This window comes from Rhizobium sp. BK060, assembly GCF_014193145.1.
Taxonomy (GTDB): Bacteria; Pseudomonadota; Alphaproteobacteria; order Rhizobiales; family Rhizobiaceae; genus Rhizobium.
In genome coordinates this window covers 167,773-223,978 of record NZ_JACHYW010000008.1, presented here as the reverse complement: position 1 = coordinate 223,978, position 56,206 = coordinate 167,773, and the positions used below count along the sequence as shown (strand labels likewise).

At 60.6% G+C, this 56,206-nt stretch carries 55 protein-coding genes, 1 tRNA gene and 1 riboswitch (2 of these 57 running past the window's edge); of the genes, 26 read left to right on the top strand and 30 right to left on the bottom strand.

The window, feature by feature from the left end; genetic code table 11:
- Positions 1 to 450 carry the 5' portion of a LysR family transcriptional regulator gene (locus tag FHT71_RS11670; protein ID WP_132588638.1) on the bottom strand. 441 nt of this gene lie to the left of the window's left edge, so 450 of the gene's 891 nt are visible here — the first part of the coding sequence; it begins with the start codon at positions 448 to 450; its stop codon lies off the left edge, out of view.
- 220 nt (positions 451 to 670) lie between these two features.
- Here FHT71_RS11670 and FHT71_RS11665 point away from each other — a divergent pair, with 220 nt between their 5' ends.
- The 6 genes from FHT71_RS11665 to FHT71_RS11640 all read left to right on the top strand — a co-directional run bounded on the left by FHT71_RS11665 (position 671) and on the right by FHT71_RS11640 (position 8,510).
- Positions 671 to 1,954: an FAD-binding oxidoreductase gene (locus tag FHT71_RS11665; RefSeq protein WP_132588637.1), complete on the top strand. Its 1,284-nt coding sequence runs from the start codon at positions 671 to 673 to the stop codon at positions 1,952 to 1,954.
- Positions 1,955 to 1,971: 17 nt separating this feature from the next.
- Positions 1,972 to 3,510: an aldehyde dehydrogenase family protein gene (locus FHT71_RS11660; protein ID WP_132588636.1), complete on the top strand. Its 1,539-nt coding sequence runs from the start codon at positions 1,972 to 1,974 to the stop codon at positions 3,508 to 3,510.
- A 72-nt stretch (positions 3,511 to 3,582) separates the two neighbouring features.
- Complete coding sequence (locus tag FHT71_RS11655; protein ID WP_132588635.1) at positions 3,583 to 4,572, top strand: Ldh family oxidoreductase; 990 nt, start codon at positions 3,583 to 3,585, stop codon at positions 4,570 to 4,572.
- 142 nt (positions 4,573 to 4,714) lie between these two features.
- The gene (locus tag FHT71_RS11650; protein WP_007794571.1) at positions 4,715 to 5,743 is read left to right on the top strand and encodes an iron ABC transporter substrate-binding protein; all 1,029 of its coding nucleotides are present in this window, start codon (positions 4,715 to 4,717) and stop codon (positions 5,741 to 5,743) included.
- 113 nt (positions 5,744 to 5,856) lie between these two features.
- Positions 5,857 to 7,473 carry an iron ABC transporter permease gene (locus FHT71_RS11645; RefSeq protein WP_132588634.1) on the top strand — a complete coding sequence of 539 codons (1,617 nt, stop codon included), beginning with the start codon at positions 5,857 to 5,859 and terminating at the stop codon, positions 7,471 to 7,473.
- Entirely contained in the window at positions 7,470 to 8,510 is a 1,041-nt protein-coding gene (locus FHT71_RS11640) for an ABC transporter ATP-binding protein (RefSeq protein WP_132588633.1), read from the top strand. Before FHT71_RS11645 ends, FHT71_RS11640 begins: the two co-directional genes overlap by 4 nt.
- On the opposite strand, the gene FHT71_RS11635 is transcribed toward FHT71_RS11640, so the two are convergent.
- The 13 genes from FHT71_RS11635 to FHT71_RS11575 all read right to left on the bottom strand — a co-directional run bounded on the left by FHT71_RS11635 (position 8,511) and on the right by FHT71_RS11575 (position 22,153).
- Positions 8,511 to 9,836, bottom strand: coding sequence for a glucoamylase family protein (locus FHT71_RS11635; protein ID WP_183719715.1), 1,326 nt, complete (start codon positions 9,834 to 9,836; stop codon positions 8,511 to 8,513).
- 121 nt (positions 9,837 to 9,957) lie between these two features.
- On the bottom strand, positions 9,958 to 10,581 hold the full coding sequence (locus FHT71_RS11630) for a thiamine phosphate synthase (RefSeq protein WP_132588632.1): 624 nt from the start codon (positions 10,579 to 10,581) through the stop codon (positions 9,958 to 9,960).
- Positions 10,578 to 11,351, bottom strand: a complete 774-nt coding sequence (locus FHT71_RS11625; RefSeq protein ID WP_132588631.1) for a thiazole synthase — start codon at positions 11,349 to 11,351, stop codon at positions 10,578 to 10,580. Before FHT71_RS11625 ends, FHT71_RS11630 begins: the two co-directional genes overlap by 4 nt.
- A gap of 2 nt (positions 11,352 to 11,353) precedes the next feature.
- Entirely contained in the window at positions 11,354 to 11,551 is a 198-nt protein-coding gene (gene thiS, locus FHT71_RS11620; protein WP_183719713.1) for a sulfur carrier protein ThiS, read from the bottom strand.
- A complete protein-coding gene (gene thiO, locus FHT71_RS11615) occupies positions 11,548 to 12,516 on the bottom strand; it encodes a glycine oxidase ThiO (RefSeq protein WP_037083010.1) in 969 nt (322 codons plus the stop codon). The genes thiS and thiO overlap by 4 nt, the downstream gene beginning before the upstream one ends.
- A 1-nt stretch (position 12,517) precedes the next feature.
- On the bottom strand, positions 12,518 to 14,344 hold the full coding sequence (thiC, locus tag FHT71_RS11610; protein ID WP_183719711.1) for a phosphomethylpyrimidine synthase ThiC: 1,827 nt from the start codon (positions 14,342 to 14,344) through the stop codon (positions 12,518 to 12,520).
- A gap of 92 nt (positions 14,345 to 14,436) precedes the next feature.
- Positions 14,437 to 14,548: riboswitch (TPP riboswitch) on the bottom strand.
- Between the two features lie 48 nt (positions 14,549 to 14,596).
- Positions 14,597 to 15,361, bottom strand: a complete 765-nt coding sequence (locus FHT71_RS11605; RefSeq protein ID WP_183719709.1) for a FadR/GntR family transcriptional regulator — start codon at positions 15,359 to 15,361, stop codon at positions 14,597 to 14,599.
- Between the two features lie 25 nt (positions 15,362 to 15,386).
- On the bottom strand, positions 15,387 to 16,448 hold the full coding sequence (locus tag FHT71_RS11600) for a four-carbon acid sugar kinase family protein (protein WP_007794539.1): 1,062 nt from the start codon (positions 16,446 to 16,448) through the stop codon (positions 15,387 to 15,389).
- A complete protein-coding gene (locus tag FHT71_RS11595) occupies positions 16,445 to 17,437 on the bottom strand; it encodes an oligopeptide/dipeptide ABC transporter ATP-binding protein (RefSeq protein ID WP_007794536.1) in 993 nt (330 codons plus the stop codon). The genes FHT71_RS11600 and FHT71_RS11595 overlap by 4 nt, the downstream gene beginning before the upstream one ends.
- A complete protein-coding gene (locus FHT71_RS11590) occupies positions 17,437 to 18,444 on the bottom strand; it encodes an ABC transporter ATP-binding protein (RefSeq protein ID WP_132588628.1) in 1,008 nt (335 codons plus the stop codon). Before FHT71_RS11590 ends, FHT71_RS11595 begins: the two co-directional genes overlap by 1 nt.
- On the bottom strand, positions 18,444 to 19,403 hold the full coding sequence (locus FHT71_RS11585; protein WP_132588627.1) for an ABC transporter permease: 960 nt from the start codon (positions 19,401 to 19,403) through the stop codon (positions 18,444 to 18,446). The genes FHT71_RS11590 and FHT71_RS11585 overlap by 1 nt, the downstream gene beginning before the upstream one ends.
- Positions 19,404 to 19,405: 2 nt before the next feature.
- Complete coding sequence (locus tag FHT71_RS11580) at positions 19,406 to 20,362, bottom strand: ABC transporter permease (protein ID WP_132588709.1); 957 nt, start codon at positions 20,360 to 20,362, stop codon at positions 19,406 to 19,408.
- Positions 20,363 to 20,503: 141 nt separating this feature from the next.
- A complete protein-coding gene (locus FHT71_RS11575; RefSeq protein ID WP_183719706.1) occupies positions 20,504 to 22,153 on the bottom strand; it encodes an ABC transporter substrate-binding protein in 1,650 nt (549 codons plus the stop codon).
- A 305-nt stretch (positions 22,154 to 22,458) separates the two neighbouring features.
- Here FHT71_RS11575 and FHT71_RS11570 point away from each other — a divergent pair, with 305 nt between their 5' ends.
- The 7 genes from FHT71_RS11570 to FHT71_RS11540 all read left to right on the top strand — a co-directional run bounded on the left by FHT71_RS11570 (position 22,459) and on the right by FHT71_RS11540 (position 29,493).
- Positions 22,459 to 23,364: a dihydrodipicolinate synthase family protein gene (locus FHT71_RS11570; protein ID WP_183719705.1), complete on the top strand. Its 906-nt coding sequence runs from the start codon at positions 22,459 to 22,461 to the stop codon at positions 23,362 to 23,364.
- 11 nt (positions 23,365 to 23,375) lie between these two features.
- The gene (locus tag FHT71_RS11565; RefSeq protein ID WP_183719703.1) at positions 23,376 to 24,563 is read left to right on the top strand and encodes an exo-alpha-sialidase; all 1,188 of its coding nucleotides are present in this window, start codon (positions 23,376 to 23,378) and stop codon (positions 24,561 to 24,563) included.
- Between the two features lie 348 nt (positions 24,564 to 24,911).
- Entirely contained in the window at positions 24,912 to 26,045 is a 1,134-nt protein-coding gene (locus tag FHT71_RS11560; protein WP_132588623.1) for an iron-containing alcohol dehydrogenase, read from the top strand.
- Between the two features lie 32 nt (positions 26,046 to 26,077).
- A complete protein-coding gene (gene pdxA / locus FHT71_RS11555; protein WP_183719701.1) occupies positions 26,078 to 27,067 on the top strand; it encodes a 4-hydroxythreonine-4-phosphate dehydrogenase PdxA in 990 nt (329 codons plus the stop codon).
- 77 nt (positions 27,068 to 27,144) lie between these two features.
- Positions 27,145 to 28,110: a hydroxyacid dehydrogenase gene (locus FHT71_RS11550; protein WP_183719699.1), complete on the top strand. Its 966-nt coding sequence runs from the start codon at positions 27,145 to 27,147 to the stop codon at positions 28,108 to 28,110.
- Positions 28,111 to 28,143: 33 nt separating this feature from the next.
- On the top strand, positions 28,144 to 29,193 hold the full coding sequence (locus FHT71_RS11545; protein ID WP_183719698.1) for an Ldh family oxidoreductase: 1,050 nt from the start codon (positions 28,144 to 28,146) through the stop codon (positions 29,191 to 29,193).
- A 117-nt stretch (positions 29,194 to 29,310) separates the two neighbouring features.
- On the top strand, positions 29,311 to 29,493 hold the full coding sequence (locus tag FHT71_RS11540; protein WP_183719696.1) for a hypothetical protein: 183 nt from the start codon (positions 29,311 to 29,313) through the stop codon (positions 29,491 to 29,493).
- Between the two features lie 227 nt (positions 29,494 to 29,720).
- Here the strand turns inward: FHT71_RS11540 and FHT71_RS11535 are convergent.
- Positions 29,721 to 29,795, bottom strand: a tRNA-Gly gene (locus FHT71_RS11535).
- A gap of 254 nt (positions 29,796 to 30,049) precedes the next feature.
- On the opposite strand from FHT71_RS11535, the gene FHT71_RS11530 reads away from it, so the two are divergent.
- The 4 genes from FHT71_RS11530 (at position 30,050) to FHT71_RS11515 (ending at position 32,557) form a co-directional block, all read left to right on the top strand.
- A complete protein-coding gene (locus FHT71_RS11530; RefSeq protein ID WP_132588619.1) occupies positions 30,050 to 30,559 on the top strand; it encodes a prolyl-tRNA synthetase associated domain-containing protein in 510 nt (169 codons plus the stop codon).
- Between the two features lie 53 nt (positions 30,560 to 30,612).
- Positions 30,613 to 31,578 carry a thioredoxin gene (trxA, locus tag FHT71_RS11525; RefSeq protein WP_007794434.1) on the top strand — a complete coding sequence of 322 codons (966 nt, stop codon included), beginning with the start codon at positions 30,613 to 30,615 and terminating at the stop codon, positions 31,576 to 31,578.
- 112 nt (positions 31,579 to 31,690) lie between these two features.
- Positions 31,691 to 32,359: an LON peptidase substrate-binding domain-containing protein gene (locus tag FHT71_RS11520; protein ID WP_007794432.1), complete on the top strand. Its 669-nt coding sequence runs from the start codon at positions 31,691 to 31,693 to the stop codon at positions 32,357 to 32,359.
- Between the two features lie 9 nt (positions 32,360 to 32,368).
- Positions 32,369 to 32,557 (top strand): Trm112 family protein, encoded by a 189-nt coding sequence (locus FHT71_RS11515; RefSeq protein WP_007794429.1) that lies wholly within the window; start codon positions 32,369 to 32,371, stop codon positions 32,555 to 32,557.
- Here FHT71_RS11515 and FHT71_RS11510 read toward each other — a convergent pair whose 3' ends face one another.
- Positions 32,558 to 33,805 (bottom strand): ubiquinone biosynthesis hydroxylase, encoded by a 1,248-nt coding sequence (locus FHT71_RS11510; RefSeq protein WP_348649164.1) that lies wholly within the window; start codon positions 33,803 to 33,805, stop codon positions 32,558 to 32,560.
- 53 nt (positions 33,806 to 33,858) lie between these two features.
- Between FHT71_RS11510 and tesB the strand changes: the two genes are divergently transcribed.
- From tesB to FHT71_RS11480, 6 genes are all read left to right on the top strand, one after another.
- Positions 33,859 to 34,743: an acyl-CoA thioesterase II gene (tesB, locus tag FHT71_RS11505; RefSeq protein WP_007794423.1), complete on the top strand. Its 885-nt coding sequence runs from the start codon at positions 33,859 to 33,861 to the stop codon at positions 34,741 to 34,743.
- Between the two features lie 211 nt (positions 34,744 to 34,954).
- A complete protein-coding gene (locus tag FHT71_RS11500; protein WP_007794422.1) occupies positions 34,955 to 35,305 on the top strand; it encodes a P-II family nitrogen regulator in 351 nt (116 codons plus the stop codon).
- Positions 35,306 to 35,333: 28 nt separating this feature from the next.
- Positions 35,334 to 36,767, top strand: a complete 1,434-nt coding sequence (locus FHT71_RS11495) for an ammonium transporter (protein WP_007794419.1) — start codon at positions 35,334 to 35,336, stop codon at positions 36,765 to 36,767.
- Positions 36,768 to 37,008: 241 nt separating this feature from the next.
- A complete protein-coding gene (locus tag FHT71_RS11490) occupies positions 37,009 to 39,672 on the top strand; it encodes a DNA translocase FtsK (protein WP_183719694.1) in 2,664 nt (887 codons plus the stop codon).
- Between the two features lie 135 nt (positions 39,673 to 39,807).
- Positions 39,808 to 40,479, top strand: coding sequence for an outer membrane lipoprotein carrier protein LolA (locus FHT71_RS11485; protein ID WP_183719692.1), 672 nt, complete (start codon positions 39,808 to 39,810; stop codon positions 40,477 to 40,479).
- Between the two features lie 119 nt (positions 40,480 to 40,598).
- The gene (locus tag FHT71_RS11480; protein WP_132588708.1) at positions 40,599 to 41,402 is read left to right on the top strand and encodes an exodeoxyribonuclease III; all 804 of its coding nucleotides are present in this window, start codon (positions 40,599 to 40,601) and stop codon (positions 41,400 to 41,402) included.
- Positions 41,403 to 41,406: 4 nt separating this feature from the next.
- Here FHT71_RS11480 and FHT71_RS11475 read toward each other — a convergent pair whose 3' ends face one another.
- On the bottom strand, positions 41,407 to 41,862 hold the full coding sequence (locus FHT71_RS11475; protein WP_132588614.1) for a cyclic nucleotide-binding domain-containing protein: 456 nt from the start codon (positions 41,860 to 41,862) through the stop codon (positions 41,407 to 41,409).
- 1 nt (position 41,863) lies between these two features.
- The gene (locus FHT71_RS11470; RefSeq protein ID WP_007794400.1) at positions 41,864 to 42,547 is read right to left on the bottom strand and encodes a response regulator transcription factor; all 684 of its coding nucleotides are present in this window, start codon (positions 42,545 to 42,547) and stop codon (positions 41,864 to 41,866) included.
- Positions 42,548 to 42,718: 171 nt separating this feature from the next.
- Between FHT71_RS11470 and FHT71_RS11465 the strand changes: the two genes are divergently transcribed.
- Both FHT71_RS11465 and FHT71_RS11460 read left to right on the top strand, forming a co-directional pair.
- Complete coding sequence (locus FHT71_RS11465) at positions 42,719 to 43,240, top strand: L,D-transpeptidase (RefSeq protein ID WP_132588707.1); 522 nt, start codon at positions 42,719 to 42,721, stop codon at positions 43,238 to 43,240.
- A gap of 141 nt (positions 43,241 to 43,381) precedes the next feature.
- On the top strand, positions 43,382 to 44,212 hold the full coding sequence (locus tag FHT71_RS11460; protein ID WP_007794394.1) for an aldo/keto reductase: 831 nt from the start codon (positions 43,382 to 43,384) through the stop codon (positions 44,210 to 44,212).
- 55 nt (positions 44,213 to 44,267) lie between these two features.
- On the opposite strand, the gene FHT71_RS11455 is transcribed toward FHT71_RS11460, so the two are convergent.
- The 11 genes from FHT71_RS11455 to ffh form a co-directional block, all read right to left on the bottom strand.
- Entirely contained in the window at positions 44,268 to 44,804 is a 537-nt protein-coding gene (locus FHT71_RS11455) for a histidine phosphatase family protein (protein WP_132588613.1), read from the bottom strand.
- A gap of 110 nt (positions 44,805 to 44,914) precedes the next feature.
- Positions 44,915 to 46,324: a 3-isopropylmalate dehydratase large subunit gene (gene leuC / locus FHT71_RS11450; RefSeq protein ID WP_132588612.1), complete on the bottom strand. Its 1,410-nt coding sequence runs from the start codon at positions 46,322 to 46,324 to the stop codon at positions 44,915 to 44,917.
- Between the two features lie 245 nt (positions 46,325 to 46,569).
- Positions 46,570 to 47,391 (bottom strand): amino acid ABC transporter permease, encoded by an 822-nt coding sequence (locus FHT71_RS11445; protein WP_183719691.1) that lies wholly within the window; start codon positions 47,389 to 47,391, stop codon positions 46,570 to 46,572.
- 22 nt (positions 47,392 to 47,413) lie between these two features.
- Positions 47,414 to 48,211: a transporter substrate-binding domain-containing protein gene (locus FHT71_RS11440; protein WP_007794384.1), complete on the bottom strand. Its 798-nt coding sequence runs from the start codon at positions 48,209 to 48,211 to the stop codon at positions 47,414 to 47,416.
- 197 nt (positions 48,212 to 48,408) lie between these two features.
- Positions 48,409 to 49,281, bottom strand: coding sequence for an aldo/keto reductase family oxidoreductase (locus FHT71_RS11435; RefSeq protein ID WP_132588610.1), 873 nt, complete (start codon positions 49,279 to 49,281; stop codon positions 48,409 to 48,411).
- 217 nt (positions 49,282 to 49,498) lie between these two features.
- Positions 49,499 to 50,035 carry a 50S ribosomal protein L19 gene (gene rplS, locus FHT71_RS11430; protein ID WP_007794379.1) on the bottom strand — a complete coding sequence of 179 codons (537 nt, stop codon included), beginning with the start codon at positions 50,033 to 50,035 and terminating at the stop codon, positions 49,499 to 49,501.
- Between the two features lie 240 nt (positions 50,036 to 50,275).
- Complete coding sequence (gene trmD / locus FHT71_RS11425) at positions 50,276 to 50,956, bottom strand: tRNA (guanosine(37)-N1)-methyltransferase TrmD (protein ID WP_007794377.1); 681 nt, start codon at positions 50,954 to 50,956, stop codon at positions 50,276 to 50,278.
- 8 nt (positions 50,957 to 50,964) lie between these two features.
- Positions 50,965 to 51,534, bottom strand: a complete 570-nt coding sequence (rimM, locus tag FHT71_RS11420) for a ribosome maturation factor RimM (protein ID WP_132588609.1) — start codon at positions 51,532 to 51,534, stop codon at positions 50,965 to 50,967.
- 117 nt (positions 51,535 to 51,651) lie between these two features.
- The gene (gene rpsP / locus FHT71_RS11415) at positions 51,652 to 52,020 is read right to left on the bottom strand and encodes a 30S ribosomal protein S16 (protein ID WP_007794371.1); all 369 of its coding nucleotides are present in this window, start codon (positions 52,018 to 52,020) and stop codon (positions 51,652 to 51,654) included.
- A 49-nt stretch (positions 52,021 to 52,069) separates the two neighbouring features.
- Positions 52,070 to 52,390: a chorismate mutase gene (locus tag FHT71_RS11410; RefSeq protein ID WP_007794368.1), complete on the bottom strand. Its 321-nt coding sequence runs from the start codon at positions 52,388 to 52,390 to the stop codon at positions 52,070 to 52,072.
- A 15-nt stretch (positions 52,391 to 52,405) separates the two neighbouring features.
- On the bottom strand, positions 52,406 to 53,980 hold the full coding sequence (gene ffh / locus FHT71_RS11405; RefSeq protein WP_132588608.1) for a signal recognition particle protein: 1,575 nt from the start codon (positions 53,978 to 53,980) through the stop codon (positions 52,406 to 52,408).
- 305 nt (positions 53,981 to 54,285) lie between these two features.
- On the opposite strand from ffh, the gene FHT71_RS11400 reads away from it, so the two are divergent.
- Positions 54,286 to 55,290, top strand: coding sequence for an MBL fold metallo-hydrolase (locus FHT71_RS11400; protein ID WP_007794362.1), 1,005 nt, complete (start codon positions 54,286 to 54,288; stop codon positions 55,288 to 55,290).
- Here the strand turns inward: FHT71_RS11400 and FHT71_RS11395 are convergent, their stop codons facing one another.
- Positions 55,291 to 56,206, bottom strand: the 3' end of a protein-coding gene (locus FHT71_RS11395; RefSeq protein WP_132588607.1) for an elongation factor G. It continues 1,043 nt past the right edge of the window; 916 of the gene's 1,959 nt are visible here — the last part of the coding sequence; its start codon lies off the right edge, out of view — the gene reads right to left on this strand; the stop codon is at positions 55,291 to 55,293. It abuts the gene before it with no gap.

The window sequence follows — 56,206 nt, the reverse complement described above, 5'->3', positions numbered from 1 at the left end:
GAAGTGAATGGCCGCGTCTATGGAATCGAGCCGGAAGTCAAAGGGCGACAGTCGGGTGACGAGGTTGATCGTCACCCCTGGATTGGCAGTAAGGAAGCGTCCGAGCCGCGGGGCCAGCCAGCGCGTCCCGAATGTCGGGAGAATGGCCAGATTGAGCGTACCGCCATGCGGATTGGCACGGAGGTTCAGCGATGCACTCGAAATGCGTCGCAGTGCCTCGCGAATCTCGCGCGCATAGGCGTCGCCGGCGAGGGTCAACCGCACGGTCTGACGTTCGCGCAGAAACAGCTCGACGCCGAGCTGCTCTTCCAGTGCCTTGATCTGGCGGCTGACGGCACTTTGTGTGAGGTCGAGTTCACGCGCCGCAGCCGTCACGCTGCCAGTGCGTGAGACAGATTCAAATGCGACCAGCAAGGATGTCGAGGGAAGAAATCTTCGTGACGGCAGCATCCATCATTCCATTTGAGAATAAGCTGTTTCCTAAATGTCGATATTTACGGCATCTGGGGCTTTGTAAAGTAATTCATGTGACGGAATCGGAATGAACTGGAAATGCGATCGATCTGCCGCGCCCACCGTTCCCGAGGTTGTGGCCGGCAGCCTGATCAGTGGTTTCATGAGCAAAGGCACGGCGCTAGAATGTCGCCAGTTTAATGGATGGATTTGATCGATGCTGAACGATCCCCGCTCCCACGGCCTCTGGGAAAAAACCGCTCCGCAGCCGCCTGTGACTTCCGCGCTTACCGGCGCCGTGAGCGCCGACGTCGTTGTCGTGGGCGGAGGCTATACGGGGCTTTCCTCAAGTCTCCATCTGGCCGAGGCGGGCTCAAAGGTCGTGCTTGTGGAAGCTGCGGAGATCGGCTTCGGCGGCGCGGGCCGCAACGTCGGCTTGATCAACGCCGGCATGTGGGTGATGCCTGACGACCTTCCCGGTGTTCTCGGCCCTGTTTACGGCGAGCGTTTGCTCGACCTGTTGGGCAACGCTCCAAGGCTGGTGATGGAGTTGATCGACAAGCACGGCATTGCCTGTGAGCTCGAACGGAACGGCACGCTTCACGTCGCCGTTGGCGCGAGTGGCTTGAAGGAGATTGAGGATCGCGCCCGGCAATGGGCGGCACGCGGGGCGCCGGTGGTGCTGCTTGACGCCGCCGAAACGGTCAAGCGTGTCGGCAGCAGTGCCTATACGGGATCGTTGCTCGACATGCGCGCAGGCACGCTGCAGCCGCTCGCCTACGCCCGCGGCCTTGCACATGCGGCGGTCAAGGCTGGCGTTTCAATCCACACGTCGAGCCCCGTCATCGGGACCGAGCGGAAAGGCAATCGCTGGACCATCAAGACCGCAAAGGGGGAGGTCACGGCCGACTGGATTATCGTGGCGACCGACGCATATAGCACCGGTCCCTGGGAAGCGGTGCGCAACGAGCAGGTGCACCTACCCTATTTCAATCTGGCCACCCGGCCGCTCAGCGACAATCTGCGCGGTTCGATTCTTGCAGGGCGCGAAGGCGTTTGGGATACGAAGGAAATACTGTCGTCCTACCGCATGGATCAGGCCGGACGTCTTGTCTTCGGCAGCGTTGGTGCTCTGCGCAATACCGGGCTTGGGATCCACACGGCCTGGGCCAAACGGTCTTTGAAGAAGCTCTTTCCGCAGCTTGGGGACGTCGAGTTCGAGTGTGAGTGGTACGGCAAGATCGGGATGACCGCCAATGCGTTGCCGCGGTTCCACAGGTTCGCGCCGAATGTCGTGGGCTTCTCCGGCTATAATGGTCGCGGGATCGCGCCCGGCACGGTGTTCGGCCGCACGCTTGCCCAGCTTATCCTGGGGCAGACGACGGAAGCGGACCTGCCGCTGCCGCTTACCGCGCCGTCCGAACCGAGCTTCCGCGCCGTGAAGGAGATGTGGTACGAAGCCGGCGCCCAACTGGCCCATATCGCCGACGCCCGCTTTTGAGAAACGAGGTTGAACCCATGACCATTTCTGCACTTGATCTCGCCACCGAGACGAAAAGACTGCTCACAGAATTGGGCGTCGGTGCCCACCGCTATACGGGCGGCACGCTCCGTGTCACCTCTCCGGTCACTGGCAAGGAGATCGGGGCGCTGAAGGAGCACTCGGCTTCCGAGGCAAAGGCTGCGATTGAGGCCGCCCACAAGGCGTTCCTCGATTGGCGGGCCGTCCCTGCTCCGAAGCGCGGCGAACTCGTGCGCCTGCTCGGCGAAGAGCTTCGTGCTGCGAAGAACGCTCTCGGGCGGCTTGTCTCGATCGAGGTTGGCAAGATCACGTCCGAAGGGCTCGGCGAAGTCCAGGAAATGATCGACATCTGCGACTTTGCCGTCGGCCTGTCACGCCAGCTTTATGGTCTAACCATTGCCACCGAGCGCTCGGAACACCGAATGATGGAAAGCTGGCATCCGCTTGGTGTCGTCGGCATCATCTCGGCCTTCAATTTCCCGGTCGCCGTCTGGTCCTGGAACGCGGCGTTGGCGCTTGTCTGCGGCAACTCGACGGTCTGGAAGCCATCGGAGAAGACACCGCTGACGGCGCTTGCCGTTCAAGCGCTTTTTGAAAGGGCGCTGAAGCGGTTCATTGCCGAAGGCGGCGTCGCGCCTGCCAACCTCTCGACCTTGCTCATCGGCGGTCGCGATGTCGGGGAAGTCCTCGTCGACCATCCCAAGGTGCCACTCGTCTCCGCGACCGGCTCGACGGCCATGGGCCGCGCTGTCGGTCCTCGCCTGTCGCAGCGTTTCGCGCGGTCGATCCTAGAGCTCGGCGGCAACAATGCCGCGATCATCTGCCCAACCGCCGACCTTGATCTGACGCTGCGTGGCATTGCCTTTTCAGCCATGGGTACGGCCGGCCAGCGCTGCACGACATTGCGCCGCCTGTTCGTTCACGAGAGCGTCTATGACAAGCTCGTTCCGCGCCTGCAGAAGGCCTATGGCTCGGTGTCGATCGGTAATCCGCTGGAGGCCGGTACGCTCGTCGGGCCGCTGATCGACAAGCAGGCGTTCGGCAATATGCAGTCCGCATTGGAACAGGCGAAGGCGGCTGGCGGCAAGGTCACCGGGGGTGAGCGCGTCGAAAACGGTGCGGGAGACGCCTTCTATGTCCGTCCGGCGCTCGTTGAAATGCCCTCACAGACTGGCCCTGTCGAGCATGAGACGTTTGCGCCAATCCTCTACGTCATGAAGTACACGGATTTCGATCAGGTATTGGAACTGCACAACGCCGTGCCGCAGGGGCTTTCTTCTTCGATCTTCACGAATGACATGCGCGAAGCCGAGACCTTCGTTTCGGCTCGTGGTTCGGATTGCGGAATTGCCAATATCAACCTCGGTCCGTCCGGAGCCGAAATCGGTGGTGCGTTCGGCGGCGAGAAGGAAACCGGCGGTGGCCGCGAATCCGGCTCCGACGCCTGGAAAGCCTACATGCGCAGGGCGACGAACACGGTCAACTACGGCAAGACATTGCCGCTCGCACAGGGCGTGAAGTTTGACGTTGAATGACTGCTGCTGCATTGCAGCTGGAAGGGCGATGACATAACACGTCATCACCCTTTTTCCTTTTTGCAGGTCGCCATGCATTTGACTTTGGCTGCGGCGGAAACGCTGGTTATCGATGCCCTGACGCGCAATCGCGTGGACGAGGCAAATGCGCGCTCGGTCGCTAGGGCGCTTGTTGCTGCCGAAGCGGCTGGACAGGGAGGTCATGGCCTGCGCCGCGTCGAGGCTTACGCAAAGCAGGCGAGGGCAGGCAAGGTCGATGGATTTGCCAAGCCGCAGCTCGAACGACTGTTTCCTGCGGTTGTGCGGATCGATGCCTGCCACGGCTATGCCTATCCTGCGTTTGATCTCGCCGCCTCGGTTCTTCCGGAGATTGTCAGGGAGCAGGGCATTGCCTTGGCGGCAGTTCACCGTTCGCACCACGCCGGCGTTCTTGCGCTGACCGTCGAGCGGTTTGCGGAAATGGGGTTTGTCGCTCTGATGGTTGCCAACGCCACCGCCTCCATGGCCGCCTGGGGCGGGCGGAAACCCGTCTTTGGAACGAATCCCATCGCGTTTGCCGCGCCGATCCCGAAGACTGACCCTCTCGTCATTGATCTCGCGCTCTCGCGCGTCGCCCGTGGCAAAGTGATGGCCGCACGCCAGAAAGGCGTTGATATCCCTGCTGATTGGGCCTTTGACCGGGACGGTCAGCCGACGACGGATGCCCTTGCCGCACTCGAGGGGACGATGGCCCCATCTGGAGAGGCCAAAGGTGCGGCCTTAGCAATGATGGTCGAATTCCTTGCCGGCGCCCTGACCGGGGCCAATTTCTCCTTCGAGTCCTCCTCGCTTTTTGACGACAAGGGTTCAGCGCCCGGTCTTGGGCAGATGCTTGTTGTCATCAACCCGGCCGCTAGCGGTGGAAATGGCGTGGCGGAAAGGTTGGTCAGGTTGGCGGACCAGATTTCGTCCGACCCCGGCGTGCGGCTCCCCGGGCGTCGCGGCCAAACGGCTCGTAGACAGGCGCTGGAAAGCGGCCTCGAGGTCGAGGATGAAGTTGTTGCCACCATCTATTCGCTCTAGCTAGAACGATTCTAAAGTTGACGAACGATTTCAAGTATTTGTGATCCCCGAAGCATCTCTAAAACTTGAAATGCCAGATCAACAAAAATATACGGGCTCCCATCACCTCGGGGATCTCGGGTGCAACACCATGGAGGGCTTCATGAAAACTTCCCTTAATCGCGTTTCCGGCGCGCTGGCGCTTGCTGCGTCGCTTGTTGCCGCAACTTCGCTCGCCACCGGCGCCGCTGTGGCGCAGGAATCCGAAGGCATTGTCGTCTACAACGCTCAACATGAGAGCCTCGGGCGCGAGTGGATCGATGCATTCACCAAGGCAACCGGCATCAAGGTAACGATGCGCCAGGGCGGGGACATGCAGCTCGCCAACCAGATCGTTCAGGAAGGCGATGCGTCGCCGGCCGACGTTTTCCTGACCGAGAACTCTCCGGCCATGACGCTGGTCGATGCCGCCGGCCTCTTTGCGCCGGTCGATAAGGAAACGCTAGACCAAGTTCCCGAGCAATATCGTCCGTCTGACGGCATGTGGACCGGCATTGCCGCCCGTTCGACCGTTTTTGTCTATGACAAGACGAAGTTGACTGAAGACAAGCTGCCGAAGTCGCTGCTCGACCTTGCGGATCCGGCCTGGAAGGGTCGTTGGGGCGCTTCGCCGGCCGGCGCTGACTTCCAGGCGATCGTCAGCGCTTTGCTCGAACTCAAGGGCGAGGAAGCAACGGCGGCGTGGCTCAAGGCGCTCAAGGAAAATTCCACTCCGTATAAGGGCAACAGCGTCGCCATGAAGGCGGTCAATGCCGGCGAAGTCGAGGGTGCGGTGATCTATCACTATTACTGGTTCGGCGATCAGGCGAAGACCGGTGAAAACAGCAAGAACGTTGCGCTGCACTACTTCAAGAACCAGGATCCGGGTGCATTCGTCAGCGTTTCCGGCGGTGGCGCTCTGAAGTCGAGCCAGCATGCCAAGGAAGCTCAGGCCTTCCTGAAGTTCGTGACCGGCAAGCCCGGCCAAGACATCTTGAAGAGCGGTACGTCCTACGAATATGCCATCGGTAAGGATGCCGCTTCGAACGACAAGCTCGTTCCGCTGGCTGATCTCGATGCACCGAAGGTTGATGCGGCCAAGCTGAACAGCAAGAAGGTGACGGAACTGATGACGGCCGCGGGCATCATCTAGTCCTTTCGCAGGCCCCTGCGGGTCAAAACTGTTGCTTTTGGCTCAAGAAAAACGTAGGGCATGACGAAATCGGCAACCGCCTTTCATAGGCGGTTGCCTTCCTTTTTCAGCGTATGAAGGCGGCGGCCTTGCTGCAGGACAACAGATTGCTTGTTCCCGGCCATGAAAGGCCGATGGCGCGGCCGGTGGCGGGAATAGATCGGCTGCGGGCGCATCTGCCCCACGCTGCCGTCATCCTCTTTGCCTCCGTCGTGGCGCTGTTCAGCCTGGTGCCGCTTGGCTTCATCGGCTGGATAACCTTTGATGTCGGCTGGCAGACCGTCAAGGAATTGGTGTTCCGCGCGCGCGTCGGCGAATTGCTCGTCAACACGGTGCTGTTGGAAGCCTTTACCATTCCGCTGTCGATCGCTCTTGCCGTGACGCTTGCCTGGCTGGTCGAACGGACGGACATACCCTTCGCCCGGCTGTGGTCGTGGCTGGCGGTTGCGCCGCTCGCGGTGCCGGCCTTCGTCCATAGTTACGCCTGGATCAGCCTCGTTCCGGGCATGCGCGGCCTGCAGAGCGGCGTCTTTGTTTCCGTGCTCGCCTATTTTCCGTTTCTCTACCTCCCGGTCGCTGCCGCCTTGCGTCGGCTTGATCCCGCCATCGAGGATGCTGCCGCCTCCCTCGGCCTTGGGCCTTGGCGTCTGTTCTTCCGTACGATCCTGCCGCAGCTGCGCTTCGCCATCTGCGGCGGCTCGCTGCTGATCGCGTTGCACCTGCTGTCGGAATACGGTCTCTACGTGATGATCCGTTTCGACACCTTCGCTACCGCCATCGTCGACCAGTTCCAATCCGCCTATAACAGCCCCGCGGCCAACATGCTGGGCGGTGTCCTTGTCTGCTGCTGCCTGTTTCTGCTGGGTCTCGAAATCCTGTTGCGCGGCAATGAGCGATATGCCCGGGTCGGATCCGGCTCGGCGCGGCCTGCGGATCGCCGGCGGCTCGGCTGGTTCGTGGTGCCGGCGATCGTGCTTCAGGTGGGGCTGGCGGCTCTGGCGCTCGGCGTTCCTCTCGTAACGCTGGTGCGGTGGCTCTATTTCGGCGGGCTCGAGGTCTGGCGTGTCGACACGGTCGGCAATGCTTTCGCGCAAACCATCGTTCTTGCTATCGCCGGCGGCGCGCTTGCGACGATTGCTGCCGCACCGATGGCCTGGCTCTCCGTGCGCGCACCGGGGCGTCTCCAGCGCCTGCTCGAGGCCTGCCACTACTATGTCGGCTCGTTGCCGGGTGTGGTCGTGGCGCTCGCGCTGGTGACGATTACGGTCCGTCTCGTTCTGCCTCTCTATCAGACCTTCGCGACCCTTATTGTTGCTTACATACTGCTGTTTCTGCCGCGTGCCATGGTGGGCCTCCGGGCCAGTATCGCCCAGGCACCCGTGGAGCTGGAGCGTGCCGCGATGGGCCTTGGCCGCACGCCCGCCCAAGCAGTGAGGCAGATCACCATGCGGTTGGCTGCGCCGGGTGCGGCGGCCAGCGTTGCGCTTGTTGGTCTCGGGATTACCAACGAGCTCACCGCGACATTGATGCTGGCGCCGAATGGGGTGGAGACGCTTGCCACGAGGTTCTGGTCGCTGACCAGCGAGATCGATTACGTGGCGGCGGCGCCATACGCATTCATGATGGTCGTGTTATCGCTGCCGCTCACGCTTCTTCTTTATGCCCAATCGAAACGGACTGCCGGACAATGACGCTGCTTACGATCGATCGCATCAGCAAGCGTTACGGGCATGTCCAGGCATTGCAGAATATTTCACTCGATGTTGCCGCCGGAAGCCGCACTGCCGTCGTCGGGCCTTCAGGGTCGGGCAAGACGACGCTGCTGCGCATCATCGCCGGTTTCGAGCAACCCGACGGCGGTCGCGTGACGCTCGACCGTGAGCTTCTGGCTGACGGTCCTGTAGCGGTGCCCGCACACAAACGAGGCATCGGTATCGTGTCACAGGACGGCGCGCTGTTTCCCCATCTGAGTGTCGCCGACAATATCGGCTTCGGCTTCGAGCGCGGTGCGCCCGATCGCGAACGACGCATTATCGAGCTGCTTGATATGGTCGAGCTTGACCGCAACATGCTCACCCGTCGGCCGCACCAGCTTTCCGGTGGCCAACAGCAGCGTGTGGCCCTTGCCCGCGCACTTGGCCGCAAGCCGCGCTTGATGTTGCTCGACGAACCGTTTTCGGCACTCGATACAGGACTGCGCGAGAATATGCGGAAGGCCGTGGCGCGCGTTCTTCAGTCCGCAGGTATCACGACGATCCTCGTTACTCATGATCAGGCGGAAGCACTCTCCTTTGCCGATCAGGTTGCCGTCCTGCGGGAAGGCAGATTGATCCAGGCCGGGTCGCCGCAATCGGTTTACCTGCAGCCCCTCGATCGGGAGACAGCCCTGTTCCTCGGCGACGCCGTGATGCTTCCGGCGATCGTTCGCAACGGCTTTGCTGACTGCGCGCTCGGCCGCGTGGCGGTCGACGGGGACCGCCAGGGCAAGGTCGAGATCATGCTACGGCCCGAACAGATCAGGGTCGTTGCTGATGAAAGCGAGCAGACTTATCGCGGACGTGTCGTCGAAGTGGAATTCGGTGGAGCGACCTGCACTGTCGCCGTGTCGCTTGAGGGAGTGGCCCTGCCGCCGATCATGATCAAGACATCGAGCGTGGCGCTTCCGGAGCGCGGAGATCGTGTTCGTCTCGATATCGCCGGCAAGGCGCACGTTCTCGGAAGCCGCTGATCAGGCGATCTTCAGTTCAGAGCCTTCGTCTTCCGACAGCCAGCCACCGCTAAAGCCCGCCAGTTCAAGACCGCGCCGGATGACGGGTGACCGTCGCATCAGGCCCCAGATGAAGTCGGACCGATCGTTTTCGATCGTCATCACAAGAAGTCCCTGATCGATGCCGACGCAGCGATCGTCCACCCAGCCTTCCGGTCGCTTGGTCTTCACGGTCGGATTGAACCCGCCGGGGAAACGATCCTCGTAGAGCAGGTTCGGATACGTGGACATCAGGGCGCGAAGGCCATCGAGCGACGCCTGGCGGTCATACGGTAGCGACGCGAGCGCGGCCCAGGGTGCGATGGTGCCGTCATCTGGTCCGAGCGGTGCGCCGCGCGCAGCATAGCCGAGCACGCGCGGATGGCGACCGCCACGCATGTTGCGCGTCGGAGGCGGGCCATCCGAGGCGGATAGACCCCAGACGTCCTTGTTGTAGCCGACGAAGTGGCCGGGATTGCGCTCCGCGTAATCACGCTGCACGGCAATCGATACCTGGGTGTTGCGGAAATAATCCCAGTTGCGATCGGCCATCGCCTTGTCCTGGATTCCGCGGAAATCAATCCAGGCATGCGAGAAAAAGTGAATGAAGAGCGGGCCGGCATAGACATAAGGTTGGTCGCCGAACAGCATCCAGGAGTAGCTTGCGGTAAAAGCATCGTAGCTCGACGTCGGGATCGGATGCGTCGGGGAAGCCAGCGCCAGCGTATAAAGCAGGATCGCTTCGTCGTAGCCCTGCCAGCGCCAGCGCAGGAAGCCACTGCCCGGCTTCCAGCCCATGCAAATGGTCTGGCCTTTGTTCAGCGCCCAGTGCCAGTCGATTCTCTCGTAAACCAAGTTCGCGAGCCTGCGGATCTCCGTCTCGGCTTCGGTATTGCGATCAAAATAGGCCGCGGCCGTCAACATGCCTGCAACCAGAAGCGTGGTGTCGATGGTTGACAGCTCGCTGTTCCAGGCCCGATGGCCGGTGTCCATATGCAGAAAGTGATAGAAGAAGCCGCGATAGCCGATCGCATGCCGCTCACGACCTTGGTGACCGTTGGCAAAGAAGCAAAGCGTCTTCAGCGTGTACTCGATCGCGTCGGAGCGCTGCATCCAGCCACGCTCGACAGCGACGGGATAGGACGACAGGGAAAAGCCGACCGCGGCGATGCTGCAGGGAACACCCGCGATGGACGTGTCCGCGACCAGCCCGTTGTCGGGATTGTAGTGCTTCGGGAAATAATTGAATGCGCCTTGCTGAAGCCTGTCGATCAGCGCGACATCCGTTTCCTCGGTCCGTTGTAACATACGTGCCAAGCCCAACTTGTTATTCAGCCCCGACACCAACATGGCGAAGCGTCGTGTGCAATTCAATGATTTTTGGAGGGACAAAAGCACGCGGGGCCGCCATCTCGGCCGCCGCGTGCGGTTATGCGCCGGTAAACACTGTCCGCCGGGACGCCGTGGCGTGAAGCCATTGCCTCGTTCGCGCCTCCGGATCAGCGCTCAGCGTAATGTCAGTAACGACAGCAGCGCTATCTGCTCCATGGGCGAAGACGGTCTCGATGCGATCGGCGTTCAACCCGCCGATGGCAACGAGTGGCAGGTCGCCCACTCGCGCCTTCCATATGCGGAGGCGTTCCGGTCCTTGCGGCGACCATTTCATCTGCTTGAGAATGGTCGGATAGATCGGGCCGAGCGCGATATAATCCGGCTTTGCCGCCATCGCTGTATCGAGTTCAGCATCGTCGTGGGTTGACAGCCCGAGCTTCAAGCCGGCGGCACGAATGGTGCCGAGATCGGCCGCTTCCAGATCCTCCTGACCGAGGTGGACGAAATCGCATCCTTCCTCAACGGCAAGCTGCCAGTAGTCGTTGATGATCAGCTGACAGCCATGCACAGCGCAAATTGTCTTTGCTGTTCGGATTTCGGCGCGCAGCTCGACCGCTGTTTTATTTTTGATCCGTAACTGCACAAGCTTGACGCCGAGCGGCACCAGCCGCGCAATCCACTCGGCACTATCGACGATGAGATAAAAGGGATCGAGCTTCATGCGAATACGGCCTTTCCGATGATCGGTGTCGACGGAACCGCGACATCGCGCGGCTCCAGCATGCCGGCACCGAAGGCCTCGTGGCCCGATTCGATCGCCTTGGCGAATGCACTGGCCATGGCAACCGGGTGGCCGGCGCCGGCAACGGCGGTGTTCAAGAGGACGGCGTCGAAGCCGAGCTCCATGACGGTTGCCGCGTGCGATGGCCGACCGATGCCGGCGTCAATGATGAGCGGAACGTCCGGGAAATGTGCGCGCATGGAGCGCAGCGCCGTGAGGTTCAGCGGCCCCGCGGCACTGCCGATTGGGGCACACCAGGGCATCAATACGCGGCAACCCGCTTCGAGCAGCTTCTCCGCCACCACGAGGTCGTCGGTCGTGTAAGGAAAGATCTGAAAGCCGTCGGCTGAAAGAATGCGTGCGGCCTCCACCAGGCCGAAAACATCGGGCTGAAGCGTATCGTGATTGCCGATCACTTCCAGCTTGATCCAATTGGTGCCGAACAGTTCGCGTGCCATCTTAGCCGTCAGCACGGCCTCGGAGACCCCATGGCAGCCGGCTGTGTTCGGCAGAATCCGAACGCCGAGCGCCCTGATCATCTCGAAGAAGGTACCGCCATTTCGCCCACCGGCTGTCTCGCGGCGCAGGGAGATAGTGACGATCTCCGTTTTCGATCGCTTCACGGCCTCCGCGAGGATCGCCGGTGAGGGATATCGTGCGGTACCGAGAAGCAGGCGAGAGGAGACTTCGGTGTCGTAAAGCTTAAGCATGGTCAGCCCCCCTGCATCGGCGACAGGATTTCGATCCAATCGTTGTCGTTGAGTGCGTGGTCGGCACGATCCTCGCGGTGGACGATTTCGCCGTTGACGGCAGTCGCCATCCAGTCGCCTTCGTATTCCATCAGCGTCAGCAGTTCGGACAGCGTTGGTGCAATGAGGTCGTGATGCTCGCCGTTGACGATCAGTTTCATCGGCTTTTTCCTCCTGGTTCAGTTCTGGAGAAGACAAGGTCCGCAGCGTCCTGGGCCATTGCGGGCGCCAGCAGGAAGCCATGGCGATAGAGGCCGTTGAGCACGACCGCATCATGCTCGAGGACCACGCGGGGAAAATTGTCGGCAAATGCCGGGCGGATGCCGACGCCGGTTTCGACGACGGCAGCGTCCGCGAAGGCGGGATGCACTGCATAGGCGGCGTTCAGCAGCTCCATCATCGAACGCGCCGAGATCGGACCGCCGAACTCCGTCTCGATCATGGTGGCGCCCACCATGAAGAGGCCATCTCCACGCGGAACGACATAAACGGGGAAGCGGGGATGCAGCAGGCGAACGGGTCTGGCGAGGGTAACTTCGCGGGTTTCCAGATAGAGCATTTCGCCGCGAACGCCGCGAAGTCCGCTCGTTTGCCCGATTCGTGCTGCGCCCGTGCAGTCCACGATGTCGTCGTAGTCGGTATGTTCGGTGACTTGCTCGATGAATGCGACACGCCGGGCGAGGAGCTTTTCTCGCAGCAGACCCAACACGCGCCTTGGATCGAGATGTCCTTCCAACGCGAAGAACAGGGCCCGCCTGAAGCGCCCGGCAAAAGCCGGCTCCAACGCGGCGATTTGCTCTTCGCCCAACCATTCATGGCCGCTGGTGCGACCGGCAAACCGATCGAGTTCGCTTTGGTCGCGCGCGGGAGCAACGACCAGCGTTCCGTTTCGGTGTACCTCGCCCGACAGCATCGTGTCCCACCGGTCGATGGCATCGCGGCCGCGCAGCAAGACGGCTTCGTCCCCGCTTTCACGCTCACACCAGGGCGCGAGCATGCCGCCCGCGAGCCAGGAGGCTGCTTGGCTAGAGCTTGGATCCGCAACGGTGACGTCGACACCACGAAGACTGAGTTCGTGCGCGACCGCGAGGCCGGCAACGCCGGCCCCTTTGACTAGGACATGCATCTCAGTCACGCGACCCTTGGGTGGCGTCGATCGGCATATAGAGATCGCCGCCCTCGCGGTATTTCGCCGCCATGGCGTCGAGCCCTTCCTTCTGCGCCTCGGCGCGGATGTCGTGCGAGATCCGCATCGAGCAGAACTTCGGGCCGCACATGGAGCAGAAGTGCGCCACCTTGTGCGCTTCCTTCGGCAGTGTCTCGTCGTGGAAGCTGCGGGCTGTCTCGGGATCCAGCGACAGGTTGAACTGATCCTCCCAGCGGAATTCGAAGCGGGCGCGCGACAGTGCGTCGTCGCGCAATTGAGCTGCCGGGTGTCCCTTGGCGAGATCGGCGGCATGAGCGGCGATCTTGTAGGTGATGACACCGGTTTTGACGTCGTTGCGGTCGGGGAGACCCAGGTGCTCCTTCGGGGTGACGTAGCAGAGCATCGCCGTCCCGAACCAGCCGATCATAGCAGCACCGATGCCGGAGGTGATGTGATCGTAGCCCGGTGCGATGTCGGTGGTCAGCGGCCCCAGCGTATAAAACGGTGCTTCGCCGCAAACGGCGAGCTGCTTATCCATGTTTTCCTTGATCTTGTGCATCGGCACGTGGCCGGGGCCTTCGATCATCACCTGGCAGTCCTTAGCCCAGGCGATCTTCGTCAGTTCGCCGAGGGTTTCCAGTTCGGCGAATTGCGCGGCGTCGTTGGCATCGGCAATTGAACCCGGACGCAGGCCGTCGCCGAGCGAGAACGAGACGTCATAGGCGCGGCAGATGTCGCAGATTTCCTCGAAGTGCTCATAGAGGAAGCTCTCGCGGTGGTGATGAAGACACCACTTGGCCATGATCGAGCCGCCACGCGAGACGATGCCGGTGACGCGGTTGACGGTCAGCGGGATGTAGTGAAGCCGCACCCCGGCATGGATCGTGAAGTAGTCGACGCCCTGCTCCGCCTGTTCGATGAGGGTGTCTCGATAGACTTCCCAGGTCAGGTTCTCGGCAATGCCCTCGACCTTCTCCAGTGCCTGATAGAGGGGAACGGTGCCGATCGGCAGTGGAGAGTTGCGAATGATCCATTCGCGAATGTTGTGGATGTTGCGGCCGGTGGAAAGATCCATGACGGTATCGGCGCCCCAGCGTGCCGCCCAGACCATCTTCTCGACCTCTTCGGCCATGGAAGAGGTGACGGCGGAGTTGCCGATATTGGCGTTGATCTTCACCAGAAAGTTCCGGCCGATGATCATCGGTTCGGATTCGGGGTGATTGATGTTGGCGGGAATGATCGCACGACCGGCAGCCACTTCCTGCCGGACGAATTCCGGGGTGACGTAATCCGGAATCCGAGCGCCGAAGCTCTCGCCATCGCGCGTGATGGCTTCCGCCTGTGCCTTGCGGCCGAGATTTTCGCGGATCGCGATGAACTCCATCTCGGGCGTGATGATGCCGGCGCGGGCATAGGCGAGCTGGGTGACGGCCTTGCCGTCCTTTGCGCGGAGCGGCTGGCGCTTGGCAGGAAATTCCGGCGTCAGCCGTTCGCCACTGGCAAAGCCGTTATCCTCAGGGCGCACCTGGCGGCCCTGATAGGCTTCGACATCGCCGCGAGCGAGGACCCAATTGCGACGCGGTTCCGGAAGCCCTTGCTCGATGCTGATGTCAGCACCTTCGACCGTATAGATGCCTGAGGAATCATAGACCGTGACCGGCGGTTCCCCTGATGTCGGGTGGACGGTGATTTCGCGCATCGGCACGCGGATGTCGGCGTGAATTTCCCCCGGAATGTAGATTTTCCGAGAGGCCGGCAATGGGCCTGTCGTAACGGCCGGGGTGATGTTCTTTGCGGCAATATTCATGGTTGAGGCTCCAAGTTTTAGGTTTGGAGACCCAGTCCTCAGCCGGAATGATGAAAAGACGCCGACACGGATTCCACGCGAGAATCCAATGCCTTCGAGCGCTTGCACCGTCCCTACGCCAGTATGAACTGGATCAGGTTCAACGGGTCACTGCGCACGATAGCAGTATCTCAGCCCCCTGCCGGGACCCCCCTGGTGAATGTGAAAAGGTTAGAGCCAGAGCAGCCGAGCTGTCAAGCCGACTGCCGCAGCCTACATCGAAAGGTCCAGCGCACGGCCTTCGAAGAGGCGGCTCTGCGACCCCTCGAGATGCGCCTTCATCAGCGCCCGCGCATCTTCCGCGCGGCCTTCGACGATAGCGAGGTAAATCTTGTTGTGCTCCTCATAGACTTGCTCAAGGCCTTGACGCGGACCAAGGAGCGATAGGCCGTGAAGGTGCATGCCGACCGCGATATGCGCCTTCAGGGCATCGATCGAGGCCGTGTAGTAGTGATTGTTGGCAGCTTCCGTGACCGCACGATGGAACGTGAAGTCGGCGTCGGTGCGATGAAGCTGGTGGCTGGTTGCCTCACGCAGATCGGCTAGCGCTGCGGCAATCTTCTGAATCGCCGCCTCGTCACGGCGCTTGGCGGCAAAGTAGGCGGCCGCGGGCTCGATCGTCAGGCGAAACTCATAGCAGCGCTGGATGTCGGCGATCGTCTTGACCGGCGAATAGGAAAGCTGCGCCGTTGGTGAGCCGTGGGCGCTGACAAAGGTACCGGCTCCTTGCCTGGCATAGACGATCCCCTGATCGCGCAACCGTGCCAACGCGTCGCGCACGATGGGGCGCGAGACACCAAGCATCGATGCAAGCTCGTGCTCACCAGGCAGGCGTGAATCTGGCGGATAGTTTCCCGAGCGAATACGCTCCTGCAATTGGTCGAAGACCCGATCGACCAGCTTGACGGCCTTGCCGCGCTCCGGCTTAGCCGCAGGCGCCGCTTGCGCATTCGCCGATACACCGTTTGCTTCGTCCACTTTCATTCTCCCCGCCGGCATTGTCTTATGCCGCCTGATTCTGTGCAATCAGTCTTACCAAACTATCAGAACTACCGAAGCCCCCGGACTTAACCGCGCATCGGAAACGCAGGCCATCTGACGTTACGACGTCAAACCAGGGAATACCCGCCTCGATTTCGCCCTGTGGCCTCAGGACTCGAATTCCGAGTGCGTGAAACACTGCCAACGCCGTATCGCCGCCGCCGACCACCAGCATTTCCGGGCGCATCATCTCTATGACCGATTTTACGCCTTTCGCGAAGCGGTCGGCAACTGCTGCAGCTTCGCCGGTGATTTCGCCCGTGCACCGCAAAAGTATTGGTAGGCCAAATCGTTCCTCGTACGTCAACGCTCCCATGGGCGCATCGATGGTTGACGTCAAAGCGCCGGAAACTTGCAACTTGGTCATCTGCTCTGTCGTGATCGGATCGCGGGAGCCGAAAGCGAAGACAGTCCGGCTCGATGCGGCAAAAGGTTTGCTTGCCCTGTTCGGTTGGCCGATCTTGCGGGCAAGTGCAGCTCCGATACCGCGGGCGCCGACGGCAAGGGTCGTCTTCCAGTCGTAAGCGCCAACCACCCGGTCGAGATCGCTGTGCGTTTCAGCATCGCGGACGATCACTTGGCCGTTATTTGCCTCGAAAAGTTCGACAATCGGTAGCGGCTTGTCGACACCACGACCGACGACGTGACCGTTGCGGGTCAAACGCTCTTGATCGGGAATGGCTGGTGCCACCACGATTGCCTCGTGACCGAAGACGGCAGTCAAAGCTTCGCTTTCTGCCGCAACATTCCCCTTAAGCCGGGAGTCGATCTTTTTCAGAACGATTTGAGGTGAGGCGGCAAGAAGGGCCTTCGCCGCAGCGCTGACCTTCCTTGCCGCTTCCTCCTCCGGGAGAGCTCTTGAAGCCGTGTTGACCACCACGACCTCGCAATCGGTCGCAAGCGTTTCCGATATGGCCCCGACGTCGATCGCGACAGCGACGGAAAGTCCGGCGTCGAAGAAGGGGGTTCCCGTGTCGAGCGCGCCGGTCAAATCGTCAGCGATGATCGCGACCTTTAGCATCATGCGGTCTGTCCTGCGTTGACAGCGTGGCAGGCGACAAGATGGCCAGGCTTGGCTTCCTTCCATTCCGGCACAACCTTGCTGCACACGTCCATGGCGATTGGGCACCGCGAATGGAAGCGACAGCCGCTCGGCGGATTGAGCGGGCTCGGCACGTCGCCTTGCAGGATCTGGCGCTTGCGCGTGCGTTCCAGTTCCGGATCGGTTTCGGGAACGGCGGAGAGCAGAGCCTTGGTGTAGGGGTGCAGCGGGTTTTCGAACAGCTCCTCGCGCGTCGCGAGCTCCGCCAGGCGGCCGAGATACATGACGCCGACACGGGTACTGATATGGCGCACGACGGCCAGGTCATGGGCGATGAACAGGTAGGTCAGGCCATACTTCTCTTGCAGATCGAGCAGCAGGTTGATGATCTGCGCTTGGATCGAGACGTCGAGCGCCGAGATTGCCTCGTCGCAGACGATGAACTTCGGCCGGCAGGCGAGCGCGCGGGCAATGACGACACGCTGGCGCTGGCCGCCGGAAAGCTCGTGCGGATAGCGCTGGGCGAAACGCGTGGGCAGGCCGACGTCGGTCAGGAGTGAGGCGACCCTGTCCTTCAGCTCCGCCTTGGTGCAGAGCTTGTGGAAGAGGATCGGTTCACCGATCGCCTCACCGATCGTCATACGCGGGTTGAGCGTGGAATAGGGATCCTGAAAGACAATCTGCAGGTCGCGGCGGAACGGCCGCATCTGTTTCTCATCCAGCGTCGCCAGATCCTGCCCCTTGTAGACGACCTTGCCGCTGGTCGCCTTGTAAAGGTTGAGGATGGTAAAGCCGGTCGTCGACTTGCCGCAGCCGGATTCGCCGACGAGGCTCAGCGTCTCGCCTTCCATGATGTCGAGATTGACGTTGTCGAGCGCATAGACGGTCGCAGCACGCTCGCCGAAGGCGCCGAGCTTGACGTGGAAATGCTTGACGAGGTTTTCGACCTTGAGCAGCGGTTGGGCACCCATCACGCGGCCTCCTGCATTTTCTGGACGACGAAGCAGGCGGCCCGGTGATTGCCGGCGCCCGCCAGCGGCTCGAGCTTCGGTACGCGCTCGTGGCAAATCGCTTCCGCCAGCGGACAGCGCGGCGCAAACGGACAGCCCTTCGGGCGACGACCCGGCTCCGGCGGCGTGCCGCCGATCGAGGAGAGCCGGCTTGCCGGCGCATCCGACAGCTTCGGAATCGAGGCTAGCAGACCACGCGTGTAGGGGTGGCTCGGTCGGGCGTAGAGTTCATCGACCGGCGCGTCTTCCACCACTGTTCCGGCATAAAGCACGGCAACGCGATCGACGAGGCCGGCAATCAAAGCCAGATCGTGGGTGATCCAGACGACCGACATGCCGAGTTTGGCGCGCAGGTCCTTCACCAGATCGACGATCTGCGCCTGGATGGTGACGTCGAGCGCGGTCGTCGGTTCGTCGGCAATCAGCAGTTTCGGATTGCAGGCAAGGCCGATGGCGATCATCACGCGCTGGCGCATGCCGCCGGAGAGTTCGTGCGGATAGGCCTGCAGCCGCTCTTCGGGGCCGGGAATGCCGACGAGGCGCAGCAGTTCGACGGCGCGGACGCGAGCCTCTGCCTTCCTCATTCCGCGGTGATAGATCAACGGCTCGCAGATCTGGTCGCCGATGCGCATGACCGGGTTGAGCGAGGTCATCGGATCCTGGAAGACGAAGCCGATATCGCCGCCGCGCACCTTGCGCAGTTCCTTGTTTGACATCTTCTGCAAGTCATTGCCGTCGAAGCTCGCAGAACCCTTGGTCACCTTGATCTTGTTCGGCAGCAGCCGCATCAGGCTCAGCATGGTCAGGCTCTTGCCGCAGCCGGATTCGCCGACGACGCCGAGGGTTTCGCCTCTGTTGACGTGAAGGTCGATGCCATCGACCACGACCGCCGGGCCATTTCTTCCATCGATCTCGACCGTCAGGCCGCGGACATCCAGCAGTTTTTCATTGGATCGGGTGGTGCTCATCACTTAGCTCCCCGCGGATTGAGTGCGTCGTTGAGGCCATCGCCGAGGAAGCTGAAGGCGACAGAGGCAAGGCCGAGAACGGCTGCCGGTGCGGCCAGAAGATGCGGATAATGCTGCCAGACACGCAAGCCGTCGGAGATCATGTTGCCCCAGCTTGGGGTCGGTGGATTGACGCCTACGCCGAGGAAGCTGAAGGCGCTTTCCAGGACCATAGCGGTGCCGAGACCGGCGCTGACGGAAACGATCAACGGACCGAGCGCATTCGGAACGACATAGCGCTTCATGATGATCCAGTTCGAAAGGCCGAGCGCCTGGGCTGCGGTGATATAAGGCCGGCTGCGGATCGACAGTACCTGGGCGCGAACGAGGCGCGCATAGGGCGGCCAGGAGATCAGCGCCATCGAGCCGAAGACCAGCATGAAATCGACCCAGATGGTCTGGCGATAGAAGGGATTGAGCGTCACCAGATACTGCGCCTCCATCCACTTTGTGATCGGCGATTTCAATGATGCATTGATGACGACGACGAGGAGCAGGTTCGGCACGGACATGGTCATGTCGGTGAGCCACATGATGACGCGGTCGAACGGATTGCCGAAGAAGCCAGCGATGGCGCCGAGGATCGTGCCGACGAGAACCGCGATGACGGTGACGATGACCGCGACCAGGAAGGCCGTACGGGTGCCGAAGACGACGCGGCTGAACACATCGCGGCCGAGATCGTCGGTGCCGAAGAGATGCTGCAGCGACGGAACGGCATTTCGGGACTGGAGATCCTGGCTCAGATAGTCGTAGGGCGTGAGGTAGGGGCCGAAGATCGCGGTAAAGGCGAGGATCGCGACGACGGCCAGGCCGAAGACGGCGAGCTTATTGCGCTTCAGGCGATACCAGGCGTCACGCCAGAGGCTGACAGGTGCTTCTTCCTGGGTTGCGGCGGGAGAGAGAGGGACGGCGGACATGGTCAGCGGCTCCTTCTTGCATCGTTGGCACGCGGATCAAGCAGCGGATAGAGAACGTCGACGAGAAGGTTCGATATCATCACCAGGAAAGATCCGATGAGCGTGATCGCCAGAATGACGGGGTAGTCCGAATTGGTCAGCGCCTGCACGGTCAGGCGACCGAGGCCGGGCAGACCGAAGACGAGCTCTACGAAGATTGCGCCGTTGACGATCGTGATCATGATCAGGCCGAGTTGTGTCACGACGGGCGTCAGCACCGGACGCAGGATATGGCGCAGCGCCACGACGATTTCGGGCACGCCCTTAGCGCGGGCGGTGCGGACGAAATCCTCAGACAGCACCTCGATGACGGCGGCGCGCGTCTGGCGCACGATCAGCGCGATCGGCTGGAAGGAAAGCACGACGAGCGGCAGCAGGATGCGCATGTCGAAGATGCCGCCCCATCCATAGGGCACGCTGGCGCCCGGCAGGAGAACGATGAGACCGACCATGAGCAGCGGACCGGCAACGTAGGCCGGGATCGCCCACAAGAACAGAGCCGAGCCGAGGATTGCATAGTCGAGCCGGCTGTTCTGGTTCATCGCAGCGATCATGCCAAGCGGAATGGCAATGATCGTCGTCAGGATGATGGAACAGAGTGCCAGCTTGAAGGAGACAGGGGCCGCAGCCGAAACCATGGCCCAGACTGAGCGGCCCGAGGTTAATGAATTGCCGAACTGGCCATGCAACAGGTTCCAGACGTAGAGGCCGAACTGCTCGATGAAGGGCCTGTTCAGACCAGCACTTTCGCGGATGGCTTCGATGCGCTGCGGATTATAGGCGACATCGCCGGGCGCGCGCAGAAAGATCAACTTAATCGGATCGCCGGCGCCGTAGAAGGCCAGCGCGTAGACGGCCAGCATCACGATCAGAACGGACGGAATCCAGATGGCAAACCGGGTCAGCACGTAGCGTAACAAGGTTACCTCCCACCGGTTGGCAGACACGTTCCGCATCAACGCGGACATGCGATGTCTTCTTGAAACTTGCGCGAAGGCCTTGCGGTCTTCGCGCGGTTGCTAGTATGCCCGAGGGCTATCTATTTCAGAATTCGTGCCGGCTTAGCCGATCGAAATATCCCAGGGCGCCACGACCTGCCAGTCGAGGTTCTTGTCCATGCCCTTGACCTCCTTGGTGGCCCAGCGCGACATCGCCTGAGAGTACCACGGAATGAAGGCCCAATCCTCGCGGAATGCCTTCTGGGCATCCTGTGCGAGCTTGATGCGCTGCGGATCGTCAACGGCCTTCGTCGCAGCTTCGGCGAGCGCCGCATCAACCTTGTCGTTCTTGTATCCGCCAAGCTTGTTTTGTGCGTTCGACGAGGTCGAGGCGATGCAGCCGGCAAGGTAGGAAACGGCATCGGGAACGCGGGTGCCGACGTCATCACGGAAGATCTGGACCGCATTCTGGTCCGGACCGGCATAGGAGTCCTGCTGCGGCTTCATGTCGACGGCCGTTATGCCGAGGTTCTGGCGCCACTGCTCGGCAATGAACTGAGCTGCTGCCTGGATTGCCGGTGCGGAAATGCCGACGAAGAGAATCTTCGGCAGGCGCTCGGGACCACCGTAGGTCGATTCCGCAAGCAGCTTCTTGGCGGCTGCGGGATCGTAAGGATAGGGCTCGAAGCCGGAATTGTCGGCGCCGGGCACGGAATTCAGGATCTGATCGGCCTTCTTGTGTGGGCCATCCGGATAGGAAGCCTTGAAGAGACCGTCGCGATCGATCGCCATGATCAGAGCCTGACGAACCTTCGGATCATCCATCGGCGCGCGACTGATGTTGAACCAGAAGTGCTGGCTGGTTGGGATCAGCGGACCGGCGGAAAACTCAGGGCCGAGGTCCTGGATGATCGTCGAGGTTACCAATTCGGTGTGGGCATTGAATTCGCCCGACTTGATCAGCGACGTCGCGGTGACGTTGTCTTCGATCGAGGTGATTTCAATGCGCGAGAGTTTCGGCTTTGGGCCAAAGAAATTCTCGTTCGGCTCGAACACCAGCTTGCCGGCGTCGATGTCGATGCTGGTGAGCTTGAACGGGCCGGAATAAACGGCGCTATTGTCGGGCTTATACCAGTCGGCCACTTCCTCGCCGTCGCTGCCGCGCGACTGAGCGGCCTTGGCGATCGGAACAATGTGGTTGGCCAGGCGCATGAAAAAGATCGGGTCGGCTTCCGTCAGGGTGACGATAACCGTGCCTTCATCAGGGGTGGCGACGCCCGTCAATTCGTTGCCGGAACCGGCGCCGATTTCCTTATAGCCCTGAACCTTGCTCAGCACCTGGTCTGCACGCTGACTCTTGGTATTGGGCATGGAGGCGACTTCCCAGGATCCCTTGACGTCGGCCGAGGTGATCTTGCTGCCGTCGGAGAAGACAGCCTTGGGGTCGATCCTGAAGGTCCAGACCTTGTTATCGGGGGATTCCCAGCTGGTGAAGACGTAAGGCTTGATCTTGCCTTCGCTGTCGAAATACATCGGCGAGGCCCACCAGATCGAGTTCCAGCGGAACGGAACGCCGCCGCCGCGCAGTGGCGACCAATCCTGGTTGAAGGCCGGATTAGCAACCTTTAGAACCTGGCCATCATCGGCAAGTACGATGCGTGCATTCATGCCGAAGACTGTGAGGCCGACGCCGGCGGCGAGGCCAAGCTTCAGCGCTTCGCGACGCGACATCTGCGCTTTCTGCGCAATATTCTCTTCATTCCGATCAGTCATCGTGTCCTCCCATGAAAAAATCAGTGACGGCACCACTTTCACTCTGCTTCCCGAAAGTGCGTCACGACATGGCGCAGACACTTGCGCGATAATGTAAATATGTCAACTAAAATTAATCATGATCGCCCGCTTTCAAAATATCTAAATATTTTCATGAATGTTTTCAGTATATTAAAAATTCACCGGCGAAGCTTTCGGTATTGTCATATTGACAACAAAGCTTCGAGGGATGAAGAAAGTGCCATCTTGCGGGTCGGGTTTCCCGCCGCCGCCCTATTTCGTGGCGTTCATCCGAGGAGGACGATATGAGCAATCACAAGATTACAGGCGTGTTCAGCGCGGCCGCGACGCCGCTCACTGCGGATGGCAGCCCGGACCTTGGTCTCTTCACCGAGCACTGCCAGCGATTGCTGCAGGAGGGGTGCCACGGCGTCGCCCTGCTTGGCACGACGGGTGAGGCAAATTCCTTCTCATCCAGCGAGCGCCGGGGAATTCTGGAGGCGGCGCTCAAGGCGGGTATGCCGGCCGACATGTTACTCCCAGGGACAGGTGTCGTCGCCATTCCGGAAACCGTCGAACTGACCAAGCACGCCCTTTCACTCGGTGTGACGAAGGTCGTGATGCTGCCACCCTTCTACTATAAGGGCGTATCCGACGATGGACTGTTTGCTGCCTACTCGCAGGTTCTGGAAAAGATCGCCGACGCCAGGCTGCAGGTCATTCTCTATCATATCCCGCAGGTCTCGGGTGTTCCGCTTTCTATTCCGTTGATCGGTAGGTTGATAGAAGCCTTCCCCGACACGGTGGTCGGAATTAAGGAATCTGCCGGCGATTTCAACAACATGCAGGCAATCATCGCGGCCTATCCGGGCTTCTCCGTCCTGGCCGGCGCCGATCCGCTGCTGTTACCGCTATTGAAGGCTGGAGGTGCGGGCTGCATCACGGCAACCTCCAATCTCGTCGCGGATTCGCTGCGCACCGTCTACGACAAGGTGCATGACGAGGCGCAAGCAGGCGAGGTCGAAGTAGCCCAAGCCCGCATCAATGCCTACAGAACACTCTCCAACTCCTATGTGCAGATCCCGACGATCAAGGCCATGGTGAGCCTCAAGACCGGCAATGCTGCGTGGCGGCGCACGCGCGCGCCACTTATGCCGATCAGCGACGCCGATTGTGCCGCGCTTTCCGAAGCCTACGCCAAGCTGCCGTAAGGAGCGCGATCATGAGCTTTACAGGTTTGCCACCCGAGGCCGTGCCGGCACTGATGACCGGAGAGATCGTTGCGAATTCGAGCGAGAAGGGACGCGCCGATGCATATCTTCCCTCTCCCTGCATTCAGAACCACGCCGCCAATCTCGCCTTTTTACCTGATGGGACGCTGACCTGCGTCTGGTTCGGCGGCACGATGGAGGGCATGGGCGACATCTCGATTTACATGTCGCGCCTCGCACCGGGAGCAACGCACTGGTCGCAACCGGAAAAGATGTCGGACGATTCGGCGAAATCCGAGCAAAACCCGTTGATTTTCAATGCACCAGACGGATGCGTCTGGCTGCTTTATACCTCGCAGACATCGGGCAACCAGGATGGCTCTGTTGTCAAATGTCGGATCTCTGAGGATGGCGGCAAAACCTTCGGAGTGGTGCGTGTTCTCTGCGACATCCCGGGCACCTTCGTCCGCCAACCGGTCATCGTCAACAAAACCGGCTCCTGGCTTCTGCCGGTCTTTCGCTGCATCGGATTGCCGGGCGAACGCTGGACGGGCGACGTGGATACGGCAGGCGTGCTGATCTCGCGCGACCAGGGCAAGAGCTGGGCCATGGCCGAGGTCCCGGATAGCATTGGGGCGGTCCATATGAACATCGTGCCGATAGACGATGACAACCTTGTGGCCTTCTATCGCAATCGCTTCGCCGAATCGGTTTTGTATAGCCGCTCGAGTGACGGTGGTGAGCATTGGAGCGCGCCTCGGCCGATCGGTCTGCCGAACAACAACTCGTCGATTCAGGCGACAAGGCTAGAAAACGGCATGATCGCAATGGTTTACAACCATTCCAATGCCTTGACGTCGGATGCCCGGCGTCAATCGCTGTACGACGAGATCGAAGGCGATGAGGAGACCAAGGTCGCGCCAGCACCGACGGTCGAGCGCCGCAAGGCTGTCTGGGGCGTGCCTCGTGCACCACTCAGCCTCGCTTTCTCCCGCGACGGCGGCGCCAGCTTCCCCCGCCGCATCGACCTCGACACCGGAGATGGATATTGCCTCAGCAATAACTCGAAGGACTACGTCAACCGCGAGTTTTCCTACCCTTCGATCGTCGAGGGGGCCGATGGCGCCGTGCACGTCGCCTATACCTATTACCGCCGAGCCATAAAATATGTCCGACTTTCGGCTGACGCGATTGCGTGACGCCTTCACAGGTTGTCAGTTGTGAGCATTCATCGATCCGACGCGGCTTCGCAGAAGAGGCAACCGCGTCGGATCGCGCTTCTGTTTTGACAACTTCATATCACTTGCCTAGCGATTCAGTGCCTGTCCGGACTCAACACCGCTAGATGGGGGTGTTTGCCATTTTATCATTTGTATCAGTGTAATAACCGGAATTTCGATTTTGCTTTGCGCACGCAACGACAAGGCGAATCGCAATTTCTTCCGGCTCCCGTGATCTCCTCGCTTGCCAAATGCGATGGCATTGTATAACAAATTTACATCTTTGTGACGCGGGGCGTCGCGGCATTTGCAGGGAGGAGTGATCCAGTGGTCAGCTTGGATTCGCCGATAACAATCGTCCGGCCGCATTTGATCGAGTTCGGCGTCGGCACGGCGGAGCGGCTCGGCAAGTGGGCAAGCGAGAAAGGCTATATCAGGGTTCTCGTCATTTCTGACGCCTTCAATGCGACGCGTGTCGATGCGCTGGCGCTCAAGGGTGAAGTCACGGTGTTTGCTGATGTGACACCCGAGCCGGATATCACCAATCTCGACAAAGTGCTGGCGGTGGCGAATGCGGCAGATGCTCAGCTCGTCGTCGGTTTCGGCGGCGGCAGCGCCATGGATCTTGCCAAGCTTGCCGCCGTGCTCGCCAGCTCGCCGCAGACGCTGCATGAGGTTGTCGGGCCGAACAAGGTCAGAGGGCCGCGACGCGTTGCGCTGGCGCAGGTGCCGACGACGTCGGGCACCGGCAGCGAGGCGGGCATCCGAGCCCTCGTCACCGATCCGAAGACGATGGCCAAGCTTGCTGTCGAGAGCATGCATATGTTGGCCGATATCGCTGTCGTCGACCCGGCGTTGACTTTCAGCGTGCCCGCACGCACGACCGCGGCGACGGGTGTCGATGCCATGGCGCATTGTGTTGAAGCCTTCACCAATCGCAAGGCGCATCCGATGATCGACCTCTACGCGATCGAGGGTACACGGTTGGTCGGAAAATATTTGGCCCGCGCCGTCAAGGACGGATCCGACGCAGAGGCGCGTGCAGGCCTGTCGCTAGCCTCGCTCTATGGCGGCTTCTGTCTTGGCCCGGTCAATACGGCCGGCGGTCACGCGCTCGCCTACCCGCTCGGTACGCGCTGGCATGTGGCGCATGGTGCGGCAAACGCCCTGATCTTTCCGCATGTTCTAGCGTTCAACACCCCGGCAGTTTCCGAGAAAACGCGTGCCATTATGGAGGCGCTTGGCCAAAAGACCTCCGACAGTGTCGAGTCCGTCTTTGACGCCGCTTTTTCCTTCTGCGCCGAACTCGGGATTGAAATGAAGCTCTCAGGCCTCGGCGTACCGGCAAGCGATCTGGACGCGATGGCCGACGATGCCTTTGCCATCCGTCGCCTGCTCGACAACAATCCGCGTGATCTTTCGCGCGCAGATATCCGCTCGATCTACGAAGCCGCCTTTTGAGGCTGGCTTCCATTCAAAGAGGACCGTGAGTGATGGACAGGAATGCGAAAGTCGCCGTAACGATCGGCGATCCGGCCGGCATCGGCCCCGAGGTGATCGTCAAGGCGCTTGCCACGATGCCGGAGCAAGAGCGGCGGGATTTCGTCATCGTCGGCAACACGCAAGCACTCGAGCGTGCCAACCGTAGCGCAGCGGCAGGTCTTTCCTTTGCGCCGGCAGATGCATCGGGTGCGGGCAAGATTGCCGTCGAGGAGGTGGAGCTTGGCGCGCCGCTGCCTGAGATCGGCAAGGTCAGCCCGGTCGCGGGCGATGCTTCCGTGCGATACATCAGCCGCGCCGTCGATCTTGCGATGTCTGGCAATGCTGATGTCATCGTCACCGCGCCGATCAACAAGGAAGCGATGAACCTTGCCGGTCATCACTATGACGGTCACACCGGCCTTCTGGCGCACCTTACCGGTTCGAAAAGCTCGTTCATGCTGCTCGCTTCGGAGCGGCTGAACACCATCCACGTCTCTACACACATTTCGCTCAAGGGGGCGATCGAGCGCGCCAAGACCGAGCGCGTGCTGGCAACGATCGAGGCGGGTCACAATCATTTCATGCGTCTTGGCAAGAAGGCGCGTATCGCGGTTGCCGGTCTCAACCCGCACTGCGGCGAGAACGGTCTGTTCGGCACCGAGGATATCGAATTCCTGGCGCCCGCCGTCGAGCTGGCGCAGGCAAAGGGCATCGATGTCGTGGGGCCAATCTCGGCCGACACCGTGTTTGCCCGAGCCTACAATGGGGCCTTCGATCTGGTGATCGCGCAGTATCACGACCAGGGCCACATCCCGATCAAGCTCATCGCCTTCGATACGGCCGTCAACGTCTCGCTCGGCTTGCCGATCGACCGTGTGTCTGTCGACCACGGCACGGCTTTCGACATCGCCGGCACGGGCAAGGCCAACCATGTGAACATGCTCTCGGCCATTGCCTATGCGCGGCTGATGGCGCGCTCCCCACGCCGACAGCCGGCGTAACGCCCGGAAAGCGCTCTGGATCGTCGACGGCGCAGTGTTGCGCCGCCTGCCGCTTTGCTCTTTGGAGGAGATGAGCGATGGAAAAGACTGTTGTCGTTCTCGGCGGCGAACTGGCGCCGGAAGGTCGTGCGCTTCTGGAAGATGCCGGGGCAAATGTCATTGCCACGCCGCCCTATATCGACCGGCAAGCCGTCATCGCAATAATGAGGGCCCACAAGCCGGATGCAGTCATCGTGCGCCTGCTCGCCGATCTTCTCGGGCCGGAGGAAATGCAGGTGGGCGGCAGGCTCCGGCATATCGCCAAGCACGGTGTCGGAACAAACGACATCGACGTGGACGCGGCCACAGCGCTCGGCATTCCGGTTTCTATGACGACAGGCAGCAATGGGCACTCGGTCGCCGAGCACGCGCTCGCGCTGATCATGGCGCTGGTCAAGGATCTGCCGCGTCAGGACGCGCTGATCCGCGACGGCATCTGGGACAAGAACCAGTACAAAGGGCGCGAGTTGCGCGGCCGGCGGCTCGGTCTTGTCGGTTTCGGTTTTATCGGCCAGACGGTTGCCAGGATAGCTGGCGCCATCGGCATGATCGTCTCGGCCTTCGATCCGCATACGCTGGACGGCGCCCTTCAAGATGGCGTCAGCCGCGAAACCGATCTGGATACGCTTCTTGCAAACTCCGACATCGTCAGCCTGCACTGCCCGTTGACGTCGGAGACGCAGAACCTGATCAACGCCCGCCGCATCGGGCTGATGAAGCAGGGCGCGTTCCTGATCAACACGGCGCGTGGCGAAGTCGTCGACGAGAAGGCGTTGATCGCGGCTCTTGAACATGGGCATCTCGCCGGTGCCGGGTTGGACAGTTTCGCCCTCGAACCGCCCGGCATCGACAATCCGCTATTTCAGCTGTCGAACACGCTGGTGACCCCGCATGTTGCAGGCGTCACGCTCGATGCGAAATGCGCCGTTTCGATCATGTCGGCCGAGAACGTGCTTGCGGCGCTCGATGGCAGGACGCTTGACCCCCGCTTTCTGGCGCGCTGACCGGTTTGGTGGCGAGACATCATGGAGATGAACATGGGCGAGGCACCCGATACCCGCTACGCACCGGATACGTTGCGCCAATTCGCGCAGGCGCTGTTTGCCACTGCCGGGCTCGAGGAGGAAAAGGCGGCCGCCGTTGCCCACTATCTCGTCGAAGCCGATCTGATGGGGCACACGACGCATGGCCTGGCATTGGCCGGCTGGTACCTGCAAAGCATTGCCGATGGCGTGATGAAGCGTGAGGGCGCGCCGGGTATCCTGTCCGATCGCGGCCCAGCCGTCGCCTGGTGTGGGCGACGCCTTCCCGGTGCATGGCTGACATCCGAGGCGGTCAAGCTCGCCTGCGAGCGCGCCGTCACCTATGGCACAGCGACGATCGCAATTGCCGACAGCCATCATATCGGTTGCCTTGCCGCCTATCTCACCATTGCAACCGATCGCGGCTATATGGTCAGCATTGCAAGCTCCAGCCCATCCGGTGCACAGGTCGCGCCCTTCGGGGGAAGAAAAGGCGTCTATACGCCCAACCCGGTCGCCCATGGCATTCCGACGCCCGGCGATCCGATCCTGATCGACATCAGCGCGTCGATCACGACGGTCAACATGGCGCAGCGGTTGGTCCGCGAAGGCCGACAGTATGAGCACGAGTGGCTGATGGATGAAAACGGCGAGGCGAGTCGCGATCCGCGGGTGATCGAACGCGGCGGCACGCTACTGCCGGTCGGAGGGCTTGATCATGGCCAGAAGGGCTATGGCATGGCACTTCATGTCGAAGCCTTCACGCAGGGTCTTGCTGGACTTGGCCGTGTGGATGACCTCAAGGGTACGAACGCGGCCGTCACGGTTCAGGTTTTCGATCCGGACGCCTTTGGTGGCCGAGATGCCTTTCTGCGGCAGACCGGCTGGCTCGCCGATGCCTGCCACAGCAATCCGCCGCGGCCCGGAGTTACGCGAGTTCGGCTGCCGGGAGAGAACGGCCTGGCGCTAAAGCGTGGCGCCCTTGTAGATGGAGTGGTGCTGCACCCTAACATCATGGCGTCTCTGGCGCCCCATGCCGAGCGACTCGGGGTTGCCATGCCCTAGCTCCGGGATGGTTCCTCCTATCCTGAACAAAAGCACGTGGAGAGCTCGATCGAACCGTTTCGATGGGCGCCGCCAGGCGGTAAGTGTTTACACAATGTAAACACTTAGAGGGATGAGGTGAGAAGCTTTGCAGTAAGCCTGACCGCAGCTCATTTGGAGCAAATGCTGACGCCCTACATCGCCGAGCGGCAAGTGGAAGCTGAACGCGACAATGCGGAGCGTGGGGATGGGCGCGGCAATGCTCCCACCAAGGAAGCCGTGGAGAACGCCTGGACGTCGTCTCGCAATTATTCCCGCTAACCATATTCCGAGAACCGACACTTGGCGCCGCCGATCGTCGGTTTTTTGTTTGTCCGGCGATCTCATCGAGCCGCAGTGAGCCGTTTGCTTCATGCACCATGATTTAGGATGCATCGACCTGGAGCAGAGAACCTTGCAAACCATCGACAACCCGTTCGGCACGAGGTTGTTACCCATGTCTTAGGTACGCTCTGTTACCTATGTCTTCGGTATGGACAAAGAAAAACTGGAGCGGGCGAAGGGATTTGAACCCTCGACCCCAACCTTGGCAAGGTTGTGCTCTACCCCTGAGCTACACCCGCTCAATCCGCATCGGTCCGGGGTAGTTGTGAGGACCGTGGGCGCCACCTTGCGGCGACGGGCGCTATATCGCCCAAACGATTTTCAAATGCAACAGGGAAATGACGGAAATTCGAAGAAAAATTCTCGAACCTCGTTTGAAGTCATCGGAAGCGCCGCAAATGCAGGGTAAAGCGTCAACTCCGGGCGTTGCAAAAGACGGTGGCGGGACGTAATCAGGCACCCTATCGCTCCTCCCGACCGCATGGATTTTACGATGACCGACGCGACGCCGAAGACCAGAGATGACCTTTTTGCCTTTCTCGATGGTCTGGATATCAAGCACAGCACCAAAAGCCATGCACCTGTTTTCACGGTTGCCGAATCGGTCGCGCTGCGTGACGAGATTCCTGGCGGCCATACGAAAAATCTCTTCGTCAAAGACAAGAAGGATCAGTTCTTCCTGCTGACGGTGGAGGAGAACGCGGCGGTGGATCTGAAAACGGTGCACACGCTGATCGGCGCCGCCAGCAAGGTCTCGTTCGGAAAGCCGGAAAAGCTGATGGAGTATCTCGGTGTCGTCCCCGGGGCTGTCACGGCTTTTGGGGCCATCAATGATACGGGTGGAAACGTAACGTTCGTTCTTGATGCCGATCTGATGGAAGACGCGATCATCAATTGCCATCCGCTGTCCAATGATGCCACGACATCGATCGCAAGCAGCGATCTTATTCGCTTTATAGAAGCGACGGGGCATAAGCCGCTTGTCTTGAAAGTGACGTCCTGACATACGATTTTAGCGCTAGAAAAGCCGGCTGACCGGCACGGCGGGAGATATCCATGAGCGGCAACGACAATCCTTACAGCAATTCCATTGGCCAGATGACGGCAACTGCAAATTATGGAGCGGCCCCAGCCCCCGGTGCGGGCGGTTACATCAAGGATACGACGACCGCGAATTTTACAAAGGATGTCATCGAGGAATCGCGCAACCAGCCGGTTCTCGTCGATTTCTGGGCACCCTGGTGTGGGCCCTGCAAGCAACTGACCCCAGTGCTCGAAAAGGTCGTCAATGAAGCGCAAGGGCGCGTCAAGCTGGTCAAGATGAACATCGACGACCACCCCTCGATCGCCGGGCAGCTCGGCATCCAGTCGATTCCGGCCGTGATCGCCTTCGTCGGCGGTCGCCCTGCCGATGGCTTCATGGGCGCTGTGCCGGAGAGCCAGATCAATCAGTTCATCGATCGTATCGCCGGTCCGGCCGGCGCCGACCAGGCGGCCGAAATCGAAGGTGTCCTCAAGGAGGCTGACGAGCTGTTGGCATCCGGCGACATCAACGGCGCCGCCCAGCTTTACGGCGCCGTCATGCAGGCCGATCCCGAGAATGCCAAGGCGTTGGCGGGAATGGCGGAATGCATGATTGCCGCAAACCAGCATGAGCGTGCGCGTGAGGCGCTGACAGAATTGCCGGAGGAAATGGCGAAGGACCCGGCAATCCAGGCCGTGTCGAAGAAGCTCGATCAGATTGAGGAAGCGCGCAAGCTCGGTGATCCCGTTGCTTTGGAGCAGGATTTGGCGCGAAATCCGGACGATCACGAAGCCCGGCTGAAACTTGCCAAGATCCGCAACGTCGAGGGTCGGCGCGAAGAATCGGCAGAGCATCTGCTTTACATCATGCGCAAGGACCGGGCTTTCGACGACGATGGCGCACGCCGTCAGCTCTTGCAGTTCTTTGATGTCTGGGGCTTCAAGGATCCTGTTACGGTCTCGGCGCGGCGCAAGCTCTCCGCCATGCTGTTTTCATAATTCGGACTTCAAGTTTCGACCCGCCGCCCTTGTGTTTTTGGAGGCGGGCCCCACATTTCCGTTTGTGCGGGCGCATCGTGTCGCGCCCGCTGGCAATGCAGGACCAGTCTCTATGCAAGTGGGGAATGCACGATATTTGAAGCCCGGTGATCTGCCTGATACGATCGCGGTCTTTCCGCTTGGCGGCGCTCTGCTGCTGCCGACAGGGCAGTTGCCCCTCAATATTTTCGAGCCGCGCTATCTTGCCATGTTCGATGCCGCTTTGTCAGGCAATCGACTGATCGGGATGGTCCAGCCCGCACTGGGCGACCAGGAAGGGCCGGGGGAGGCTCATCTGGCCCCGGTTGGCTGCCTTGGGCGCATTACCTCGTTCGCCGAAACGGGTGATGGTCGCTACATCGTTTCCCTCACCGGCATCTGCCGTTTCCGCCTGCTTGAGGAAAAGGAAACGCATCATCCTTTCCGAACCTTCCGCATCGCGCCCTTCATCGCCGATCTTTCCGCACGCGACGAGGAGGATGCGGTTGATCGGGCCGCGCTTCTAGCCGCCTTCAAGGCTTATCTTGACGCAAACAAGCTCGAGGCGGATTGGGAAAGCGTCGAGCGCGCCAGTAACCTGACGCTCGTCAATTCGCTGGCGATGATGTCGCCGTTCGGACCGGCTGAGAAACAGGCACTCCTGGAGGCTCCCGATCTGAAAACGCGGGCGGAAACGCTGATCGCGATCACAGAGATCGTGCTGGCGCGTGTCTTCGGTGACTCGGACACGGTTCTGCAGTAGAATCATCTTATGGATGAAAAGCTAAGCCGTGTTGACCCGAAGCTTCTGGAATTGCTGGTATGCCCCCTGACCAAAGGGCGGCTCACCTATGACAGGGAGCATAATGAACTCGTCTCGGAGAAGGCGCGCCTCGCCTATCCGATCCGTGATGGCATTCCGATCATGCTCGTCTCAGAGGCGCGCGGGCTGGACGACTGACTAAATTGTCTGCCCTGCCAGCAGGCGGGGATTGTCCCTGGCGGTGGTGCCGGCAGCCTGTCCGATGAAGAACGATTTGAGGCCGGGGAGGCGATCCACGATACCCAGACCGATATCGCGAGCGATGCGCAGCGGCGCCATGTCGTTCGAAAAGAGCCGGTTCAGCACGTCCGTAGTGACGCCCATGCGGAAGGTGTCGAAGCGGCGCCATGCCTGATAGCGCTCGAGAATGTTGATCGAGCCGATATCAAGGCCAAGCCGGTCGGCTTCGACGACGGTTTCGGCGAGCGCGGCGACATCCTTGAAGCCGAGGTTCAGGCCCTGACCCGAAATCGGGTGAATGCCGTGCGCAGCGTCGCCGGCGAGCGCCACGCGCGGCGCCACGAAAGCCCGCGCAAGCGTCAGCCCAAGCGGGAAGGCACGCTTCTCGCCGACAACCCTCAAGGTACCGAGCTTGTGACCGAAGCGGCGCTCCAACTCTTCCTCAAAGATGAGTTCGTCGGATGTGACGAGACGGTTGGCTTCAGGTGTCGGCTCCGTCCAGACGAGCGAGGAGCGGTTCCCTTTCAGCGGCAGGATGGCAAAAGGTCCAGACGGAAGGAAATGCTCTTCCGCACATCCATGATGCGGACGCTCATGCTCGACCGTCGTGACGATCCCCGACTGGCCGTAGTCCCAAGAGACTGTCTTGATGCCTGCCAGATCCCGCAGGTGTGAGCGGATGCCGTCGCAGGCGACGACGAGCCGGGCTTCCTGCACACTGCCATCCGAGGCCGTAACCGTTGCATGCGTATCGGCAATGGAAAGCCCGGTCGCGCCAAAGCCATGATGAATTTCGATGCCAAGCCGTTCGCATGCTCCTCGAAGTGCTCGAACAAGTGCGACATTCGAAATCATGTGCGCGAAAGGCCGTCCATCCTCCACTTCGCCATCAAAGGTCAGGAAGACCGGGCGTACGGGATCGGCTGTCTTCGAATCGGTAACGATCATCTTGGTGATCGGCTGCGCGTCGGCCTCTATCTCGTCCCAGATGCCGAAAACCTCAAGCATTCTGGCCGCGGCGGCGATAATGGCCGAGGCGCGCATGTCCTTCTGCCAGACGCCCGCCGGCGCTGCTTCAACGACGGCGACGTCGAGATGAGGCGCCGCCTGCTTGACCGCTACAGCCGCGGAAAGCCCGACATAACCCGCGCCTACAACCAGCATGTCCCGCATGGAGTTCCGCTCCGTTTCTTGTGAATATCGTATTGATCTATATAGATCATCGCTGCCGCACTTCCTACCGTCCGGAGCTATACAAAATGACGCGTGACACCGAAAAACCGACTGCGATGGAGACCCTGCTTTCCACGCTGGATCTTGAATCGATCGAAGTCGACATCTTTCGCGGGCGCAGCCCGCAGGTTGGCTGGCAGCGTGTTTTCGGCGGTCAGGTCATCGCCCAGGCATTGATGGCCGCACAGCGTACGGTGGAGCGCGACCGAACCGTGCATTCGCTGCACGCCTATTTCATGCGCCCCGGCGATCCTTCGGTGCCGATCGTCTATCAGGTGGAGCGGATTCGCGATGGGTCGAGTTTCAATACACGCCGGGCTGTGGCCATCCAGCATGGAAAGGCGATTTTCGCCCTATCTTGTTCGTTCCAGATCGAGGAACCCGGCTTCGATCATCAGATCGCCATGCCTGAGGTGCCTGTTCCCGAGAAGCTGCTCGATGAACAGCAGATTGCGGCGCAATTCCTCGCCAACGCGCCGGCCCCGATTCGCAAATACTGGGAGCGCGAACGGCCGATCGAAATCCGGCCGATATCGCTCACGCACTATTTCTCGGACAAGAAGCTTGATCCGGTGCAGCATGTCTGGGTTCGGGCAACAGGGCCGGTTCCCGACGATCGGTACTATCAGGCTGCCATTCTTGCCTATCTGTCCGATATGACCCTGCTCGATACCTCGCTCCATCCGCATGGGACGTCGATCTTCAACCAGACGATCCAGGTCGCCAGCCTCGATCATTCCATGTGGTTCCATCGGCCCACAAAACTCGACGATTGGCTTCTTTATACGCAGGACAGCCCCTCGGCCTCGGGCGCGAGGGGCTTGACCCGCGGTAGTCTGTTTACGAGAGACGGTGTCCTGATTGCGTCTGTGGCGCAGGAGGGACTGATTCGCAAAAGGGCAAATGAATAAATTATAGGCATATTTATTCATTTGGATATTTTCTGAGCGATTATTGGGCAATCATTTGCCTGTTTATTGGCGTCAATTTATATAACTTTTATTTTTCAATGAGTTAGTTTCCCGTCTCGAATCTGGCACGCCCTTTGAATGTATATCCGCAGTCGCTGTTCGGGAACGTCAGTGGCAAGGAGAGTCGGCTCCGCGCCGAGGGTAACGAAGGATGGAAAACCAGATGAAAATTGTGATGGCCATTATCAAGCCGTTCAAGCTGGATGAGGTGCGCGAAGCCCTCACGGCGATCGGCATTCAGGGCCTGACCGTGACCGAAGTGAAGGGCTACGGGCGCCAGAAGGGGCATACTGAGATTTACCGCGGCACCGAATACGCGGTCAGCTTCCTGCCGAAGCTCAAGATCGAGATCGCGGTTGCCTCCGAACTCGTCGACAAGGCCGTTGAGGCTATCGCGTCATCCGCCAAGACCGGCCAGATCGGCGATGGCAAGATCTTCGTCTATTCGATCGACCATGCCGTGCGCATCCGTACCGGCGAAACCGACACAGAAGCGCTGTAAGAGCGGCAGAGCAAGGGAGCCTCTTTCAATGTCAATTTCGAAGTTTTCTTCCACATATACGCGGCTTGCTGCTGCGTCGGCTGCGCTGCTCGCGCCGATCGCTGCCTTCGCGCAGGATGCCGCCACGACGGCTGCGCCTGCTGCCGCCGCTGCCGCTCCTGCGATGACGGTCGACAAGGGTGACAATACCTGGATGCTGATTTCCACGGTTCTCGTCCTCTTGATGACGATCCCGGGTCTTGCCCTCTTCTACGGCGGTCTCGTTCGCGCCAAGAACATGCTCTCGGTTCTCATGCAGGTCTTCATGATCACGGCCGTGGTCATGATCATCTGGGTTACCTACGGCTATTCGCTGGCCTTCACCGATGGCGGTTCGCTCAACAGCTTCGTCGGCGGCTTCTCGAAGGCCTTCCTCGCGGGTGTCGATACGACCACCGTGTCCGAGACCTTCACGAAGGGCGTTGCGATTCCAGAGCTGACCTTCGTCTGCTTCCAGATGACTTTCGCCTGCATCACGCCGGCCCTGATCGTTGGCGCCTTTGCCGAGCGCATCAAGTTCTCGGCTGTCATGCTCTTCGTCATCCTCTGGGTCACGTTCGTCTACTTCCCGATGGCACACATGGTCTGGTTCTGGGGCGGTCCGAGCTCCTACACCTCTCCGTCGGGTCTGATCTTCTCCTACGGCGCGCTTGACTTCGCCGGCGGCACGGTCGTCCACATCAATGCCGGTATTGCCGGTCTGATCGGCGCCATCATGCTTGGCAAGCGGACGGGCTATAAGAAGGAAATCATGGCTCCGCACTCCATGACCCTCACCATGGTCGGTGCTTCGCTTCTGTGGGTTGGCTGGTTCGGCTTCAACGCCGGCTCTAACCTCGAAGCCAACGCCTATGCTTCGCTCGCGATGATCAACACTTTCGTCGCAACGGCCGCCGCTGCTGTATCCTGGTGCCTCGTTGAAAACTTCGCACGCGGCAAGGCTTCGATGCTCGGTGCAGCTTCGGGTGCCGTCGCCGGTCTCGTTGCCGTCACCCCGGCAGCTGGGTTCGCCGGGCCGATGGGTTCGATCGTTCTCGGCCTCATCGTTTCGCCGGTCTGCTACTTCTTCGTGGATGTCGTCAAGAACAAGTTCAACTACGACGACTCGCTCGACGTCTTCGGCGTTCATTGCATCGGCGGGATTCTCGGCGCTATCGGCACCGGTATCCTGGTCAACCCCGCGCTCGGTGGTGCGGGCATCGTCGACTATTCCACGGCTGATTTCGCGGCGGGCTATCCGGGTACTGCAACCCAGGTTCTCGCTCAGCTGAAGGCAGTTTTGACGACGATCGTATGGTCGGGCGTCGGCTCCGCGATCCTCTACAAGATCGTCGATGTCGTCATCGGTCTACGCGTCTCCGTCGAAGCCGAGCGCGAAGGTCTCGACCTCGCAACCCACGGCGAAGCAGCCTACCATTCGTAATCAAGGCATTGCGGCGCCTGCGCAAGCAGGCGCCGCTGAACAGCCCGTCGCGGCCTATTCATCCGAACAGGCCGCTCTTGGCCCGGACCTCCACAGGTTCGGGCTTTTTTATTTTCCGGTGCAAGATGTGGGGACGGCATGGTTAACACCGCTTTAACCGTCCTCTGATTAGGTGGGGCGAAGGTACTGAGCGCAGACGCTTGGCGATTCGCACGCTCTCACGCATTGGACGGGTACACACATGGCAAGAAGCACATCGCCAGCAATGGATGGCCGGCCGGACCGTTTTTCCCTTTCGGGTTTCATGTTCCGGCAGGCGCAGACGCTTTTTGGCTTCGCGATCTTCCTGCTGCTTGCATTGGCAGTCGCAGCGCTCGCGACCTGGAACGTCGCGGACCCAAGCTATTCCTATGCGACCGGGAACGAACCGAGCAATATTCTGGGCTACGGCGGCGCCGCTTTCGCCGACATCGCCATGCAGTTCTTCGGTCTTGCCAGTGTCGTCGCGCTGCTGCCCGTCGTCGCTTGGGCTCTCGCATTGATCTCCGGCCGCCGTTTCAGTCGTATTCCGGCGCGAGCTGCGGCATGGGGCCTCGGCTCCGTGCTCTCCTCCGCCGTCATCGGTTGCTTTCCGCCGCCGCTCACTTGGCCGATCCCCAACGGCATCGGCGGCGTCATCGGCGATATGATCCTGCGGTTTCCGGCGCTGTTTGTTGGCGCCTATCCGACCGGCGCATTTGCGACCGCGGTCGGCTGCGTGTTTGCTGTCCCGACGGTGTGGATGATGCTGTTTGCCGCCGGTCTCGTCGGTCGCAGCGAGGATGAAGAGGACGAGGCTGAGGCGGAATACGCAAACACGCGCTCCAAGCTGCGCTCGGTGGGCGACGAGGACGAAGACGACGATGACGGCGGCTGGCTTGCCTTCGGTGCGCTGACGCACGCCTGGTATATGAGCCAGGCGCGCATGCGCCGCCTGCTCGGCATGGGTCCGCGCAAGCGGCGGCAGGAGGATTTCGAGTCGCCCTACGACTTCAATGATGACGAGTTCGGCAAGCTGAACGAGCCGGTTCGCGCCAAGACGCCGGCCGGGCGCGGAGAACGCATGGAGCCATCGATGGACCCACGCGCTGCTTCGCAGCGTCGCGTCGTTTCTGCGCCCTCCATTTCGCTCAATGATGACGACGAGGACGTCGATCTGCCGTTCGACGACATGCCGCCGCGGCCCGCCGATATCTTGCCTGATGACGACGACTGGATGATACGCGCGCCGGCCAAGTCTACTGGCGGGCGCCCGGAGCCGCGCGTCGTGCAGCCTGCGGCGCGGCCGAAGCCTGGTGCCCGCGTCGAACGCGAGCAGCAGGGGTCGTTCATTCGTCCCGAAGGCTTCCAGCTTCCGTCGATGCACCTGCTTGCCGAACCGAAGAATGTTGTGCGGGATTCGACGCTGTCCGCTGATGCGCTGGAACAGAATGCGCGTATGCTCGAAGGCGTGCTCGAGGATTTCGGCGTCAAGGGCGAGATCATCCATGTTCGTCCGGGTCCCGTCGTGACGCTTTACGAACTGGAGCCTGCTCCCGGCATCAAGTCGTCCCGCGTCATTGGCCTTGCCGACGACATTGCCCGTTCGATGAGCGCGATCGCCGCCCGCGTCGCCGTCGTGCCGGGCCGCAACGCCATCGGTATCGAGCTGCCGAATTCGACGCGCGAAACGGTCTATCTGCGCGAACTGATCGCATCGCGGGACTTCGAAGGCTCGAAGGCGAAGCTCGCCATGGCGCTCGGAAAGACCATTGGCGGTGAGGCTGTCATCGCGGATCTGGCAAAGATGCCGCACCTGCTGGTGGCTGGTACGACCGGCTCCGGTAAGTCGGTTGCCATCAACACGATGATCCTGTCTCTGCTCTACCGTATGACGCCCGAGCAGTGCCGTTTGATCATGATCGATCCGAAGATGCTGGAATTGTCCGTCTATGACGGCATTCCGCATCTTCTCTCGCCTGTGGTGACGGATCCCAAGAAGGCCGTTGTTGCGCTCAAGTGGACCGTCCGCGAGATGGAAGAGCGCTACAAGAAAATGTCGAAGATCGGCGTCCGCAACATCGATGGCTTCAACAGCCGCGTCGAACAGGCGCTTGCCAAGGGTGAAGTGATCTCGCGCACCGTGCAGACGGGCTTCGACCGCCATACCGGCGAGGCGATGTACGAGACGGAGGAATTCGACCTGCAGCCGATGCCTTACATCGTCGTCATCATCGACGAGATGGCAGACCTGATGATGGTCGCCGGCAAGGACATCGAAGGCGCGGTGCAGCGCCTGGCGCAGATGGCGCGCGCGGCCGGCATCCATGTCATCATGGCCACGCAGCGTCCGTCCGTCGACGTCATCACCGGCACCATCAAGGCGAACTTCCCGACGCGCATCTCCTTCCAGGTAACATCGAAGATCGACAGCCGCACCATTCTCGGTGAACAAGGTGCGGAGCAACTGCTCGGCATGGGTGATATGCTCTATATGGCCGGTGGCGGACGCATCCAACGTGTCCATGGCCCGTTTGTTGCCGATATGGAAGTGGAAGAGATCGTCTCCTATCTGAAGACGCAAGGTGCACCGCAGTACCTCGACGCCATCACGGCTGATGACGACGAAGATGGCGACTACGGCGGCGGTCCGGCCGGAACGTCCAATCTCTCCGATTCCGACGATCCCTACGATCAGGCCGTCGCGATTGTTCTGCGTGACGGAAAGGCGTCAACGTCGTATATTCAGCGCAGACTTGGCATTGGGTACAACCGCGCCGCATCACTGATCGAGCGGATGGAGCAGGAAGGCATCATCGGTCCCGCCAATCATGCTGGAAAACGCGAGATTCTGGTTCCGACCGAAGGCGATATTCTCGACCGCTGAAGCCGGCAGCAATTGAATGACGCCGGCTTCACGGAAACCTGATTGCCTCGAAACCGTTAGTTTATGCAGGTCTGCGAACTACGCCATGAAGGCGCCGCGTTTCCGCAGCATTCAAATTGCATAAAGGAGACATAGATGAACAACTCCGATTCCATCGTGGACCGCATCTCGCTGACCCGGCGCCATCTTTTGGGTACGCTGGCGGTCGCTGCGGCATCTGCAATTCCAATTGCTGCCTATGCCCAGGCGGCATCCGCTGCTTCCAACAACGCTACAGCACAGGCGATCGCGGACCACTTCTCGAGTGTCGGCACGATGCAGGGCGAATTCGTTCAATTCGGCCCGCGCGGCGAGCAGACGGGTGGGAAGTTCTACATCCAGCGCCCCGGCAAGCTGCGCTTCAACTATGACAACCCGTCACCGATCCGTGTCATCGCGGACGGGAAGAACGTCGCTGTCGGAAACATGAAGCTCAAGACCTGGGATCTCTATCCGCTCTCCAAGACGCCGCTCAGCCTGTTGTTGGCGCAGCGTATCGATTTGTCGGCCGGTTCGGTGAAGAGCGTCAAGCAGGAGTCCGACCTGACGACGATCGCCCTCGGCAACAACACGGTTTTCGGTAACTCGACGATTACGATGATGTTCGATCCGAAGACCTATGATCTTCGCCAGTGGACGATCACCGACAACCAGGGCAAGGATACGTCGGTAATGGTCTTCAACGTCAAGACCGGCGTCCAGTTCGACGACAAGGTGTTCAGGGTGCCGTACGAAGTGATCCCGGGAACGGCCGCTTACCGCGACTAATCTTGCTGTTTACAGACGAAACACCCTGCCATTCCGCGGGGCGTTTTTCTTTGCGCATCCGTTCCATCGACGCAGCCTATGCTCTAAAGCCAGTTCATCTGGTTTTGAAAGGCAATCGAATGGGCTTCTCGGTCACTACTTGGAATATCAATTCTCTGCGGCTGCGCATGCCGATCGTCGAGCAATTCGTCCTCAAGCACAAGCCTGACATCCTCTGCCTCCAGGAAACCAAGGTTCCGAACGACCTGTTTCCTGCCTCGCCGCTGCGCGCGATGGGCTACGAACACATCATCATCCATGGCCAGAAGGGCTATCATGGCGTTGCCATCGCCTCGCGCTTTCCACTGGTCGAGGACCACCGCCAGGACTACTGCAGCGTCGGCGACGCGCGACACATCTCGGCCGTCTTCGAGCGCGGTGGCCGGCGCATTCGCCTGCATAATTTCTACGTACCAGCCGGCGGCGACGAACCGGATCGGACGATCAATCCGAAGTTCGGGCACAAGCTTGATTTCGTCGAGGAAATGAAACAACTCAAGGCAAATGGCGAGGCGAACACCTCGGCAATCCTTGTCGGCGACCTTAACATCGCCCCCCTCGAGCACGACGTCTGGTCACACAAGCAGCTGCTCAAGATTGTCAGCCACACGCCTGTGGAGACCGAAGGTCTTCTCGAGGTGATGCAACGTGGCGCCTGGCTCGACTTGATGCGGCAGCACATCCCAGAAAACGAAAAGCTCTATACATGGTGGAGCTATCGCGCCAAGGACTGGGAAGCGGCCGATCGTGGCCGCCGCCTTGACCATATCTGGAGCTCAAAGGACCTTGGACCGCACCTGCAGCGCATCGATATCCTGAAGGAAGCACGCGGCTGGGAACGGCCGTCCGACCATGTGCCGGTCACGGCGCATTTCGATCTCTGATCTGTCAGGTGAAGCGGTGCAGTTGGGCCGCGGCTTTGGCCGCGAGCTCGGCGATGTTGTCGCGGATGCGGCTCTCGATCAGCCGGGCAGCATCCGGATATTCCTCGATCAGCCGATGGAAGAGCGAGCGGGTGATACGGATGATGCTGGTGTCTTCCGTCGCAACAGCGGTAAACTTGCGCTCGACCAGGGTGATCAGCGCAAGTTCGGATAGAAGCGTGCCGGGCCCGACCGTGCTCTGGATTTCGGGCTGACCATCGCGGCCGATCCGGCTGAGCTCCACGCCCCCACTGAGGATGACATAGGCGCTTTCCGCCGGCGAGCCTTCGCGAAAGAGCATCTGGCCGGCTGAAATGACGCGTCGATCCGCACCAAAGGCGATCAGCCGCAGCTGATCCTCGGACATGCCGTGGAACAGCGGCAGCTGCGACAACAGTCGAATGTCATCGTTTAGTGCCATCTTACGGTATGATCTTGTAGCCGCCGTTTTCCGTCACCAGAATTTCGGCATTGGAGGGATCGCGTTCGATCTTCTGGCGCAGACGATAGACATGGGTTTCCAGCGTATGCGTCGTCACGCCGGAATTGTAACCCCATACCTCTTCCAGCAGCACGTCGCGGGTGACGACCCTCTGCTCAGCGCGGTAGAGATAGCGAATGATCGCCGCTTCCTTTTCGGTCAGGCGGATCTTTTGGCCGCTGTCCATGGTAAGGAGCTTCTGGCTCGGCTTGAAGACGTAGGGGCCGACATTGAAGGTGGCGTCCTCGCTCTGCTCGTGCTGGCGCAGCTGAACGCGGATGCGCGCAAGCAGAACTGCAAAGCGGAAGGGCTTGGTCACGTAGTCGTTGGCACCTGCTTCCAGGCCAAGGATCGTATCGGAATCCGTGTCATGGCCGGTCAGCATGATGATCGGGGCTTTTAGTCCGCCCTTGCGCAACAGCTTCACAGCCTCGCGGCCGTCCATATCGGGCAGGCCCACATCCATGATCAGCAGATCGATCGGCGTGGATCGCGCGCGCTCGACACCCTTGGCCGCCGTCATTTCCTGAAGGACCGTGAACTCGTCGTAGAGAGAAAGCTGCTCCGTGAGCGTCTCCCGGAGGTCGTCATCATCATCCACCAAGAGAATGGTGCGTGCGGTCATGCGGCTCTATCCCTCGCCTTCGGTCCCGTTAGTCCTACGCCAATTTTCCACCATTGGCAAAGATCGGGCGACCAAGCTGTTGTCGTATACGATGCTATGTGATTTCAATCGTGATCCTAGCAATGGCCAACACATGTGAGAAAAATGGAGAAAACAAGGCGCTCGAGGCGGATAAAGTCGATGACCCTTCTCGTTCGTCCTGCACCGGGCAAAAAAAGTCGGGCTCTGGTCCAGCTCGGCACGATTACGGTGCCCGCCGCAATCGGTCGTTCAGGCCGAACGGTTCTCAAGCGCGAGGGAGATGGTGCCACCCCCATAGCCTCGATGAAGCTGATTTCCGGCTTCCGCCGCGGTGAGCGGCCCGTGCGCCTTGAGACGCCGCTCGCGATTCGTCGCATCAGCGAGGAAATGCTCTGGTGTGACCAGCCCGAGAATGCGAATTACAATAGGCTCGTCAAAGCGCCGTTTCGACCGAGCCACGAGGAAATGATGCGCAAGGACGGGCTGTACGATGTCTGTCTCGTCATGGACTGGAACATCACTTCGCGCGCGCGAAATCGCGGCTCGGCAATCTTCTTCCATTTGATCAAACCGGGCTACGAGCCGACCGCGGGATGCGTGGCCGTTCATCCGCGCGATATGCGGCGTCTTCTTCCCTTCATGCGCAAGGGCACGACCGTACGCGTTCTTTGATGTGCGGGGGTGATAAACCAGCCGAGCTGACCTATATGCCTTTTCGACCGGCGCGAGGGCTGAAATGCGCGCAGGGAAGTCCGCAAAGGCTGCGGGTTCAACTACGCCCCGTCCAATTCTTCAAACTTCCGGAGATATATTGTGGCACAACAACCCATCATCACTTTCCATGACGGACATTCCATTCCCCAGGTCGGTCTCGGCGTGTGGCAGACACCCCAGGAGATTGCAGCACCGACGGTCCGCACGGCCATTGCCGCCGGCTATCGTCACATCGATACGGCTTCCGGCTACGACAACGAGGAAGGCGTCGGCGAGGGCATCCGCTCGTCCGGCCTAGATCGCAAGGACATTTTCGTTACCACCAAGCTCCGCAACACAGACCAGGGCTACGACGCGACCATGCGCGCGTTCGAGGGCAGCCTGAAGAAGCTCGGTACGGATTATGTCGATCTCTACCTCATCCACTGGCCATCGCCGCACCGCGGGCTGTATCGCGAAACCTGGAAGGCCTTCGTGAAGATCAGGGAAGAAGGCCGCGCCCGTTCCATCGGTGTTTCGAACTTCTATCCCGATCATCTGGAGCAGATCATCGGCGACACAGGCGTCGTTCCTGTTATCAACCAGATCGAGCTGCATCCGGATTTCCAGCAGAAGGCGGCGCAGGAAGCACACAAGAAGCTGAACATCGTCACCGAATCCTGGAGCCCGCTCGGTCAGGGCAAGTTGGTTGCCGATGCAACGATTGGCGAGATCGCCAAGAAGCACGGAAAGACGCCTGCGCAGGTCATCATCCGCTGGCATATCGATGGCGGCCTTGTCGTCATTCCGAAGTCGGTGACGCCATCGCGGATCGAGGAGAATTTCAAGGTATTCGATTTCAAGCTCGATGCGGCCGACATGGCGGCGATTGCCACGCTCGACGACAAGAGCGCCCGCATGGGGCCTGATCCCTACACCGCTAACTTTTGATCTAAACTTTGCTCTCCCTTCTCTCCATGTCAGAGGAGGGAGACGCAGCTTTCGCTTAGGCGAGCGAGCGCGGCGTGACGAACCGTTCCAGCGTGCCGCTTTTTGGCTTCAGCTGTTTCCAGCGATCGACATCGAAGTCGATCACCGCAAGGGCGGCCGTCGGGAATTTCTGCCTGATGCCAGAACATGCCTCCGGATCGCCAGCGCCGATCAGGCCATCAGCAAGATCCTGAAAGCCAGGATTGTGCCCTATCAGCATAAGCGTCCGAACCGATGGATCGATCGACTTTATGACCGTCGCGATTTTGGCCGCGGAGGCTTCGTACAAGTCTACGGTATCCTGTTTTGCAATTGAGGATGGAAGCTTTTTGGCGATGAGCTCCCAAGTCTGTTGGGTGCGGCGAGCTGATGACACCAGTACAAGATCAGGAGTAAGCCTTTCACGGGCAAGATAGCGCCCCATCAGCGGGGCTGCCTTCTCTCCGCGACCCGCAAGCGGACGGTCGTGGTCGGCAACGTCTGCCGGCCATGCGGATTTGGCGTGACGAAGAAGGAGGAGGCGCCGTTTGGCGGTCGACTTTGCGGCGTTCATGTTGCCCATCCGAAACGTGCTCAGGGTTCGAACGCCGCTATTGTCTCACCGAATGCGTCCGGTGTCTGCTGAGATAGCCTCCCCTCGTTTCCGAAGGGAGGCTTCCTGTCTTAGTTCCACTCGCGAATATCGACGAAATGGCCGGCGATCGCGGCAGCGGCAGCCATCGCTGGAGAGACCAGGTGCGTGCGGCCCTTGAAGCCCTGGCGGCCTTCGAAGTTGCGGTTCGAGGTCGAGGCGCAACGTTCGCCGGGCTTCAGACGGTCGTCGTTCATGGCAAGGCACATGGAGCAGCCAGGCTCGCGCCAGTCGAAGCCAGCGGCCTTGAAGATCTTGTCGAGGCCTTCCTGCTCTGCCTGCTCCTTCACCAGGCCGGAGCCCGGAACGATCATGGCATTGACGGTCGAGGCAACGGTCTTGCCTTCGACGACCTTGGCTACGGCGCGCAGGTCCTCGATACGGCCGTTGGTGCAGGAACCGATGAAGACGCGGTCGATGTTGATCTCGGTGATCGGGGTGCCGGGCTTCAGGCCCATGTAGTCAAGCGCCCGCCACTTGGAGGCGCGCTTCGTCTCTTCCGGGATTTCGTCCGGGTTCGGAACGACGCCCTGAACGGAGATGACGTCCTCCGGAGAGGAGCCCCAGGACACGATCGGGGGCAGTTCGGCGGCGTTGAGCTTTACAACGCGGTCGAAATGCGCGCCCTCATCCGACTTCAGGGTCTTCCAGTAAGCGATTGCCTGTTCCAGCGCCTCGCCTTTCGGCGCACGCGGCTTGCCCTTGATGTATTCGAAGGTGGTATCATCAGGCGCGATCAGGCCGGCGCGGGCGCCGCCTTCGATCGACATGTTGCAGATCGTCATCCGGCCTTCCATCGACAGCGCGCGAATGGCTTCGCCGGCATACTCGATAACGTAGCCGGTGCCGCCGGCGGTGCCGATTTCGCCGATGATGGCGAGCACGATATCCTTGGCGGTGACGCCAGCCGGCAGCACGCCGTCGACCTGCACCAGCATGTTCTTTGCCTTCTTCTGGATCAGCGTCTGGGTCGCGAGCACGTGCTCGACCTCAGACGTGCCGATGCCATGGGCGAGTGAGCCGAAGGCACCGTGCGTCGAGGTGTGGCTGTCGCCGCAGACGATCGTCATGCCAGGCAGCGTGAAGCCCTGCTCCGGTCCGATGATGTGGACGATGCCCTGACGCTTGTCGTTCTCCGAGTAGTACTCGACATTGAACTCGGCAGCGTTGATGGCGAGCTGCTCGACCTGGATACGGCTCTCCTCGTTCTTGATGCCGAGATGACGATCGGGCGAGGTCGGGACGTTGTGGTCGACGACAGCCAACGTCTTCTCAGGCGCGCGGACTTTGCGGCCGGTCATGCGCAGGCCTTCGAAAGCCTGCGGCGAAGTGACTTCATGGACCAGGTGGCGGTCGATGTAGAGAAGACAGGTGCCGTCGTCCTGCTGATCGACCAGGTGGTCGTCCCAGATCTTGTCGTAAAGGGTACGCGGTGCGCTCATGGCGGTAGGTCCGTTCTTGGATGCGTATGGAGAAATGGAGCTGGTGGCGGTGAGGTCCGCCGGGCCGTCGTTCGATCAACGAAGTCGGCTGTTGAGTGCACCGGAAACGGCCGCAAAGAAGCGTGCCGGCAGGCGGTAATGATCCTGCAGCACGAAAATATGCGCCCCAATGCAACTGAACTTGGATTCCATGCGCTGTCACATACCAATTTTTCGCGACGGCGGCAATTCGAATCATTCGGACGCTAGCGCCGGTCCTTCCCGCGCATGCGCTTCTCCACTTGCCTCAACGCAAGCGACAAACCGATTGTCAGGATGAGGTAGATATAGGTGACGATCGAATAGGTTTCAAAGAAGCGAAACGAGCCGGAGGCGTAGATCTTGCCCATCTGCGTGATGTCCGAGACGCCTAGCACCGAGACCAGCGAACTGTCCTTGACCATGGCGACGAAATCGTTCGACAGCGGCGGAAAGATCACCTTGATCGCCTGCGGGAAGACGACGAAGCGGAAGCGATGATAGCGCGACAGACCGAGCGCCTTGGCGGCCTCGATCTGGCCGTGGTCGACCGACTGGATGCCGGCGCGGAAGACTTCGGCGATGAAGGAGGAGTAGCCGATCATCAGCGCGATGATCGCTCGCCACGTCAGCGAGAAGTCGCGCACCATCACCGGTTCGCTCAAGCCGGCCTCGACCAGCGGGCGGGTCAGGAAGTTGTAGGCGGCGACGATGCCGGGGGCGCCGACAAAGGCGACATAGAACAGCAGCACCAGCATCGGCACGCCGCGGATGACCTCGATGTAGAAGCGCGAGATCTGGCGGAGCGCAATGCTGTCGGAGAGCCCGAGCAGCGCGATGCCGAGGCCGAGAATGGTCGCCAGCGCAAATCCCACCAGCGTTACGAAAATGGTGACGCCGACGCCGTTGAAGACAGTGCGGAAGACCTGCGCATAGATGTCGTTGGTGATGATGACGACGGCAAGGACGATGCCGATCGCGACAAGGGCGACCAGCCACCAGGGGTAGTCGCCCTTACTATGCCCGCTTGGGGCTGGCTGAGGAGCCATTACGCGTTAACCGAAGACAGGATCATTCGCCCATCTTGTAGTCGAGGAACCACTTCTTGTTCAGCGCGTCGAAGGTGCCGTCGGCTTTCAGGCTTGCGATCGCGGCATTCACCGGGCCGACGAGATCGGAGCCCTTCGGGAAGATGAAGCCAAAGTCTTCGGTGCCGAGCGGGCCGCCGATGACCTTCAGGCCGCCGTTAGAGGCATCGACATAGCCTTTGGCCGCGACGCTGTCGGTCAGCACGACGTCGACATCGCCGGCCTTGAGGGCCTGAACGGTGGCGCCGAAGGTTTCGAAGAGCTTGACGCGCGGGTTCTGTTCGTTGCCATCGAGGATTTCATAGACAGCCGTATAAAAGGGCGACGTGCCCGGCTGGGCGCCGACGAGGCCGTCATTGAAGGCACCGAAGGTCTTGGCGTCGGTGAAGCGGCTTTCGTCGCCGCGCACCAGCATGAACTGCTGCGAGCGCATGTAGGGATCGGAGAAATCCACTTTGGCCTTGCGATCATCCTTGATGGTGATGCCGGTCATGCCAATGTTGTACTGGTTGTCCGACACAGCCTGGATCATCGCGTCCCAGCTGGTATTCTGGTACTCGACCTTGAAATTCAGCCGCTTGGCGATCTCGTTCATTGCATCATACTCCCAGCCGATGGCCTTGCCCGACTTCGGGTCGACGAACTGCAGCGGCGGATAGGCATTTTCAGTAACGACGACGACCGACTTGCCCTTGAGGTCCGGAAGGTCGGCGGCCAACGTCGCCAGCGGCGACAGGATCAAAGCGGTCAGTCCTGCAAGGACGGTGCGGCGGAACGGCATTAAATATCTCCCCGAAATAGCCTGCGAAACCTGTCATAGTTGCGAAGCGAATGGCAAGAGCATTGCCGCATGCGCTCACCCAAAAACAGAAAAGGCGGCCCAAAGACCGCCTTTCCATGCAAAGATTTTTGCGGGATAGGTCGCAAATGTCACTGCCAGTACCCGGAGAACATTCCGTCTGGTCCAGGTCCAAGAGGTTAGCCAGTCTTTGCAATGCCGTCGAGTTTCTCGATGGCGTCGTCCGGCAAGGCGATATCGGCAACCGCGAGGTTCTCTTTGAGGTGGGTACGTGATGAGGTGCCGGGGATCAGCAGGATGTTTGGCGCGTGCTGCAGGAGCCAAGCAAGAGCTACCTGCATCGGTGTTGCGTCGAGCTCCGCCGCAACATCAGATAGCGTGGATGACTGCAATGGCGTGAAGCCGCCAAGCGGAAAGAACGGCACGTAGGCAGTCCCTTCCACCGCAAGCTGTTCGATCAGCGCGTCATCCCCGCGATGCGCAAGGTTATACTGGTTTTGAACGCAGACGATCTCGGTAATCCTTCGCCCGTCCGCGATTTGCTTGGCGGTGACATTGGAGAGGCCAATGTGTTTGATGAGACCCTGGCGCTGAAGATCGGCGAGGACGGTCAACGGTTCTTCTAGAGATCCTTCGGCAGGGCCATGGACATCGAACATGGCTCGTAGATTGACCACATCGATCACGTCAAGGCCGAGATTCTCAAGGTTGTCATGGATCGCCTGCGTCAGTGCTTCTTTTGTGAAGGCCGGATTCCACGACGCGTCTAGGCCACGCGTTGCTCCAATCTTCGTGACGATCACAAGATCACTCTTATAAGGGTGCAGCGCCTCCCTAATGATCTGGTTGGTGATGTGCGGACCGTAGAAATCGCTGGTGTCGATATGGTTGACGCCGCTTTCGACGGCTTCGCGCAGCACAGCTATCGATTCGGCGCGGTCCTTCGGTGGCCCGAAGACGCCCTTGCCAGCAAGCTGCATCGCACCGTAACCGAGCCGCGTCACCGTGCGGTCGCCGAGTGTGAATGTGCCCGATTTTTCAAGGTTGGACATGGTCTACTCCGTTTAAAGACGGGGTAGAAATAGGGCAGGTTCGCTCCGGCGATAACGGCATACATTCCGCACGGGCTGTTCGGAATTTTCGGACAATGGCTCGCAAAGGACCGGAGATCGCCCGGGACGCCGTCGGAGTGCAGTGGCGCTCTATTGCGCGCAACAAAAAAAGGCGGCCCAGAAGCCGCCTTTCCCGACAATCGCTAAGGATTGAAACTTATTCTGCTGCCGGCTCAGCCGCTGCGGCAGCTTCTGCTGCTGCCTTGGCTTCGGCGGCTTCCTGAGCTGCCTTTTCGGCTGCGAGCGCCTGAGCTGCTGCAACCTTTTCGGCTTCCAGACGTGCCTTTTCCTCGGCAACGGCCTGACGCTCGGCGTCGTTCAGCTTGCGGGCGCGGGTGCCGGTGTTCTCGACGATACGAGCCGACTTGCCGCGACGGTCGCGCAGGTAGTAGAGCTTCGCGCGACGGACCTTACCGCGGCGAACGACTTCTACGCTTTCGATAGCCGGGGAGTAGACCGGGAATACGCGCTCGACGCCTTCGCCGTAGGAGATCTTGCGAACAGTGAAGTTCTCCTGCAGGCCGCCGCCGGAGCGAGCGATGCAAACGCCTTCGTAGGCCTGTACGCGGGTACGATTACCTTCCTTGACGCGAACGTTGACGCGAAGGGTATCGCCTGGGGAGAATTCCGGAAGCGTGCGCTGGGCTTCGATCTTGGCGACCTGTTCGGCCTCAAGCTGCTGAATGATGTTCATGACTCAACCTCTTTGTTGGTTCAACAGCCAGAGCGCTCTGAACGATCTATCCTTGGTCGAGCCGCAGATATTTGCCGGTGAGGGCAGGAGCGAATTCGTCTGTTTTTCTTTACGTGGTTGATGGGAGTTTTCCCATTCCGGGCGTGCGCATACCGTATTGCGCAGGCTTTGTCACCCCTTCGGCCCGGAAATTTTGTCAACCCGACCGTTAAATGTGGATACCTGGCGGCCGGCCATCTCTTATTCGTCCAGCAGGTCCGGGCGTCGTTCCCGGGTCAGTTGCAGTGCCTGCTCGCGGCGCCATTTGTCGATCGCGCCGTGATTGCCAGATGTGAGGATCGCTGGAATTTCCCGACCCTCCCATTCCTGCGGCCGGGTGTAGTGCGGATGCTCAAGCAGGCCGCCTTCGAAGCTTTCATGCAGTCCGGAAAGATCGTTGCCCATGACGCCAGGCAGAATACGGACGATCGCATCGAGTACGGTCAGCGCCGCCGGTTCGCCCCCTGAGAGCACGTAGTCACCGATCGAGACTTCCTCCAATTCACGCGCATCGATAACGCGCTGATCGACGCCCTCGAAGCGGCCGCAGACGATGATGACGCCATCACCGGATGCGAGTTCGCGCACGCGCTCCTGTGTCAGCGGCTTGCCGCGCGGGCTCATCAGCAGGCGTGGCCGGCTGTCGTTCTTGGAAGCACTGTCGATGGCGCGGGCGAGAACATCGGGTTTCAGCACCATGCCAGCGCCGCCACCAGCGGGTGTATCATCGACGGTGCGATGTTTGTCAGTGGCAAAATCGCGGATCTGCACGGTATCGAGCGACCATTGGTCACGCTCCATCGCCTTGCCGGCGAGGGAGTAGCCGAGATGACCCGGAAACATCTCCGGGTAAAGGGTCAGCACGGTCGCGCGAAACGCCATCGGCGGCCTCACTTCTTCTTTTTCGGCGTGTCGGGCGTGAATTTCGCGCTGTCATCTTCGGTATCGACGAGGCCGGCAGCCAGCGGATCGATCGTGATCCTGCCACCCTCGAGGTCGATATCGAGGACTGAGGCCTCAGAGAAGGGGATCAGTACCGGGCGTTTGCCCGGTCCCTTCAATTCCAGGAGATCGCCAGCGCCGAAGTCGAAGATGCCGGTCACGGTGCCGTAGCTGACGCCTTGGTCGTCGAGCGCTTCCAGCCCCTCGAGATCGGCGTAGAAGAATTCATCTTCCTCAAGCTCCTCATCCGGCAGGTTATCGCGCTCGATGTAGAGCTCCAGCCCGTTCAGCGCCTCAGCAGCATTGCGGTCGTTGATGCCGCGGAAGCGAACGACGACGACGTTCTTCATCTCGCGGATATCGAGAATCTCGAAGGTACGCCCATCTAGGCTGTGCAGGTTGCCGTAATCGCCGAGCGCGGTCGGGTCGGCTGTGTAGGCCTTGGCGCGCACTTCGCCGCGCAGCCCTTGGGCGCCACCGATCGTTGCCATCAGAACCGGATTTTCAAGCTTTGCCATGACGTCCTTCACATGAAGCCGCAAATCTGGGCTTCTCTTAAACGAAGTGCGGTGGAATGGAAACGAAAACGGGCAGCATGTCGCCATGCCGCCCGTTCGATAAGGGAAAGTCCCCGATTATTCTGCGGAAGCAGCAGCTTCGGCGGCGTCGGCGGCCTTCTGAGCCTTTTCGGCAGCGCGCTCCTGGGCCTTCTTGCCCGGCTTTGCCTTGACCGGGTTGTTCTTGGCGTCTCGCTTTGCGAGGCCGGCTTCGTTGAGGAAGCGCAGAACGCGGTCGGTCGGCTGTGCGCCCTGCTCAAGCCAGTGCTTGATGCGGTCGTTGTTCAGCGTGATGCGAGCGTCGTTGTCCTTGGCAAGCATCGGGTTCCAGGAACCGAGGTTTTCCAGGAAGCGGCCATCGCGCGGCGAACGGGCGTCGGCGAGAACGATGTGGTAGTACGGGCGCTTCTTGGAACCACCGCGGGCGAGACGAATTTTCAGTGCCATTTTCTTTACTCCTTGGACTTTTCTGGACCGCTTGATCCGGCGGTATGGTTCATTTTGCTGCGGCGCCGTTTTCGGCGTGGTCTGCAGCGATCTGCTCATGATGCCGGATGACTTCCTTGATGACGAAGTTCAAGAACTTCTCGGCGAAATCCGGATCCAGATTGGCATCCTTCGCCAGGCGGCGGAGGCGTTCGATCTGGTATTCTTCGCGCGCCGGATCGGCCGGCGGCAACTTGTACTTGGCCTTGAGAACGCCGACCTCTTTGGTGCAGCGGAACCGCTCGGCCAGGATGTGGACCAGCGCCGCGTCGATGTTGTCGATCGACTGGCGATAGTTCGAAAGCTGGGCTTTGATTTCAGGATCAATCATCTTCTAAGCGACCCTTCACTTTTTCTTCGGCAAGCCGGGCAGACCCGGGAAACCGCCGCCAAGGCCAGGGAGTTTGGCGCCGCCCAAGCCCGGCAAACCACCCGACATTCCGCCGAGGCCAGGCAAGCCACCGCCCGGCTTTCCGAGACCGGCAGCTTCAGCCTGCTTCTGGAGCGCTTCGAGCTGCTTGGGGTCGATGTTCGAAAGATCGGGCATGCCACCGCCGAGGCCACCGAGGCCCATCTTGCCGGCGAGACCGCCCATCATCTGCTTCATCAGGCCGCCCTTACCCTTGCCGCCCATCATCTTCATCATGTCCGCCATCTGGCGGTGCATCTTCAGAAGCTTGTTGATGTCGGCGGCATCCGTGCCTGAGCCGGCGGCGATGCGCTTCTTGCGCGAATGCTTGAGAATATCCGGGTTGGCGCGTTCGGCCTTGGTCATCGAGCCGATGATGGCGAGCTGGCGGCCGAACAGGCTGTCATTGAGGCCGGCCGAGGCCATCTTGTCCTTCATCCCTGCCATGCCGGGCATCATGCTCATGATGCCGCCCATGCCCCCCATCTTCTGCATCTGGCGCAGCTGGTCGGCGAGATCGTTGAGGTCGAACTTGCCCTTGGCCATCTTGGCGGCCATGGCGGCCGCCTTCTCGGCGTCGATGTTTTCGGCAGCGCGCTCGACCAGCGAAACGATGTCACCCATGCCGAGGATGCGATCAGCGATACGGCGGGGATGGAACTCCTCGAGTTCGCCCATGCGCTCGCCGACACCGATGAGCTTGATCGGCTTGCCGGTCACCGCGCGCATTGAAAGCGCCGCACCGCCGCGGCCGTCGCCGTCCATGCGGGTCAGCACGAGGCCGGTGATGCCGACGCGTTCGTCGAAATTGCGGGCGAGGTTGACGGCGTCCTGACCGGTCAGCGAGTCTGCGACCAGTAGAATTTCATGCGGGTTCGACTTCTTCTTGATGTCGGCCATTTCGACCATCAAGGGCTCGTCGATATGCGTGCGGCCGGCGGTGTCGAGGATGACGACATCATGGCCGCCGAGCTTGGCTGCCTGCACGGCGCGGGCGGCGATGTCGGTCGGCGACTGGCCTGATATCACGGGAAGCGTGTCGATGCTCGTCTGGACACCGAGCTGGCGAAGCTGCTCTTGCGCAGCCGGACGGCGCGTATCGAGCGATGCCATCAGCACCTTTTTCTTTTCGCGGTCGGTGAGCCGCTTGGCGATTTTCGCCGTCGTCGTCGTCTTACCGGAGCCCTGCAGGCCGACCATCATGATGACGACGGGGGCCGCTGCATGCAGATCAACGCCGACGCCCTCGCCGCCGAGCATCTCGATCAGCTCGTCGTGGACGATTTTGACGACCATTTGGCCAGGCTTGATCGACTTCAGGATCTCGGCGCCGACGGCCTTTTCGCGGACGCGGTCGGTGAATGAGCGCACGACATCGAGCGCCACGTCTGCTTCCAGCAAGGCACGGCGAACCTCGCGCAGCGCTGCAGAAACATCGCCTTCCGAAAGCGCGCCACGGCCTGTCAGTCCATTCAGAATGGATCCAAGACGGTCCTGGAGGTTTTCAAACATCGGCTCTTCCTTGTGATTTCCGGGATGACGGAAACCTTGTGCTTTTCCTTGACGAAAACAAGACGCAAAGCCAAAAAGCACCCGAGGGCGCATCGCGCTGTCGGGTGTGGACCTCCGGGATCAGTTTATACCTTTGCGGGTCCCGGTCGGTGGCTCGAGTCTTGAAGCTCGTCGCAGATTGAGCGGCGGTAAACAGGAAAAAGCGCCGGGAGTCAAGGCAAAGTCGAGAAAAGACGGCGTTTCGACCTTTCAAAACCGCGCGCCCAATCCCAGATCTGCTTTCTCTTCAACGGAATCGCTCTTGCATGCCCACGGCCAAACGACGCAATCCCTACTATCAGGGGCCTGTCTCCGATCACTTCGACGGCACGCACTTCTTCAATCCGGATGGTATCGAGCCTCTCGGCTTTCGAGACCTGATGCGGTGGCAGTTCGGCGGCGGCCGCGATCGCTGGCCGAAGTCGGTTCCGAGCCCGTTCGCACCAGCAAAACCCGATCTGCGCGTGAATGGTGGCGATCTGCGGGTAACCATGGTCGGTCATGCGACACTGTTGGTGCAGGTCGCGGGACTTAACATCCTCACGGACCCGGTTTGGTCCGAGCGCGCCAGCCCCTTCACCTTTGCCGGCCCGAAGCGCGCCGTTGCACCGGGCATCGCATTCGACGATCTACCCCCGATCGATCTCGTGTTTGTTTCCCACAATCACTACGACCATCTTGATGTCGCGACGCTCAAGCGCTTGCAGGCAAAGCATCGGCCGCATGTCGTGACGCCACTTGGCAACGATACAATCATCCGCCGCGCCGTGCCCGACATACAGGTGACGGCGATGGATTGGGGCGAGCGCATATCCCTTGCGGGTATCGCGATCGATGCCGAGCCGGTGCATCATTGGTCCGCACGCGGCACTGGCGACCGTCGCATGGCGCTGTGGGCGGCCTTCGTCCTGTCGACACCGGCCGGGAAGATCTACCATGTCGGGGACACGGGCTTTCACGGCGGTGTCAACTATGAGGCGGCGCGGCAAATGCATGGCGCCTTTCGCCTCGCCATCCTGCCTTTCGGGGCATACGAGCCGCGCTGGTTCATGAAGGGCCAGCATCAGAATCCTGCGGAAGCGGTGATGGGCATGCAGTTGGCCAATGCGGCCTATGTGGCCGGGCATCACTTTGCGACGTTCCAGCTGACTGACGAGGCGATCGATGCGCCGCTCAAGGCGCTGGAAGCGGCCATGACCGAGCGCGGCATTTCGCCGGAACGGTTCCGACCGCTCAGGGCAGGCGAAGTCTTCGACGTGCCGCGGGCATGATCAGTGCGGTTGAGCCCCTGAGCCGTGCGTGTTGATGATGGTGTCGGCCTCCTTGCCGTAAAGCTCCTCGAAGTGATCGAAGGTCTTGGAGAAGTGGCCGATGCCCTGGGTCGCGGATTTCAGCGATCGTGCCAACTCTTCCAACACACCGCCCGGCACTAGCGCTCGGAATATGTCCCAGCCCTTCGCGTTCTCGTCTCGGTCGAAGCCAAGCACCTGTCCTTTGAGAGAGGAGACGAGCGTCACCATACCCCCGGAGTAGACCGAGGGGATATGGATATCGACCCTGATGACAGGCTGCATGAGAACGGCGGATGCCTGCGACAGCGCCTGCTTGACGCCCATCTTCCCCGCTGCACGGAAGGCGAAATCGGAGCTGTCGACCGAGTGATACTGGCCGTCGGTCAATGTCACATCGACATCGATGACCTGGAAGCCAAGCGGCCCCTTCTCCATTGCCTCGCGTGCACCGGCCTCGACGGCCGGTATATAGTTTCGCGGCACAGTGCCGCCTTTCACACTTTCGCCGAAGGTGAAGCCTTGGCCGCGTTCGTTCGGCCGGACGCTGAGCTGCACATCGGCGAATTGGCCGGCGCCGCCTGTCTGCTTACGGTGCCGGTAACGCACGTCCGAGGGCTTCGAGATGGTCTCCCGGTAGATCGGGTTCGGCGCGCGGTCCGACACTTCGACGCGGAAGACCTCAGAGAGCGTCTTGCGTAGGTCGCGTAGGTGGACTGGTCCCTGTGCGCAGATCAGTGCCGCGCCGGTGCCTTCCTCCTGCATCACCTTCAGGCCGCGATCGGTTTCCGCCAATTTCGCCAGCGTTGCCGAGAGCTTGGTTTCGTCACGTTCGCTGCCGGGAACGAGGATTCTTTCGAGCATGGGTGTCGGAGGTGTCGTCCAGTCGGGCGGTTCG

What these genes read in the sequence shown, in the direction of transcription:
- pdxA (WP_183719701.1), top strand. Translation starts at nt 26,078, where the DNA reads ATGGACAGGAATGCGAAAGTCGCCGTAACGATCGGCGATCCGGCCGGC.
- FHT71_RS11485 (WP_183719692.1), top strand. Translation starts at nt 39,808, where the DNA reads ATGAACAACTCCGATTCCATCGTGGACCGCATCTCGCTGACCCGGCGC.
- FHT71_RS11565 (WP_183719703.1), top strand. Translation starts at nt 23,376, where the DNA reads ATGAGCTTTACAGGTTTGCCACCCGAGGCCGTGCCGGCACTGATGACC.
- FHT71_RS11640 (WP_132588633.1), top strand. Translation starts at nt 7,470, where the DNA reads ATGACGCTGCTTACGATCGATCGCATCAGCAAGCGTTACGGGCATGTC.
- FHT71_RS11600 (WP_007794539.1), bottom strand. Translation starts at nt 16,448, where the DNA reads ATGATGCTAAAGGTCGCGATCATCGCTGACGATTTGACCGGCGCGCTC.
- FHT71_RS11655 (WP_132588635.1), top strand. Translation starts at nt 3,583, where the DNA reads ATGCATTTGACTTTGGCTGCGGCGGAAACGCTGGTTATCGATGCCCTG.
- rpsP (WP_007794371.1), bottom strand. Translation starts at nt 52,020, where the DNA reads ATGGCACTGAAAATTCGTCTCGCCCGCGGTGGTTCCAAGAAGCGCCCG.
- FHT71_RS11480 (WP_132588708.1), top strand. Translation starts at nt 40,599, where the DNA reads ATGGGCTTCTCGGTCACTACTTGGAATATCAATTCTCTGCGGCTGCGC.
- FHT71_RS11545 (WP_183719698.1), top strand. Translation starts at nt 28,144, where the DNA reads ATGGGCGAGGCACCCGATACCCGCTACGCACCGGATACGTTGCGCCAA.
- leuC (WP_132588612.1), bottom strand. Translation starts at nt 46,324, where the DNA reads ATGAGCGCACCGCGTACCCTTTACGACAAGATCTGGGACGACCACCTG.
- FHT71_RS11500 (WP_007794422.1), top strand. Translation starts at nt 34,955, where the DNA reads ATGGAAAACCAGATGAAAATTGTGATGGCCATTATCAAGCCGTTCAAG.
- thiS (WP_183719713.1), bottom strand. Translation starts at nt 11,551, where the DNA reads ATGAAACTGATCGTCAACGGCGAGCATCACGACCTCATTGCACCAACG.
- thiO (WP_037083010.1), bottom strand. Translation starts at nt 12,516, where the DNA reads ATGCATGTCCTAGTCAAAGGGGCCGGCGTTGCCGGCCTCGCGGTCGCG.
- FHT71_RS11645 (WP_132588634.1), top strand. Translation starts at nt 5,857, where the DNA reads ATGAAGGCGGCGGCCTTGCTGCAGGACAACAGATTGCTTGTTCCCGGC.
- rplS (WP_007794379.1), bottom strand. Translation starts at nt 50,035, where the DNA reads ATGAACATCATTCAGCAGCTTGAGGCCGAACAGGTCGCCAAGATCGAA.
- trmD (WP_007794377.1), bottom strand. Translation starts at nt 50,956, where the DNA reads ATGGCGTTTCGCGCGACCGTGCTGACCCTTTACCCGGAGATGTTTCCG.
- FHT71_RS11650 (WP_007794571.1), top strand. Translation starts at nt 4,715, where the DNA reads ATGAAAACTTCCCTTAATCGCGTTTCCGGCGCGCTGGCGCTTGCTGCG.
- FHT71_RS11595 (WP_007794536.1), bottom strand. Translation starts at nt 17,437, where the DNA reads ATGGGTGCCCAACCGCTGCTCAAGGTCGAAAACCTCGTCAAGCATTTC.
- FHT71_RS11575 (WP_183719706.1), bottom strand. Translation starts at nt 22,153, where the DNA reads ATGACTGATCGGAATGAAGAGAATATTGCGCAGAAAGCGCAGATGTCG.
- FHT71_RS11590 (WP_132588628.1), bottom strand. Translation starts at nt 18,444, where the DNA reads ATGAGCACCACCCGATCCAATGAAAAACTGCTGGATGTCCGCGGCCTG.
- FHT71_RS11635 (WP_183719715.1), bottom strand. Translation starts at nt 9,836, where the DNA reads ATGTTACAACGGACCGAGGAAACGGATGTCGCGCTGATCGACAGGCTT.
- FHT71_RS11400 (WP_007794362.1), top strand. Translation starts at nt 54,286, where the DNA reads ATGCCCACGGCCAAACGACGCAATCCCTACTATCAGGGGCCTGTCTCC.
- FHT71_RS11410 (WP_007794368.1), bottom strand. Translation starts at nt 52,390, where the DNA reads ATGATTGATCCTGAAATCAAAGCCCAGCTTTCGAACTATCGCCAGTCG.
- FHT71_RS11625 (WP_132588631.1), bottom strand. Translation starts at nt 11,351, where the DNA reads ATGCTTAAGCTTTACGACACCGAAGTCTCCTCTCGCCTGCTTCTCGGT.
- FHT71_RS11435 (WP_132588610.1), bottom strand. Translation starts at nt 49,281, where the DNA reads ATGTCCAACCTTGAAAAATCGGGCACATTCACACTCGGCGACCGCACG.
- rimM (WP_132588609.1), bottom strand. Translation starts at nt 51,534, where the DNA reads ATGGCAAAGCTTGAAAATCCGGTTCTGATGGCAACGATCGGTGGCGCC.
- FHT71_RS11570 (WP_183719705.1), top strand. Translation starts at nt 22,459, where the DNA reads ATGAGCAATCACAAGATTACAGGCGTGTTCAGCGCGGCCGCGACGCCG.
- FHT71_RS11665 (WP_132588637.1), top strand. Translation starts at nt 671, where the DNA reads ATGCTGAACGATCCCCGCTCCCACGGCCTCTGGGAAAAAACCGCTCCG.
- FHT71_RS11520 (WP_007794432.1), top strand. Translation starts at nt 31,691, where the DNA reads ATGCAAGTGGGGAATGCACGATATTTGAAGCCCGGTGATCTGCCTGAT.
- FHT71_RS11530 (WP_132588619.1), top strand. Translation starts at nt 30,050, where the DNA reads ATGACCGACGCGACGCCGAAGACCAGAGATGACCTTTTTGCCTTTCTC.
- FHT71_RS11495 (WP_007794419.1), top strand. Translation starts at nt 35,334, where the DNA reads ATGTCAATTTCGAAGTTTTCTTCCACATATACGCGGCTTGCTGCTGCG.
- tesB (WP_007794423.1), top strand. Translation starts at nt 33,859, where the DNA reads ATGACGCGTGACACCGAAAAACCGACTGCGATGGAGACCCTGCTTTCC.
- FHT71_RS11445 (WP_183719691.1), bottom strand. Translation starts at nt 47,391, where the DNA reads ATGGCTCCTCAGCCAGCCCCAAGCGGGCATAGTAAGGGCGACTACCCC.
- FHT71_RS11490 (WP_183719694.1), top strand. Translation starts at nt 37,009, where the DNA reads ATGGCAAGAAGCACATCGCCAGCAATGGATGGCCGGCCGGACCGTTTT.
- FHT71_RS11660 (WP_132588636.1), top strand. Translation starts at nt 1,972, where the DNA reads ATGACCATTTCTGCACTTGATCTCGCCACCGAGACGAAAAGACTGCTC.
- FHT71_RS11470 (WP_007794400.1), bottom strand. Translation starts at nt 42,547, where the DNA reads ATGACCGCACGCACCATTCTCTTGGTGGATGATGATGACGACCTCCGG.
- FHT71_RS11550 (WP_183719699.1), top strand. Translation starts at nt 27,145, where the DNA reads ATGGAAAAGACTGTTGTCGTTCTCGGCGGCGAACTGGCGCCGGAAGGT.
- ffh (WP_132588608.1), bottom strand. Translation starts at nt 53,980, where the DNA reads ATGTTTGAAAACCTCCAGGACCGTCTTGGATCCATTCTGAATGGACTG.
- FHT71_RS11455 (WP_132588613.1), bottom strand. Translation starts at nt 44,804, where the DNA reads ATGAACGCCGCAAAGTCGACCGCCAAACGGCGCCTCCTCCTTCTTCGT.
- thiC (WP_183719711.1), bottom strand. Translation starts at nt 14,344, where the DNA reads ATGAATATTGCCGCAAAGAACATCACCCCGGCCGTTACGACAGGCCCA.
- FHT71_RS11515 (WP_007794429.1), top strand. Translation starts at nt 32,369, where the DNA reads ATGGATGAAAAGCTAAGCCGTGTTGACCCGAAGCTTCTGGAATTGCTG.
- FHT71_RS11630 (WP_132588632.1), bottom strand. Translation starts at nt 10,581, where the DNA reads ATGAAGCTCGATCCCTTTTATCTCATCGTCGATAGTGCCGAGTGGATT.
- FHT71_RS11475 (WP_132588614.1), bottom strand. Translation starts at nt 41,862, where the DNA reads ATGGCACTAAACGATGACATTCGACTGTTGTCGCAGCTGCCGCTGTTC.
- FHT71_RS11585 (WP_132588627.1), bottom strand. Translation starts at nt 19,403, where the DNA reads ATGTCCGCCGTCCCTCTCTCTCCCGCCGCAACCCAGGAAGAAGCACCT.
- FHT71_RS11440 (WP_007794384.1), bottom strand. Translation starts at nt 48,211, where the DNA reads ATGCCGTTCCGCCGCACCGTCCTTGCAGGACTGACCGCTTTGATCCTG.
- trxA (WP_007794434.1), top strand. Translation starts at nt 30,613, where the DNA reads ATGAGCGGCAACGACAATCCTTACAGCAATTCCATTGGCCAGATGACG.